Annotated in this window: 56 protein-coding genes, 1 tRNA gene and 2 pseudogenes (1 of these 59 running past the window's edge); 16 read left to right on the top strand and 43 right to left on the bottom strand. The window is 51.2% G+C overall.

Going from position 1 to position 57,671, the window contains the following annotated elements; all coding sequences use genetic code 11:
- The 3 genes from HEP82_RS10585 to trmB form a co-directional block, all read right to left on the bottom strand.
- Positions 1-9 carry the start of a YggN family protein gene (locus tag HEP82_RS10585; RefSeq protein WP_192458050.1) on the bottom strand. Its footprint begins 723 nt before the window's first position, so only the first 9 of its 732 coding nucleotides appear in the window; the start codon lies at positions 7-9; its stop codon lies beyond the left edge, outside the window.
- 62 nt (positions 10-71) lie between these two features.
- Positions 72-416 (bottom strand): YggL family protein, encoded by a 345-nt coding sequence (locus HEP82_RS10580; RefSeq protein ID WP_192458049.1) that lies wholly within the window; start codon positions 414-416, stop codon positions 72-74.
- The gene (gene trmB / locus HEP82_RS10575; RefSeq protein ID WP_192458048.1) at positions 416-1,135 is read right to left on the bottom strand and encodes a tRNA (guanosine(46)-N7)-methyltransferase TrmB; all 720 of its coding nucleotides are present in this window, start codon (positions 1,133-1,135) and stop codon (positions 416-418) included. The genes HEP82_RS10580 and trmB overlap by 1 nt, the downstream gene beginning before the upstream one ends.
- Before the next feature lie 160 nt (positions 1,136-1,295).
- On the opposite strand from trmB, the gene mutY reads away from it, so the two are divergent.
- Genes mutY through mltC form a run of 3 tightly spaced genes read left to right on the top strand, consistent with a single transcriptional unit; the run spans position 1,296 to position 3,793 of the window.
- On the top strand, positions 1,296-2,387 hold the full coding sequence (mutY, locus tag HEP82_RS10570; RefSeq protein WP_192458047.1) for an A/G-specific adenine glycosylase: 1,092 nt from the start codon (positions 1,296-1,298) through the stop codon (positions 2,385-2,387).
- Positions 2,384-2,656 (top strand): oxidative damage protection protein, encoded by a 273-nt coding sequence (locus HEP82_RS10565; protein ID WP_192458046.1) that lies wholly within the window; start codon positions 2,384-2,386, stop codon positions 2,654-2,656. Before mutY ends, HEP82_RS10565 begins: the two co-directional genes overlap by 4 nt.
- Before the next feature lie 54 nt (positions 2,657-2,710).
- Entirely contained in the window at positions 2,711-3,793 is a 1,083-nt protein-coding gene (mltC, locus tag HEP82_RS10560; RefSeq protein WP_192458045.1) for a membrane-bound lytic murein transglycosylase MltC, read from the top strand.
- Between the two features lie 108 nt (positions 3,794-3,901).
- On the opposite strand, the gene HEP82_RS10555 is transcribed toward mltC, so the two are convergent.
- Both HEP82_RS10555 and HEP82_RS10550 read right to left on the bottom strand, forming a co-directional pair.
- The gene (locus HEP82_RS10555) at positions 3,902-4,732 is read right to left on the bottom strand and encodes a phosphoenolpyruvate hydrolase family protein (RefSeq protein ID WP_192458044.1); all 831 of its coding nucleotides are present in this window, start codon (positions 4,730-4,732) and stop codon (positions 3,902-3,904) included.
- Positions 4,733-4,742: 10 nt separating this feature from the next.
- Positions 4,743-5,957: a Tm-1-like ATP-binding domain-containing protein gene (locus tag HEP82_RS10550; protein ID WP_192458043.1), complete on the bottom strand. Its 1,215-nt coding sequence runs from the start codon at positions 5,955-5,957 to the stop codon at positions 4,743-4,745.
- A 277-nt stretch (positions 5,958-6,234) separates the two neighbouring features.
- Between HEP82_RS10550 and HEP82_RS10545 the strand changes: the two genes are divergently transcribed.
- Positions 6,235-6,864, top strand: coding sequence for a TetR/AcrR family transcriptional regulator (locus HEP82_RS10545; protein ID WP_192458042.1), 630 nt, complete (start codon positions 6,235-6,237; stop codon positions 6,862-6,864).
- A gap of 340 nt (positions 6,865-7,204) precedes the next feature.
- Positions 7,205-8,662, top strand: coding sequence for an L-asparagine permease (gene ansP, locus HEP82_RS10540; protein WP_192458041.1), 1,458 nt, complete (start codon positions 7,205-7,207; stop codon positions 8,660-8,662).
- 89 nt (positions 8,663-8,751) lie between these two features.
- Here the strand turns inward: ansP and HEP82_RS10535 are convergent, their stop codons facing one another.
- Positions 8,752-10,905 carry an ornithine decarboxylase gene (locus tag HEP82_RS10535; RefSeq protein ID WP_192458040.1) on the bottom strand — a complete coding sequence of 718 codons (2,154 nt, stop codon included), beginning with the start codon at positions 10,903-10,905 and terminating at the stop codon, positions 8,752-8,754.
- Positions 10,906-11,498: 593 nt separating this feature from the next.
- On the opposite strand from HEP82_RS10535, the gene HEP82_RS10530 reads away from it, so the two are divergent.
- Positions 11,499-11,574: transfer RNA gene (locus tag HEP82_RS10530), tRNA-Phe, on the top strand.
- 228 nt (positions 11,575-11,802) lie between these two features.
- Here the strand turns inward: HEP82_RS10530 and HEP82_RS10525 are convergent.
- Both HEP82_RS10525 and HEP82_RS10520 read right to left on the bottom strand, forming a co-directional pair.
- Positions 11,803-12,759 (bottom strand): tyrosine-type recombinase/integrase, encoded by a 957-nt coding sequence (locus HEP82_RS10525; RefSeq protein WP_192458039.1) that lies wholly within the window; start codon positions 12,757-12,759, stop codon positions 11,803-11,805.
- 11 nt (positions 12,760-12,770) lie between these two features.
- Positions 12,771-14,276: a TraI domain-containing protein gene (locus HEP82_RS10520; RefSeq protein ID WP_192458038.1), complete on the bottom strand. Its 1,506-nt coding sequence runs from the start codon at positions 14,274-14,276 to the stop codon at positions 12,771-12,773.
- Between the two features lie 101 nt (positions 14,277-14,377).
- Here HEP82_RS10520 and HEP82_RS10515 point away from each other — a divergent pair, with 101 nt between their 5' ends.
- Positions 14,378-14,944, top strand: a complete 567-nt coding sequence (locus HEP82_RS10515) for a hypothetical protein (protein ID WP_192458037.1) — start codon at positions 14,378-14,380, stop codon at positions 14,942-14,944.
- 95 nt (positions 14,945-15,039) lie between these two features.
- On the opposite strand, the gene HEP82_RS10510 is transcribed toward HEP82_RS10515, so the two are convergent.
- The 14 genes from HEP82_RS10510 to HEP82_RS10445 form a co-directional block, all read right to left on the bottom strand.
- Positions 15,040-16,782, bottom strand: coding sequence for an ATP-binding protein (locus HEP82_RS10510; protein WP_192458036.1), 1,743 nt, complete (start codon positions 16,780-16,782; stop codon positions 15,040-15,042).
- A 1-nt stretch (position 16,783) separates the two neighbouring features.
- A complete protein-coding gene (locus tag HEP82_RS10505; protein WP_192458035.1) occupies positions 16,784-17,926 on the bottom strand; it encodes an SIR2 family protein in 1,143 nt (380 codons plus the stop codon).
- A 236-nt stretch (positions 17,927-18,162) separates the two neighbouring features.
- Positions 18,163-21,672 carry a DEAD/DEAH box helicase gene (locus HEP82_RS10500; protein WP_192458034.1) on the bottom strand — a complete coding sequence of 1,170 codons (3,510 nt, stop codon included), beginning with the start codon at positions 21,670-21,672 and terminating at the stop codon, positions 18,163-18,165.
- Positions 21,656-22,435, bottom strand: a complete 780-nt coding sequence (locus tag HEP82_RS10495) for a Hachiman antiphage defense system protein HamA (protein WP_192458033.1) — start codon at positions 22,433-22,435, stop codon at positions 21,656-21,658. The genes HEP82_RS10500 and HEP82_RS10495 overlap by 17 nt, the downstream gene beginning before the upstream one ends.
- A gap of 743 nt (positions 22,436-23,178) precedes the next feature.
- Positions 23,179-24,093: a hypothetical protein gene (locus tag HEP82_RS10490; protein WP_192458032.1), complete on the bottom strand. Its 915-nt coding sequence runs from the start codon at positions 24,091-24,093 to the stop codon at positions 23,179-23,181.
- A 77-nt stretch (positions 24,094-24,170) separates the two neighbouring features.
- Positions 24,171-26,126 carry an ArdC-like ssDNA-binding domain-containing protein gene (locus tag HEP82_RS10485; RefSeq protein ID WP_192458031.1) on the bottom strand — a complete coding sequence of 652 codons (1,956 nt, stop codon included), beginning with the start codon at positions 26,124-26,126 and terminating at the stop codon, positions 24,171-24,173.
- Between the two features lie 74 nt (positions 26,127-26,200).
- Entirely contained in the window at positions 26,201-26,686 is a 486-nt protein-coding gene (locus HEP82_RS10480; protein WP_192458030.1) for a hypothetical protein, read from the bottom strand.
- A gap of 79 nt (positions 26,687-26,765) precedes the next feature.
- Positions 26,766-27,044 (bottom strand): hypothetical protein, encoded by a 279-nt coding sequence (locus tag HEP82_RS10475; RefSeq protein ID WP_192458029.1) that lies wholly within the window; start codon positions 27,042-27,044, stop codon positions 26,766-26,768.
- Between the two features lie 90 nt (positions 27,045-27,134).
- Positions 27,135-27,506, bottom strand: coding sequence for a glycosyltransferase (locus tag HEP82_RS10470; RefSeq protein ID WP_192458028.1), 372 nt, complete (start codon positions 27,504-27,506; stop codon positions 27,135-27,137).
- Positions 27,507-27,844: 338 nt separating this feature from the next.
- Positions 27,845-28,126 (bottom strand): hypothetical protein, encoded by a 282-nt coding sequence (locus tag HEP82_RS10465; protein WP_192458027.1) that lies wholly within the window; start codon positions 28,124-28,126, stop codon positions 27,845-27,847.
- Between the two features lie 332 nt (positions 28,127-28,458).
- Positions 28,459-28,800, bottom strand: a complete 342-nt coding sequence (locus HEP82_RS10460; protein WP_192458026.1) for a hypothetical protein — start codon at positions 28,798-28,800, stop codon at positions 28,459-28,461.
- 506 nt (positions 28,801-29,306) lie between these two features.
- The gene (locus tag HEP82_RS10455) at positions 29,307-30,197 is read right to left on the bottom strand and encodes an integrase domain-containing protein (RefSeq protein WP_192458025.1); all 891 of its coding nucleotides are present in this window, start codon (positions 30,195-30,197) and stop codon (positions 29,307-29,309) included.
- A gap of 1,237 nt (positions 30,198-31,434) precedes the next feature.
- Positions 31,435-31,701, bottom strand: coding sequence for a hypothetical protein (locus tag HEP82_RS10450; protein WP_192458024.1), 267 nt, complete (start codon positions 31,699-31,701; stop codon positions 31,435-31,437).
- A gap of 59 nt (positions 31,702-31,760) precedes the next feature.
- Positions 31,761-32,180, bottom strand: coding sequence for a hypothetical protein (locus tag HEP82_RS10445; protein ID WP_192458023.1), 420 nt, complete (start codon positions 32,178-32,180; stop codon positions 31,761-31,763).
- A gap of 439 nt (positions 32,181-32,619) precedes the next feature.
- On the opposite strand from HEP82_RS10445, the gene HEP82_RS10440 reads away from it, so the two are divergent.
- The 4 genes from HEP82_RS10440 (at position 32,620) to HEP82_RS10425 (ending at position 35,593) form a co-directional block, all read left to right on the top strand.
- Positions 32,620-33,438: a hypothetical protein gene (locus HEP82_RS10440; protein WP_225622423.1), complete on the top strand. Its 819-nt coding sequence runs from the start codon at positions 32,620-32,622 to the stop codon at positions 33,436-33,438.
- A 67-nt stretch (positions 33,439-33,505) separates the two neighbouring features.
- Complete coding sequence (locus HEP82_RS10435) at positions 33,506-33,697, top strand: hypothetical protein (protein ID WP_192458022.1); 192 nt, start codon at positions 33,506-33,508, stop codon at positions 33,695-33,697.
- Between the two features lie 267 nt (positions 33,698-33,964).
- Positions 33,965-35,098, top strand: a complete 1,134-nt coding sequence (locus tag HEP82_RS10430; protein WP_192458021.1) for a DUF3800 domain-containing protein — start codon at positions 33,965-33,967, stop codon at positions 35,096-35,098.
- A gap of 192 nt (positions 35,099-35,290) precedes the next feature.
- A complete protein-coding gene (locus tag HEP82_RS10425) occupies positions 35,291-35,593 on the top strand; it encodes a hypothetical protein (protein WP_192458020.1) in 303 nt (100 codons plus the stop codon).
- A 39-nt stretch (positions 35,594-35,632) separates the two neighbouring features.
- On the opposite strand, the gene HEP82_RS10420 is transcribed toward HEP82_RS10425, so the two are convergent.
- The 5 genes from HEP82_RS10420 to HEP82_RS10400 form a co-directional block, all read right to left on the bottom strand.
- Positions 35,633-37,180, bottom strand: coding sequence for a conjugal transfer protein TraG N-terminal domain-containing protein (locus HEP82_RS10420; protein ID WP_192458019.1), 1,548 nt, complete (start codon positions 37,178-37,180; stop codon positions 35,633-35,635).
- A gap of 13 nt (positions 37,181-37,193) precedes the next feature.
- Positions 37,194-37,466, bottom strand: coding sequence for a hypothetical protein (locus tag HEP82_RS10415; RefSeq protein ID WP_192458018.1), 273 nt, complete (start codon positions 37,464-37,466; stop codon positions 37,194-37,196).
- Positions 37,467-37,552: 86 nt separating this feature from the next.
- Positions 37,553-38,920 (bottom strand): integrating conjugative element protein, encoded by a 1,368-nt coding sequence (locus tag HEP82_RS10410; protein ID WP_407938283.1) that lies wholly within the window; start codon positions 38,918-38,920, stop codon positions 37,553-37,555.
- Positions 38,921-38,946: 26 nt separating this feature from the next.
- Positions 38,947-39,930 (bottom strand): TIGR03756 family integrating conjugative element protein, encoded by a 984-nt coding sequence (locus HEP82_RS10405; protein WP_192458016.1) that lies wholly within the window; start codon positions 39,928-39,930, stop codon positions 38,947-38,949.
- Entirely contained in the window at positions 39,927-40,328 is a 402-nt protein-coding gene (locus HEP82_RS10400) for a TIGR03757 family integrating conjugative element protein (RefSeq protein WP_192458015.1), read from the bottom strand. Before HEP82_RS10400 ends, HEP82_RS10405 begins: the two co-directional genes overlap by 4 nt.
- Before the next feature lie 238 nt (positions 40,329-40,566).
- On the opposite strand from HEP82_RS10400, the gene HEP82_RS10395 reads away from it, so the two are divergent.
- From HEP82_RS10395 to HEP82_RS20180, 3 genes and pseudogenes are all read left to right on the top strand, one after another.
- Positions 40,567-40,965 carry a hypothetical protein gene (locus HEP82_RS10395; protein ID WP_192458014.1) on the top strand — a complete coding sequence of 133 codons (399 nt, stop codon included), beginning with the start codon at positions 40,567-40,569 and terminating at the stop codon, positions 40,963-40,965.
- Positions 40,966-41,435: 470 nt separating this feature from the next.
- Entirely contained in the window at positions 41,436-41,930 is a 495-nt protein-coding gene (locus HEP82_RS19965; protein ID WP_225622422.1) for a hypothetical protein, read from the top strand.
- A 14-nt stretch (positions 41,931-41,944) separates the two neighbouring features.
- Positions 41,945-42,022: pseudogene (locus tag HEP82_RS20180) on the top strand (IS3 family transposase); the annotation flags it as partial.
- 65 nt (positions 42,023-42,087) lie between these two features.
- On the opposite strand, the gene HEP82_RS10385 reads toward HEP82_RS20180, so the two are convergent.
- Positions 42,088-45,693 carry a hypothetical protein gene (locus HEP82_RS10385; RefSeq protein ID WP_192458012.1) on the bottom strand — a complete coding sequence of 1,202 codons (3,606 nt, stop codon included), beginning with the start codon at positions 45,691-45,693 and terminating at the stop codon, positions 42,088-42,090.
- Positions 45,694-46,107: 414 nt separating this feature from the next.
- Here HEP82_RS10385 and HEP82_RS10380 point away from each other — a divergent pair, with 414 nt between their 5' ends.
- The gene (locus HEP82_RS10380; RefSeq protein ID WP_192458011.1) at positions 46,108-46,410 is read left to right on the top strand and encodes a hypothetical protein; all 303 of its coding nucleotides are present in this window, start codon (positions 46,108-46,110) and stop codon (positions 46,408-46,410) included.
- A gap of 133 nt (positions 46,411-46,543) precedes the next feature.
- Here the strand turns inward: HEP82_RS10380 and HEP82_RS10375 are convergent, their stop codons facing one another.
- The 15 genes and pseudogenes from HEP82_RS10375 to HEP82_RS10310 all read right to left on the bottom strand — a co-directional run bounded on the left by HEP82_RS10375 (position 46,544) and on the right by HEP82_RS10310 (position 56,578).
- Positions 46,544-46,939, bottom strand: a complete 396-nt coding sequence (locus tag HEP82_RS10375; RefSeq protein WP_192458010.1) for a hypothetical protein — start codon at positions 46,937-46,939, stop codon at positions 46,544-46,546.
- A pseudogene (locus HEP82_RS10370) lies at positions 46,936-47,115 on the bottom strand (type VI secretion protein); the annotation flags it as partial. The pseudogene HEP82_RS10370 and the gene HEP82_RS10375, both read right to left, overlap by 4 nt.
- A gap of 87 nt (positions 47,116-47,202) precedes the next feature.
- Positions 47,203-47,388, bottom strand: a complete 186-nt coding sequence (locus HEP82_RS20240; RefSeq protein WP_407938282.1) for a DUF1525 domain-containing protein — start codon at positions 47,386-47,388, stop codon at positions 47,203-47,205.
- On the bottom strand, positions 47,385-47,585 hold the full coding sequence (locus HEP82_RS20235) for a hypothetical protein (protein ID WP_407938281.1): 201 nt from the start codon (positions 47,583-47,585) through the stop codon (positions 47,385-47,387). The genes HEP82_RS20240 and HEP82_RS20235 overlap by 4 nt, the downstream gene beginning before the upstream one ends.
- A 162-nt stretch (positions 47,586-47,747) precedes the next feature.
- Positions 47,748-48,365 (bottom strand): hypothetical protein, encoded by a 618-nt coding sequence (locus HEP82_RS10360; RefSeq protein ID WP_038913087.1) that lies wholly within the window; start codon positions 48,363-48,365, stop codon positions 47,748-47,750.
- Between the two features lie 179 nt (positions 48,366-48,544).
- Positions 48,545-48,931 carry a hypothetical protein gene (locus tag HEP82_RS10355; RefSeq protein WP_192458009.1) on the bottom strand — a complete coding sequence of 129 codons (387 nt, stop codon included), beginning with the start codon at positions 48,929-48,931 and terminating at the stop codon, positions 48,545-48,547.
- Positions 48,928-51,747: a conjugative transfer ATPase gene (locus tag HEP82_RS10350; RefSeq protein ID WP_192458008.1), complete on the bottom strand. Its 2,820-nt coding sequence runs from the start codon at positions 51,745-51,747 to the stop codon at positions 48,928-48,930. The genes HEP82_RS10355 and HEP82_RS10350 overlap by 4 nt, the downstream gene beginning before the upstream one ends.
- Complete coding sequence (locus HEP82_RS10345; protein ID WP_192458007.1) at positions 51,747-52,160, bottom strand: TIGR03751 family conjugal transfer lipoprotein; 414 nt, start codon at positions 52,158-52,160, stop codon at positions 51,747-51,749. The genes HEP82_RS10350 and HEP82_RS10345 overlap by 1 nt, the downstream gene beginning before the upstream one ends.
- Before the next feature lie 11 nt (positions 52,161-52,171).
- Positions 52,172-53,692: a TIGR03752 family integrating conjugative element protein gene (locus HEP82_RS10340; RefSeq protein ID WP_407938280.1), complete on the bottom strand. Its 1,521-nt coding sequence runs from the start codon at positions 53,690-53,692 to the stop codon at positions 52,172-52,174.
- Positions 53,693-53,697: 5 nt separating this feature from the next.
- A complete protein-coding gene (locus HEP82_RS10335; protein ID WP_237048267.1) occupies positions 53,698-54,534 on the bottom strand; it encodes a TIGR03749 family integrating conjugative element protein in 837 nt (278 codons plus the stop codon).
- A 68-nt stretch (positions 54,535-54,602) separates the two neighbouring features.
- On the bottom strand, positions 54,603-55,268 hold the full coding sequence (locus HEP82_RS10330; protein WP_192458005.1) for a PFL_4703 family integrating conjugative element protein: 666 nt from the start codon (positions 55,266-55,268) through the stop codon (positions 54,603-54,605).
- Positions 55,268-55,636: a TIGR03750 family conjugal transfer protein gene (locus HEP82_RS10325; RefSeq protein WP_192458004.1), complete on the bottom strand. Its 369-nt coding sequence runs from the start codon at positions 55,634-55,636 to the stop codon at positions 55,268-55,270. The genes HEP82_RS10330 and HEP82_RS10325 overlap by 1 nt, the downstream gene beginning before the upstream one ends.
- A 10-nt stretch (positions 55,637-55,646) precedes the next feature.
- Positions 55,647-55,985: a TIGR03745 family integrating conjugative element membrane protein gene (locus tag HEP82_RS10320; RefSeq protein WP_225622420.1), complete on the bottom strand. Its 339-nt coding sequence runs from the start codon at positions 55,983-55,985 to the stop codon at positions 55,647-55,649.
- A gap of 21 nt (positions 55,986-56,006) precedes the next feature.
- A complete protein-coding gene (locus HEP82_RS10315; protein WP_225622419.1) occupies positions 56,007-56,249 on the bottom strand; it encodes a TIGR03758 family integrating conjugative element protein in 243 nt (80 codons plus the stop codon).
- On the bottom strand, positions 56,249-56,578 hold the full coding sequence (locus HEP82_RS10310; RefSeq protein WP_050570774.1) for an integrative conjugative element protein, RAQPRD family: 330 nt from the start codon (positions 56,576-56,578) through the stop codon (positions 56,249-56,251). Before HEP82_RS10310 ends, HEP82_RS10315 begins: the two co-directional genes overlap by 1 nt.
- A gap of 252 nt (positions 56,579-56,830) precedes the next feature.
- Between HEP82_RS10310 and HEP82_RS10305 the strand changes: the two genes are divergently transcribed.
- A partial coding sequence (locus tag HEP82_RS10305) for a P-loop NTPase fold protein (protein ID WP_331252923.1) occupies positions 56,831-57,671 on the top strand: 841 nt, incomplete at its 3' end.

Below are 57,671 nucleotides of genomic sequence, written 5' to 3'. Positions count from 1 at the left end.
ACGCAACATAGTCCCTCCTGATAAAACCGCACCGGCCGATAATCGGCTTCGGCGCATCGCCCCAGCAGGTATCAGCACAGACTGGCTGGCAGATCCCACCAGATATCAAACAGTTCACTCACCGTCACATCCTGCAGTTGGCGATCTTCCAGCCAGCCGCGTACCAGGCTCCGGTGCTCGTCAGTGCAGTTGCCGAGCTTCTGCTGACACACCAGACCTTCCCACTGCAAGTAGCCGCTGCCTTCAAACGCCAGTCCGTTGGGTTCTATCACCTCCGTCACCAGCAAATCCAACACGCGATCAATATCGTCAACCGGCGTACCCTCGGCAAAACGAAAATTGACCGAAAAACCCAGTTCCTGAAACTCATCGATATGCAGTTTCTTACGTAAACGACGACTCCGATTCTTAGCCATTATTGTTTCCTCTCAAACATCAGATCCCAGACACCATGCCCCAGTCGCTGACCGCGGGCCTCAAATTTGGTTAACGGCCGGGACGTCGGTCTCGGCACATAATCATTGTTCGTCGATAGATTGCGATAACCTTCGACAGCATTCATCACTTCGAGCATATGTTGCGCGTAAGGTTCCCAATCCGTCGCCATATGGAACACGCCGCCGACCGCCAGTTTGCGCAACACCACCTCGACAAAGGGAACCTGAACGATACGGCGTTTGTTATGTCGGGCTTTGTGCCAGGGATCCGGAAAGAACAATTGCACCATCGCAAGCGAACCGTCGGGGATCATATCCTCCAACACTTCCACGGCGTCATGGCACATTACCCGCAGATTAGCGAGCTCGGCTTCCTGCGCTGATGCGAGGCAGGCGCCGACGCCGGGCAGATGCACTTCAATACCCAGAAAATTCTGCTCCGGGTGCTGTTGCGCCATCGTCGCCAGCGACGCTCCCATACCGAATCCAATCTCTAGCACTACCGGCGCTTCACGGCCAAACAGATCGCCAAAATTCAGCGCCGCCTTCTGATACTCCACGCCCATCACCGGCCAGTAGTTATCCAGCGCCAGTTGCTGACCTTTAGTCAGACGCCCCTGGCGACGCACGAAACTGCGAACCTTGCGCAACGGGCGTCCTTGTTCATCAAATTCCGGAGAAATGACGTTGTTGATCATAGTGCTCTATATAAGTCCGATAGGATTGGGAAAACGCGCATTATGCAAGGATATGGGTGTTTATCAAGTAGACGGCAGCGGAAAGTTCCGGTTTACAGTACATTAACTCTGTGCTGGAATCGCTGTCACATTTGTTACCTGCCGGATGATGACACCCCCTATGATGCAAGCGCAACAGTTCGCGCAACAGGTGCTGGAGTGGTACGAACGCTGCGGCCGCAAAACCCTGCCCTGGCAGATCGAAAAAACCCCCTATAAGGTCTGGTTGTCCGAAGTCATGCTGCAACAGACGCAGGTAGCTACTGTCATCCCTTATTTCCTGCGCTTCATGGCGCGTTTCCCAACGGTTGCCGACCTCGCCGCCGCACCGCTGGATGAAGTCTTGCACCTGTGGACCGGCCTGGGTTACTACGCGCGTGCACGCAATCTGCACAAGGCGGCCGGTATCATCGTCGAGCGCCATGACGGCGAATTTCCGACTCACTTTGAAGAGATCGCCGCACTGCCCGGCGTGGGCCGATCCACTGCGGGCGCCGTGCTGTCGCTGGCATTGGAACAGCACTACCCGATTCTCGATGGTAACGTAAAACGGGTTTTGGCACGCTGCTATGCCGTCGCGGGCTGGCCGGGCAAAAAAGAGGTAGAGCAGAGGTTATGGTCGCTAAGCGAATCCGTCACCCCGGCGCAAGGGGTGGAAAAATTCAATCAGGCCATGATGGATCTCGGCGCGATGGTCTGTACCCGCAGCCGCCCAAAATGCGAACTCTGCCCGCTCAGCACCGGCTGTCTCGCTTACGGAAATCAAAGCTGGGCCCACTATCCCGGTAAAAAGCCCAAACAGATCCTGCCGGAGAAAACCGCCTGGTTCCTCTTGGCCCAGCAGGGCCAGACCGTCTGGCTGGAACAGCGGCCGGCAGTGGGTCTCTGGGGCGGCCTGTTCTGTTTCCCTCAGTTCAGCGTTAAAGAAGAAGTAGAGCAATGGCTTGAACAACGCCGGCTCAACGTATCCGGACTGCGCCAAGGCATTGCCTTTCGTCATACATTCAGCCACTTTCACCTGGATATCGTGCCGATGTGGCTGAATATCGCCGACAGCGGTTCCTGCATGGATGAAGGCACCGGTCTCTGGTATAACTTAGCGCACCCACCGTCCGTAGGGCTTGCCGCCCCGGTGGAGCGGTTGCTACGCCAGTTGGCCCAGCCACAGTCCCTGTTTGCCGATGACTGCGCACAAGATGAGGAACACGCATGAGCAGAACCATTTTCTGTACTTTTTTACAACGCGAAGCCGAGGGTCTGGACTTCCAGCTTTATCCCGGTGAACTGGGTAAACGCATCTACAGCGATATCTCGAAAGAAGCCTGGTCGCAATGGCAAACCAAGCAAACCATGCTGATCAACGAGAAAAAACTCAACATGATGAATGTGGAGCACCGCAAGCTGCTGGAACAGGAAATGATCAACTTTCTGTTTGAAGGCAAGGATGTGCACATTGATGGGTATACGCCTCCGCAACAATGAGTGACCGCGGGCCGGCAAGGCCCGGATGCCTCCTTTCCCGTATGGCTTTATACGATGAAGAAACTGTTCGTTTTGCTGCTCGTTGCCCCGTTGCTGATTTCCTGTTCCAGTAAGAAAGGAAATGAATACAACGAGGAATTTGTCAAAGATACCAACGCCTTCGATATTCTGATGGGGCAATTCGCCAATAACATCGAGAATATTTGGGGGCTGAACGAAGTCCTGATCGCCGGCCCCAAGGACTATGTCAAATACTCCGATCAATACCTGACCCGTAGTCATGTCAATTTTGATGCCGGTACCATCACGGTGGAAACCATTTCAGCCACCAATTATCAAGCTAGCTTGCGCCAAGCCATCATCACCACATTGTTGATGGGCGACGACGCCAGCAACACCGATCTGTACTCCGACGCCAACGACATCCAGATCAGCCGCGAACCGTTGCTGTACGGGCAGGTGCTTGACAACACCGGGCAGCCGATCCGCTGGGAAGGTCGGGCGGGCAGCTATGCCGACTATCTGCTGCAGAACCGGCTGCAACAGCGCACATCCGGCATGAAGGTAATCTGGTCCGTGACCATTCAGTTAGTGCCGAACCATCTGGACAAACGTGCGCACAAATTCCTGCCGATAGTACGTAAGGCATCCGAACGTTACGGTATCGATATCCCCTTGATTCTGGCCATCATGCAAACCGAATCCAGTTTCAACCCTTACGCTGTCAGCCGTTCCGACGCGCTCGGTTTGATGCAGGTGGTGCAACACAGCGCCGGCCGCGACGTGTTCAAGATGAAGGGTAAATGGGGGCAACCAAGCCGTAACTACCTGTTCGATCCGGAAAACAATATTGATACCGGTACCGCGTATCTGGCCATGCTGAAGAATGTCTATCTGGCTGGGATCCAGAACCCGACTTCACAGCGTTATGCCATGATCACCGCCTACAACGGCGGCGCCGGCAGCGTGCTGCGCGTATTTTCCAGCGACAAAGAAAACGCGGTAAGTATCATCAACCGCATGTCGCCGGGCGACGTCTATCAAACGCTAACCACCCGCCACCCGTCTTCCGAATCGCGCAATTATCTTTACAAGGTCAATAACGCGCAGAAGAACTACCGCGTTTACAACCGGTAAGGCCTGAACCCATCGCCTTTCCATTGAAGATAAAAAAACAGCCAGCGCGTTTGCTGGCTGTTTTTTCCCTGGCGTCAGCGTTGTGACGAGTGTGCACTACTCCGGTCTTTATCGCCGGATGTTTTTGAACTGGCGGGTCGTTTCCGTCAGCGCAATTTCCGTCGGCAACCGCTCCATAGAGCTGGCGCCGTAAAACCCGTCGCACAACGGGCAGCGTTCTAAAATGAAACTCGCATCCTCTGGTGTGGCAATAGGCCCGCCGTGACACAGCACGATCACATCTTCACGCACCGATTTGGCCGCCCGAGCCCAGTCATTAATCAATTCCACGCAATCCGGCAGCTTACGCGATGTTTCCGCACCAATGTTGCCGCCGGTGGTCAACCCCATATGCGGCACGATGATATCCGCGCCAGCTTCCGTCATGGCGATGGCATCTTCGGCGCTGAAGACATACGGCGTGGTCAGCATATCTTTCTGATGCGCCAGCCGGATCATTTCCACCTCCAGCGCATACCCCATTCCCGTTTCTTCCAGATTGGCGCGGAAGTTGCCGTCAATCAGCCCTACCGTCGGGAAATTCTGCACCCCGGCAAAACCAAGGGCTTTCAAATCATCGAGAAACTTATCGAACTGACAGAACGGATCCGTGCCGTTCACCCCGGCCAGTACCGGCGTATGTTTCACCACCGGCAGAACTTCGCTTGCCATATCCACGACGATTTCATTGGCATTACCGTAAGCCAGCAACCCCGCCAGCGATCCACGCCCCGCCATCCGGTAGCGACCGGAATTGTAAATCACGATCAGATCGATACCGCCGGCCTCTTCGCACTTGGCGGACAACCCGGTACCGGCTCCGCCGCCGATAATGGGTTCGTGACGAGCAATTTTCTCCCTGAATCTGGCCAACAACTGTTGGCGATGTTGAACGGACATGCGTTTCTCCTTATTTCAACAGACTTCTGAACATAGCCACCGCCGCACTGGCAAATTGCGGGTCATTAATGTGATACGGCAAGCGGATAATCTGACGTTGCGCCGTCTGTTCAACGGTATCTTCCAACGTCTGGATGAACGCCTGGCGGGCATCAGGATCCCAGAACGCCTGCCCTGGCGCGTCCAGAGCGGAGACCCCGCCCTCCGGGATCAAGAACCGCACTTCACCTTCGCAGCGGTTGAGTTTATCGCCAATCCACCGAGCCATTGCGGCATTCTCTTCCGCCGTGGTGCGCATCAGCGTGACTTGCGCATTGTGGTTATAGAACAACCGATGGGCATATTTTTCCGGGATCGTCGACGGATGGCCGAAATTCACCATATCCAGCGCGCCGCAGGATGCAACGTAAGGCACTCGTGTGCGGGCAATGACATCGAAACGTTCAGGCAGGCAGGCCAGCACGCCGTCAAACAGCAGATCACAGACCTCAGTGGTCGTCAGGTCAAGCACGCCGGATAACAGACCGCTGTCGACCAGTTTCTCCATTGCTCTGCCGCCGCTGCCGGTGGCATGGAACACCAGACAATCAAAATCCCCCTCCAACTGGCGAGAAACGTCTTGGATACAGGGGGTGGTGACGCCAAACATTGTCAGGCCAATCGCGGGCTTATCCTGAACATCGTCCGGCGCAGTACGCCATTTTACCGCACCGGCGATCTGGTGGGCGGCATTGGCCAGCACCTGCCGGGAAATGCGATTCAAACCGGAAACATCCGTCACTGAATACATCATGCAGATATCGCTAGCGCCGATATAGCCGGATACATCGCCTGACGCCATGGTAGAAACCATGAGTTTCGGCACGCCGATCGGCAGCGCCTGCATAGCCGGGGTAATCAGCGCTGTACCGCCGGAACCGCCAAGCCCAAGTAAACCGGCCACATCGTTACGGGATAGGATGAAACGCTCGAACGCCAGCGCCATGGCATTGATAGCGCGGCCGCGATCGCCGCAAAATACGGCCGCAGCACCTTGAGGATGACAGGCGGCGACCTCTCCGGCGCTGATATCAGCGCCAGTCTGTTCTGTCAGTGCATGAGTGGAAAGATCTACCGTCACGGTTTCTAACCCCGCATCAGCGATTAAACCCCTCACATAAATCAGTTCTTTTTCTTTAGTATCCATGGTTGCCGCGAGATAGACACGGCCAGAAACATGTTCCATTACATCTTCTCCCGCTTGACACGATTAAATCAAAAAAACAACATAAGATATTAATTTATATGAAAATTATGATTAGCGTATAAAACATGAACTATAATGAGACTGTGGTTTCAAAACATCAATTCATTAATTATTTAAATGAGACCTGAATCTCATTTAAATATTGCTATCTCATACAGCTATCATTACATTGACATGGCGATCACGTTCACGGCTTTGCTATATTTGGCGCAATCTGATGCGATAAGCCGCAGCTAACCATTTAAAAATACAACGAATGAGGTTATACGTGACTGAACAGGATAACGGTCTCTCCTCCACCCGTGCACGAACCCGGCGCTTGCTGATCGACACGGCGATGACCCTGTTTGACCAGGGCGTGTTCCCTTCCATCACTGATATTGCCGCGCAGGCACAACTTTCCCGGGCTACCGCCTATCGTTATTTCCCAACCCAAAGCGATTTGGTATCCGCCGTCGTTGCCGAAAGTCTGGGCCCGATTCTCGACTGGAATCCGACCCATCCCGATGCACTGGAACGCATACTCGAACTGCTGAATTTCGCTTATCCACGTATGTTTCAGCACGAAGGCGCGCTGCGCGCCGCTCTGCATCTTTCTCTGCAACAATGGGCCGACAGACAAGCCAACCGGGAAGCCAAAGAAAAATTGGTGCGCGGCAACCGTAAACGCCTGCTGCACATGGCTACGCAACCGCTGGAGGGGCAAGTGCCCGATGCCATTCGTCAGCGCGTTATACACGCCTTATCGCTGATTTACGGCTCCGAAGTCTTTTTGGTCTTCAAGGATATTTGGGGATTGGACAATCAGGAAGTACAGGACATTACCTGCTGGATGGCGAAAGCGATTGTGCGTCAGGCGCGCGAAGACGCTGAAAATAACCCGTAGGACGTGATGCAAACGATTGGTTACAGTCATAAGCAAATTCTATATCAAAAAATATATCGAGATGACATTCCTTAAAAACCCCAAAATCATAGAATTTAACATCATAGAAAACCAAAAATACAAAATATAAAAACACAACAATCCCTGCGAAAGCGCAGAGAATTTTTGCCTCCCGAAAAAGGAAAAGGTAGCATCTCTGCGCTTTTCAGCCCGGCTAAACCAGGAATCCGGTGCCGGATGGTTCGTACTACCACCACACACCGCGCCCGGCGGGCACCCATCCATGAGAAAAAAATCCACTTCATTCTCCTGAATGACAGACAAGGGAACCTCACAGGTAATGAACCAACACAACACAGACTCAGAACACCATGCCAAACGCCGCTGGCTCGATTCACACGAAGTCGGTTATCACAAAAGCATGGGCAATCGCCAGGTACAGATGATCGCCATCGGCGGCTCCATCGGCACAGGTCTTTTCCTTGGGGCTGGCGCCAGATTACAAATGGCCGGCCCGGCGCTGGCGCTGGTTTATCTGGTATGCGGCATTTTTTCGTTCTTCATCCTGCGCGCGTTGGGCGAGCTGATTCTGCACCGACCGTCCAGCGGCAGCTTCGTCTCCTACGCACGGGAATTTCTCGGCGAAAAAGCGTCTTACGTCGCAGGCTGGATGTACTTCCTCAACTGGGCCATGACCGGCATTGTAGATATCACTGCCGTCGCCCTGTATATGCACTACTGGGGCACCTTTGCCGATATCCCGCAATGGGTTCTGGCTCTGAGTGCATTAACCCTTGTCACCACCATGAACATGATTGGCGTGAAGTGGTTTGCCGAAATGGAATTCTGGTTTGCACTCATCAAGGTAGCAGCCATTTCCCTGTTTCTCATCATCGGTACCCTCTATCTCGGCACCGGCCATCCGCTGGATGGCAACCCGACAGGTATCCACCTGATCTCCGATAATGGCGGCATGTTTCCGCACGGTTTACTGCCCGCACTGGTGCTGGTTCAGGGAGTAATTTTCGCCTTCGCCGGTATAGAGCTGATCGGTACCGCCGCCGGTGAATGCAAAGATCCGGAAAAAACGCTGCCGCGTGCGGTCAATAGCGTGATCTGGCGTATCGGCCTGTTCTATGTGGGATCGGTAATTTTGCTGGTATGCCTGCTGCCCTGGAACGCCTATCAGGCCGGACAAAGCCCGTTCGTGACCTTTTTCAGTAAGCTGGGCGTGCCTTACATCGGCACCATCATGAATATCGTCGTGTTATCGGCCGCGCTTTCCAGCCTCAATTCCGGGCTCTACTCCACCGGACGCATCCTGCGTTCGCTGGCATTGGGCGGCTCCGCCCCCAGGTTTATGGGCAATATGAACGCACAATCCGTTCCCTACGCCGGGATCTTGGTTACTGTCTGCATCCATGTGATCGGTGTATTTCTGAACTATATCGTGCCGTCTCAAGTGTTTGAGATCGTGCTGAATGTGGCGTCCATCGGCATTATCTGCTCCTGGGCGTTCATTGTTATCTGTCAGATGAAACTGCGTCAGGCCATCAAGGCGGGTAAGGCGAAGCCGGTGGCGTTTCGCATGCCGGGCGCGCCCTTTACATCTTGGTTATCGCTGGCGTTCCTGGCGGGCGTGCTGGTACTGATGGCCCTGGACTACCCCAACGGTACCTGGACCATCGCCACCGTTCCCGTACTGGCGATACTATTGATTCTGGGCTGGTTCGGGCTGCGCAAACAAAAAGAGGAAGCCAATCGGCTTCGGGCGGAACACGAAAACGCCGTCGGCTAACCGGCAAGGGCGACCACTGACCACCCGCTTTCGAAGCAACCGCAGCGCTTGCTGCGGTTTATACAGGGCGGAGATATCCTCCGCCACCGTTACCCGGCAATAACGTAAGCACAAAGACGTTTTTCACCGTCCTCCTGCGCCACGCAGTACACCCCTTGCAATTCCGGTGCGAAACCCGGCATCAGATTGACCCCCGCTTCCAGCGCCAGAAAATATTGCAACGCCGCACCGCTCCACACTTCACCCGGAACCACGCAGAGCACGCCCGGCGGATATGGCAGCGCGCCTTCCGCTGCGATGCGCCCTTCAGCTTCATGCAGCGGCACCAGTTCTACATCGCCGCGAATGAAGGCGCTATGTGCATCCTGTGGTAAAGCCATCATCTGCGGGAACGACGCTTTGCGGAACATTTCTTTCTGCAAGCGTTTCACATCATGGCTCGCGTAAAAGTCGTGCATTTCCTGACACAAACGACGCAGGGTATAACCGGCATAACGCTGTTCGTACTTGCGATACAGACTTGGCAACACCTCGCTCAACGGCGCGTCCCTTGCGATCAAGTGCTCAAACTGCACCAGCGCAGCGACCAGACGCTCCATCTTCATGCGATCTTCCGCCGGGGTCAGCAGGAACAGGATGGAATTGAGATCGCATTTTTCCGGGATGATGCCGTGCTCCCGCAGGTAGTTGGCAAGAATAGTGGCAGGCACACCGAACTCGGTATATTCGCCGGTTTCGGCATGGATCCCCGGCGTCGTCAGCAACAGTTTGCACGGGTCGATAAAATACTGCTCCCGCGCATATCCTTCAAACGCATGCCAACTCTCGCCCGGTTCAAAATTGAAGAAACGCACATCATGCGCCATCGCTTCCGTCTCATGATCCTGCCAGCGTCTCCCCTCCACCATAGCGGGGACAAACGGCCTGATCAGAGAACAGTGCTCCAGCAGTTGCTTACGGGTTTCAATCCCCAGCCTGACGCACTCCATCCATAACCGACGACCACTGACGCCTTCGTGCATTTTAGCGTTGACATCCAACGCGGCGAACAGCGGATAAAACGGACTGGTGGATGCATGCAGCATGAACGCATTATTGAGGCGCTTATGAGGACAAAAACGCTTCTGCCCACGGATGTGGTTGTCTTTCTTGTGAATTTGCGACGTCTGAGAAAATCCTGCCTGCTGCTTATGTACCGATTGAGTCACGAAAATACCGGGGTCATTTTCATTCAACTCCAACAGCAGTGGCGAACATTGCTCCATCATCGGAATAAACTGTTCATACCCTACCCAGGCGGAATCAAACAGGATGTAATCACACAGATGACCAATACTATCCACGACCTGGCGGGCGTTATAGATGGTGCCGTCGTAAGTACCTAGTTGAATGACCGCCAGACGGAACGGGCGCGCTTCCTGCGCACGCTCTGGGGCCACTTCACGCACCAGAGAGCGCAGGTAATCTTCGTTGAAACAATGTGCGTCGACACCGCCGATAAAACCAAACGGATTGCGAGCGGTTTCCAGATAAATCGGTGTCGCGCCAGCCTGAATCAACGCGCCGTGATGGTTGGATTTGTGGTTATTACGGTCAAACAGCACCAGATCACCGCGCGTCAGTAGCGCATTGGTCACGACTTTGTTGGCGGCCGAGGTTCCATTCAGCACAAAGTAGGTTTTATCCGCGTTAAATACTCGAGCGGCAAACTTCTGCGCTTTTTTGGCTGCACCTTCATGAATCAGCAAATCGCCCAGTTTGACGTCCGCGTTACAGATATCGGAACGAAACAGATTCTCGCCGTAAAACTCGAAAAATTGACGCCCTGCCGGATGCTTGCGGAAGAACTCGCCCCCCTGATGCCCGGGACACGCAAAGGTGGTATTACGCATGCCGACATACTTGGCAAGCGTATCGAAAAATGGCGGTAACAGACGCGCCTGATAGTCCGCCGCGGCTTTCTCCAACTGGATAGCGTGCTCACCGGCGGCATCCAGACTCAGCCATTCACTGCCCGGCGGCAACGTTTCCTCGCTGTTGTGCCAGGGTTCGCGTATGACAAACGCCGGGATGCCGAAACCGGAATGGTGCATCACCGACAAGAGGCCGCTGCGGGCTTCCTCCACCGAGACCACCACTGCTGCGATGTCGGTAAAATCGGTCTGACTGAGCGCCACAACCGGACGCAGGGTGATAAGACGGGAGGCAACCGCCGTATTAGCCGCAATTTTTAACTGTTTCATGTAACCAAACCCAAACGGTTAAGAATGAGTGTACGTGCCTGAAAGACACAGCGCAGGGATAATCATCCCGAAAACCACCACGATGCCGACCAAAAACGACAGGCGTATGACTCCGCGCAGTATCGCGGGTCAGGGCTGGAAAAGTTGGGACCAGCACCATCCGATAGACATCAGTAAAATCAGAGACGACGCTCTATTTTTAATCATGCCTAACAGTGGGCGTAATGACGCCTCACCGCATGGTGGCTGGGGATAATCGGAACGAACGGGATGTGGACAATAAACGACGGGAACATGGCGACATCATCAAGGCACCGGCGCGAAATGACTGCGCCACGAACATTGAATCCGACATATCAGCAACCCTCGTAACCACAGGTGAACGGTAAGTTAAAAACCGCGCAATAGTGGCATTATTTTTCGTCGAATTCAAGAATACGAAATGGCTTGGCGGCTCAACCCGCAACAAAAATCACGGTTCTGTATTAATAGCTAGAAAAGCAAAATGTGTTGTCTGAAAATAGAGCAACCACACTGCCTTTGACAGAAACTCGTTGACGCCGTGCAGCCAATACGGTTTAATGCGCCCCGTTGCCCGGATAGCTCAGTCGGTAGAGCAGGGGATTGAAAATCCCCGTGTCCTTGGTTCGATTCCGAGTCCGGGCACCATTCTTCAGAGCCTGTTCGTTACGAGTATCCGCTCATAACGGGCAGTCAAATGGGTCCGACCTTGAAACTGTGTTCGTGTTGACAAGTACACACAGTGAAGAAGTTGAGACTCATAAACCGGTGCATATTGACGTATGCACCGGTTTCCTATTGCCCGCGAAATACTTACAACTTTTCCTTTTTCTGTCAAGCCAGTGTAAAGAACAAAGTTAATCTGTCCTTAGTCAGCTAACAGCGCAATTCCCCCTCAAGCGCCGCCCGGATACTGTCGATATTTGACTCCACGTACTCTAACGTCGTATTCAGACTGGAGTGCCCCAGCAGGTTTTTCACGATCTGCAGGTTCCTGTCCGGGCTCTTCATCATTTCGGTGGCCAGCGTATGGCGGAAACGGTGAGGGCTGATCGTAAAACGGCATTCGTTCGACAGTCGGCGGAAGAACGAGCGCAGTGGAATCTCTGACATTGGCACCATGTCATTGCTCGCTCTGCCAATAAATCGATAAACATTAAACAACTGCTCATCCGGTTGCGCCTCGCGTGCGACCGATTCCTCTATCAGCCGACTCAATCCCTGGCGTAGCACAGAAATTATCGGCACCCGGTGTTCGCGATGATTTTTCGACCCTTCCGGGCGCAGATTAATTATCCCTGTTTCCAGATTCACATCACTCAGACGAATGTGCAGCAGCTGATTCTGCCGCATACCCGTATAACGCAACGTATCGAGAACCGTTTTCCAGAACCAGGCAGGATACAGTGCGCATTCATTAAAATTCACCCCCATCCCCTGACGCTCCAGCTCCAGATGCTGCTCCATGAGGCGATCGATCGCGTCCAGTTGTCCAGCAGCCAGTGTCTTCTTGCGCTTCATGTCGGGCCGTGTAATCACATTATTAAACGGATTCTCGGTATGGGGCAGCAATCGTGTTTTTATGCCGTGATTAAATATCGCACGCATATGTGCCACCTTGTTATTCCAGGTTCTTGCCGATACTTTCTTTTCTGTCAGTAAGTGTCGACGCCAGTGCAATACTGCCGCTCTGTCCACACGACACGGCGGCATATCAGATGCAAACCGAATAAATGAATTTGTTACCTTGCGGTAACTCCACTCCGTAGCCGGACGTAACGATTTAGAAAAAAAATAATCGTCCAGCAGACTCTCATAACCAATATCAGTCATGTAGATTGTCCTTAATTATTAGGTGAAACATATGGGCTGCTATTTACCAGCCTGCTTTTGCATTTAGACAATGCAGTAATGGGTATCATATAACCTGCTATTTTTTCATATTGCCCTGCTCTTTCCTGATTATCATAAATACGATAGGTATAAATTCCTTTCCCTCCGCGTGTATGGTGGTAGCTGGAGGCTTCAAACGATTGCTGCAGCGCAGATTTATCAATGTCGATACCTGATGATGATAAATACTTAAAAAAACACTCTGGCGTTTTCAAAAATAAAAACTGACTGACGACATGAGTAAAGCTATCTCGCTCATTGACAGAAATAGAACCCGAATTAATCCCTTCGACAATCCACTCAAAAAATAAACGACCGTACTGCTTCTCACCATGCTCACCCGTTGGCTCATTGCCGGAAATGGATTCCTTATCTTCCGCTGACGAAAAAAGCTGACGATCAAGTATCGACAGTGTGTCAATATCCGCATCACCCGACGCAGTATCCTGCTGTTGTTGATCGCTATCTTCAGCGCTTTCTGGAGAGTGCAATGCAGAAACCAGTTCATCAGGACTGATACTCATTGGAACGTCTGGTTCCTGAGTAGCCAATACCGGCACGTTGTCAGCAATCTGATTATCACCAGGCTTATTATTATAATTATTGTTTTGTTTTTCTATTTCGCTTTTTATCCCCATTGATACAGGATGTTCATCAGAATAGTTCTCAGTATTCTGAGATATACTGGTACTCGTTGGCGTTGCAATTAACTGTGTTGCATGGCTTTTTTCCCCAGAAAGACCACACCTTTCCCATGCATTACCAACAATGACCGAAACCATCCCGCCCGCCCGTTCATCAAGATATGACAACAACGCTTGTAATACGGGTGGCCATTGAGACAGCCAGATGAGTGCCGACTGTGGAAGTAGCCGACCGGCAATCATCAGACGCCAGTAATGCAAAGCTGATACATCAGACTCCAGACGAAACCGATACACATCAGTCGGGGGTATTAACGCAGGTAACCAGGGCTTGCCATTACGCATTTCGCCCCTGACAGAACTTAGCTCACCAGCCAGACTGAACAGTGCTGCGTAGTAGATAACCGTACACCATGCAGAACTCTGCGCCGCCTGCTCTTCCGGCGGTGCCCCTGGTGGCAGCAAGTGAGATTTTGACAATCTGACAGCACACACCGACACAGACAAAACTGCATCCAGTAATCCACCACGCCTCGCATATTCACCTGATGCCAGCGGCAATGACTGAGCCAGCTCGGCGACGTGGCGCAGAGGAGCAAGCCACAATGACTCAAACATGTTGGCTGATAGCGGACAGTTCTCCCACAGCGCTTGCATGAGTCGAGGCCTGCCTGCAGAAGACAGCAACTCATCGGCCGAACAAGGGGCTATCCAGCCGTCGGCTGATGCACCCGCACCTGCGGAGACACCGGGGAGGATAATCCCTCCGCGCGGTGACAACCCTGATACCTGTTTTTTCAGCCAGCCAAGCATAATTTCCCCTTCTCACCTGAAATGGGGCTATTAAGCTATGAGGCGCTCTCCATCCATCAATCACAATTTCATTTCATGGCTGAACATAAAAAATGCTTGTTATGCTACTGACTATCCTGATATGGGAAATATTCCTGTTATTAACAACACTGGTGGTTATCATTCCGTCGTTCTCTGTGCCGACTCCACCTATCGTTGAGTTAACAGCCACCGTCACATTGCTCTCATTAATTCTTCCACCAATAGTTTTAAGAATAGGGTATTGGCTGGTTGGCCATATAGACCGATCCTATTTCATTGTCAGAAAACTTCGTCGCCATCACACCGATACTGTTGCTATACACGTCAACAACTTTAGAAATATCCGTAAACTTCGAACCTTACCGACCGACCTTGAACAGGCATGGAATGAACTCATCGACCGTATTAATGAAATCGCAAACGGCGACACCCAGGTTGTGATGCAATCACACCTGTTCACGCGCAGTAAAATCAGACGACTGAAACACACATTCCCGGGAAAACGCATTTACATCAGATCATGGCGAATGTCCGGATGGCAGGAAGGCTTTTTCAGGGCCACGGAGCTCTGTAAGCAGTGGCGTTATCCGCAGATTCAAGATAGTGGCTATATGCTGGTTATCCGTTCCCGCCGATCCCGCAACTGAAAAAATCATCGCCCAAAGCCTTAGAATTATTCAACAATAGCGGTGTTATGAACAGTCAACGTCCCCAACAACGTCATTTTGATCGCCTATTAATATCATTTGCTCTGATACCTCCATTTTTTAACCACATCGCTGATTTTCTTGATCGTCATCGCCTGTTGCTGCCAACCTTTGTCGAAATCGACATCGTTTGAGCGAGGAAGTTGGTCATCGGCTAAGCTTCGAATCATTACTCTTGTGGGCAACATTGCTGCCTGACCAACGAAAATGGCCTCTTGACGCCTTAAACCGGAAAGCATTTTGGTTAAACCGGACATTGAATCAGGTAACACACTGCGAACATGCTCGCGGTCGGCATCATTGGTTATTCTGAGCACAATCCATGAATTGCATTGTGACAACACCGTCGCCTCAACTTCGCTAGGTCTTTGCGACACCAACAATAAACCAACACCATATTTACGCCCTTCTTTCGCAATCCGGCGAATTGCAGACTGAGCAGCCTCGTACTGAGCTTCTCCACGATTAGGCACATAACGGTGAGCTTCTTCGCAAACCAAGAGAACGGGACTATCTTGACGCTCAACTTCTGTTTGCCAGACTTTAATCTGAAAGACAATTCTAGCTATTGCGGCACTAGCAACGCCTGCTACTTCATTTGGTACACCTGAAAGGTCAACAATCTGAACGGTAGTGTTTTGTGTTAAAAATTGACTGACGATCGCGGGTAACGGATCTGTTCCATTATCCCAGTTTTCCATCATAAACTTGAGTCGACCATCTTTTAGTAATGAGTCTATCTTGCGAATAACTTTGCTGTAATCCTCATGGGCTTTTTTCTCTGTCCCTTGTGGCCTTTGCAGATTAATAGCCCCTATCAATCCTTCTGTATAAAGGTCACCGTTTTTCTTACCATAATGATCAAGCCCGCTACTGTCACCGATAACATAAGGAATGGGTGAATCAACTGTTAATTGCCCTTTGTCGAGTCCAATCTGCTCTGCTGCCTGCTCACGTACAGTAATTAGCGCATTTTTAACGATATTAGACTGTGACGTAGCTGCAAACTCGGTCTTACCGATAAACAAACTCAGTGACTCTTCTAAATTAAGTAGCCAATACGGTAGTTTCAGTGAACCATCATCAGTTGATAAAGGTTGATGCTGAGGGAAAGCTTTACCGTACTCATTATGTGGGTCAAGAATGATGATTTGCGGATGCCAGTGCTCATGTTTAGCTATCTGACCACGTTCGAGAATACTGTGAATAACAGCGGCAACTGTGCCTGATTTACCTGCACCGGTAGAGCCTAGAATGGCCGTATGTTTGCCTAGCAACTCATTGAGCTCTGCGTAGCAAGGAGCACCACCAGATCCAACATGTTCACCAAGTTGAATAACGGCCCCTTTAGCATCACCGTAAATAAATCTGAGCTCTGATTTTGGCGTCAGGTAAATGGTCTGCTGTGGCAGCGGGTAAGTGGCAACACCACGTTCAAAATCAAGGGTAAACTCGCTATCTCCCTTTCTGCGCCATTCGCCCTCACCAAATAAATCCGCCTCAATAAGGCGTTCATCGGAAGAGGCAACGGGCAAGCCCTTTTCAATCTGGTAGTCCGCCTTCATGCGTAACCGACTAACTAGACCATAAATAGAACGGCGGCCAAAATGCACTTTGATGATTGAGCCAAACTGCCCAATCGGATAGTTCTCACCAGCAAAAACTCGTGAAAGATCTGAAATAGCAGGATCGAGCTCGGCGATAATACGGGAGCCATCGACTTCGATAATTTTCCCGATGGATAGATTCTCAATGGGTTTTATGTAATTGTTATCCATATCAAATACCTCCTTCAAGGATCTGAGTTAGGTTTTCAAACTTCCACCACTGAATGCTATTGGCGGAGACCACTTTCTGCTTGGCGTGGAAAAAACCTTTATCGGCGAAAATAAGTACTTGCTCGTTGATCGAATTATCTTCATGCCAAGTCTGTAATACGCCTCTAGGTTCTGCGTCGCTGGTAAACGCAATCACAGTAAGGTTTCCATTTGAAGCCTTTAAACCACGTTCGATTTCAAGGTTGATATGTGCATCACCAAAGCTATAGCCCGTGATCAGTAAGACACGTTGGCTACCATATTGCGGATTTAAAACCGCTCTCGCTCTATGCATTAAATTCGCGTAGGGGTCGAGTTGAGTTTCACGATACTTAGTCGAAGCCGGCCAAATCATAATTTTTGCGGCCTGCTCTTGACTACGCTTCAAGTGCGGAGCAATACGTAACGGTGTGGATGCCGAGGAATTCTCAGCCCAATTGATTGAACCATGCAATTTAAACACCCGGGCATCCAGATTGCTCTGTTCGAACGTCGAAGGGTTCCACCATCCTGATACACCACCTTCTAAGCCATCAGCGTAGCGTAATTGTGAAAGCGCCAGCGAGTCTTCAATTAACGTATCGTAGTTCATCACTAGGTAATCTATGGCACTCGGCAGGCTGTCTTTACCTGGTCGTATTGGTCGATGCAATGCCTGAACAAAACGCTCGTGTATAACCGAGTCAACTTGAACATTAATAACGCTAAAAATCGCCAGTTTTATCTCGCTTATAGTTTTCAATAGCTGGTCGTTACTATATTCAGTGCCACCAATAGCCACATTGCTAGCTATTACATTGCGGTTTACTCGACGAGCCGTGATGGCAAGCCAATCGACCAGTTCGCTTAAGTAGTCTTCAATGTGCGACGCTGGGTTTGCGCCAGCAAAAGAAGTTTGTATAGCAGCCAATATCTGCTTTGAATCAGCTGAGAGCTCCTTACTTTGTAGTGCTTTTTCTGTGAGCTGGTTTGTTAACGGTAATCCTGCACAGGAACTAGCCCCAGCGCCCAGCAGAACTGCTTTCGAGTGTGAGAGCAGCCCTTCGAGCTTGTTGATTGCCTCTCTGAACTCCTTTTGTTTAAACACAGTAATATCGAATGCCATACGCTATCCTTTAAAGACGGAATCATTGATGCTTTGAGTTGGTGTAATGATTCATTTCTGTTGTAACTTCGAATTCCAAATCACGATTCATGTATGCACATAAGTACGCGAAGTCATGCACATCCTTTCGCAAAGTATTACTGGATAGTCATCAATCAAGTAACATATTTATAAATAATGTTATTTCAACTGAAAGTCTGCGGTTGAGCGAATTCTGACTCATTCATTGACATGTACTAAACCATTAGGTCGTCGGGCCCCAAATACACTATGTCGATCAAACCTACGCATTGAGACGTTTGGGCCCGAATCAGACCAGCTATCCCTAATTCAAGTTCAGTTCGCACAGTCCCCAGCCGCACACCGTCCGTAGCAAGCACACGTAGCTGACCTGCCCAATAATGAAGTTGAACTGGGGTTCCTGGCAGTGGCGGTACTTCGCGCCATGCCACTTTCACACTGTACCGGCGCTCTGCCCAGACGCGGTTCGTGCGCGGAGTGAAGCTTTGCACAAACTCCATCCACATCGCCCTTGTCTCTAGTGTCGGCCAATCATGTCTTGCGCTCCACGCCGCAAGTTCATCCGAACCGAGCCAGTGCCGAAGTTCTTGGGCTGTTTGGAAGGTCGCGCCACTGTCTGCGACAGCCTTTATAGCACCGAGCCGAGAGTTAAACCCCGCCTGAATGAGGATCGCAGCCGACCTATTCAACGTTCCGGTCTCAACGGCAGCCACCGCAAAACCAAGCTCATAGTCCTCAAGAGAAAGGAGCCCGTCAATGGTGTCGCCGTTGGCAACTCCACGCACCCGAATGGCCTCCATCGCCCATGGGAGACGGTAGACAAGGCCCCCCTCAATGAACTGCAGCGTCTCCGACTCCTGCCCGGCGGCAATGGCGAAGAGAGGTTCGCCGAGAAGCCAGGCACGGAGAATATCGCGCCAATTTTCCAGCATAGGATCCGGTATGAATGGATAGATGACGAAGACGCGTTCCGCAATCGCTGTAATTGCAGCTATCGCCGCCTCGGCATCACTATTGAGAATGCTGCCGTTGGCCTGAATCAGTAGAAGATTCGCATCCTCTGCAATGGCGTCCAGCGCCTGACCAGTTCCTAACCCTACGCCGGCCAAGAAGTAGCCTCGGCGGCGCGCTGCGGTCGATTGGCTCCAGATATGCTGACTGCGTGAAACCAAGCCGGCCTTTAGAACCTGCTGAATCTGCTCGTTCTGTCGCAGAAGACGGCGATGCCACAGAGAGGACTGGAGGATGTCGTCCAATGCCGCCGTAACCCCATCGTCCGGAATATCGTTTTCGCCAATGAGACTCAGGACGGCCGTGTCGAGCGTTGCAATATGCTGCTGCCAATCCGAAAGGGCTCGTTCGCGATCTTCGGGGCTCTCGTTCGTTACTTCCGGGAAGGTCCACGCCGCGGCGTTGTTCGCGACATAGTCAATAAGCTGATCCAGGTCACCACCGATTTGGGCTCTCATGCGGAACAGCAGTGCCGCGACGAGTTGCACCAGCCCACTCTCCATATTGCGAGCGCCGAGATCATTGATGAGAGTTTCCCAGTTGCTCCGCTTTCTCGAAATCTCGTCGAACATGGGGAAGAGCACGACGCCTTCGACGTCGACATAGGCCCGGCCGGCCCGCCCAATCACGTTCTTGAATTCGGAGATGTCGATCCTGGTTCCCGCTCGGTGGAGGGAGTGCATGACCACAACGGTAGCGGACAAGTTCAAGCCTTGAGCCAAGGTCGGCGAGGAGATAGTGACTTTGAGGATATTGCTACGCAACAGGCCTTCGATCTCCTTCCGGTAGGCCGTTGGCAAAGCCCCGTGATGGAGCGCCACTCCGAGGCGCAGGCACTTGAGGATTGCACTGTTCGGGCCCAGCCATTCCTCACCAAGCGCTATTGCAGTAGCGAGAACAGCAGGGTCTGCTTCCAGCAACGACCGCAGCGCTCCGCGCTCATGAAGGTCGACAATCACGTCCGCAAACGGTTCGACGCTACGTCGTTCCGGGCAGAAGATGAGGACGGTCTGCCCGTCGTCTACCAGCCGCCAAGCTGTCGCTAGGCAGAGTTCTCGTTGATCGTTTGGAAAGAGCCTGGTTCGGCGACGCTTGGGCGGCACCCAGGTTGGCGGCGCCACTCCCGTAAGAAAGCGCTGAACCCATGGGCGCTCTTCGCCGACGCGGAGATTCAGGCGCGCATTGGGGGTCGCCCAAACCACTTCGCCAAACCGCAACCGGGTTGGACGCCAGTCATGTTTGATCAAGCCGCCAGGATGGTCTCGACGCAGCCATCCGGCGAAGTCGTCGAGTTGATCGCCGTCAGGAAGAATCGCCGAGAGACACACGATGCGCCGCTCATGTGCATCAGCGCGTCGGAGAAGCCGCTGGATTTGAACCTCGTAGCGGACCTCCCGCTCATTCAAGCCAATCATGTGCCCTTCGTCGAAGACAAGTAGGCCAACGTCATCGAGGAGAGAGGGGTCGTTGCGGAGCGCAAAGTCGAGTTTCTCCGGTGTCGCGACAACGATGTCACTTTCCCGTATTGCATCCTCGTCAAAGCCGCTGACTCCGATGCTGCCATAGAGTGCTGAAATCGTCTTGCCGAGTGGGCCAAAGGTTCTCTGAAGGGTTGTTTCGGTCTGCGCGGACAGCGCTCGCAGCGGCGTGATGAAGGCTACGCGCTTCCCGCCGGCGAGGCAGCGCAGAATGCATAGTTCAGCGATACGCGTCTTACCCGCGCTGGTAGGCAAAGAGACAACCAGATCGTCAGCTTGATCAACCGCGCGGTTTGCCGCATCGATCTGCGAAGGCCAGAGATCCACTTCGGCTTTCGGGCGACGCAGCAGCAGCGCGATGAATAATTCGCGGAGTCTGGGCCAATCGTTCGCCTCACCGCCTGTTGGTTGATGCGGAACCCTCTCATAAAAGGTAGTCGACCACAGATCGGATAGGAGGTGGATGGCGATGCGATATGACCACCACTGCGGGAGCATATTCATCTCGCTGCAGATGGCCAGTCCGGTGCGGAGTCGCTCCAACGCTTGTTCTAGCAATGGTCGCTCGCCACGTTCAAGTGCGAGCAGGAACAGGGCTATCGCTGCCATGAAGGTGTCGGTCAGCGCAATGTCAAGGCCATCGAAGACGAAGTCTTCGCCGCCCGCGATATTGGCCGCAGCTTCAGCTTGATTGAAGCTTTCCTGGATTCTGGCTGTGATTCGAGCATCACTACCTTCGCCCGAGGCTCGGAAATCAAGCACGGTAACCCGCAGCGAGTCGAAGTTCCGCCTCATCAACAGGGCGAGGACACGCTCCATAGGCGCAAAATTCTCATCCGCTTCAACAAGGGTCAGTAGCGAATAGGCACGCGCTGACAGATGTGCAAGGTGATAGCTCGCTGCTGCCATGATGAAGTGGAAGTCGCGATCGACTTCCCGGCGATTGCCCTTTGCAATCACAGCTTCTAAGGCTGTACCCGCCTGCTCGAAGGCGGTCCGGGCTTGAGCTGCATCTCCGCCGAGTTCTCGCAGGCGAAGACCCAGCCCAAAAAGGGCGTAGCCATAGGAATACAGGTCATGGCCAAGCTGCGCAGCAAAAGCCGGAGCATCTGGCGGGAGCACCCCATCTCTCCAGATGATTGCTCGCGCCTGACCGCGCGCGATGAGACGGCCTCGGAAGCCGGCAGTCGCCGCCTCCGTGATGTCAGCCGCGATTGCTTCAGGCGTTGTTGGCATTGGCAATTACTCGGTCGTAGACTGCGTCGATGAAGGCGGCGTGCCCATCCACGCGCAGGCCGACGCCCCACTGGGTTATCGGCCCAGGATAGGCTTGAAGAGACGCTGCTAATAACGCATCCGGTGCGTTGCCGGAAAAGGTGAAAAGCAGATGGCGGACGTTCTGCTGCGGAATGCCGTGCTTCAACAACGCGTCGTCGATCGCGTCGGCGAGTGGCAGTTGGTTCAATTCGAGCAGGCGTGCCGAGATAAAGGACAGCGCATGCGCAGATGGCAGACCGCCATCCTTGTCCAGGGCAGCCCTCGCCTCGGTAAGGACTTGGGCGGTCAGTGCGACGCGACTCTTTGCCTCCGTCTTAAGGAAGTGAAGACGTTGAGTCTGAGGATCTTGAAGGATGCCGATGACGTCATCGCCTCGCATTGCCATATTGCGATGGTCTTTCCATCGCAGCCGCTTGATCGGAGCACGATAACCTCCGCTATGCGCATCGATCCACTCAGTAGCGTAAATCTCTCCAAGATCTCCGGAGCGGATCGCCTTCGTGGTCGCAAGCTTGCCCTGAATTAGCGCAGCCGCTTCCGGTTTACCTAGCCGTACTAGCGCTCGCGCGACTTGCTCTTCAGATGCATAGTGCGCTGGCACAATAGCAGCAGTCGCCTGGATCGCCGTCGGAAGGTTTGCTTCCTGCACGTTCATGACCTTGCAGGAATGATTACCTACCTGTATTTCTTCCATGAGGCACCAGTTGTCGAAATGCACCACGTCCCCCATTCCATAAAGATCTTTTGCAGTCTGCGGAGATGCATCGCATTCCTACATCCTATACCGGATCACTATTGCTATTGACTCAACTAACTCGTCATTTTGTAGACACATGGCAACGCACGATTTACAAGTTTGACCCAGTGCGCATCGCTATTGGCTCGATTCATATCTGATTTACAGAAAGGTTACCGTGCGCATTGCATCTGGATATGTAGATTTGCGGTGGCTCTGCCTCAAATGGTTAGAATGTACCCGAACTTGATATAGGGTACAGCACTTTTACTGTGATATTGTGAACCAACATAGATTCGTTTGAATTTTAACTCCGTCATCTCTTGAGTTTGAAATTACTGTAGTGGCATAGCCTTGTTGGCTAACGCAACCACCGCGATGTTTTTGTTTATATGGTCCACTAGCTTTGTATCAGCCTATCGTCTTTGTTCTGGGCGTTCTGACCAAAGCCCGAACTCCATGGTTCAACAAGCTGCGCCACCACAGAAAGAGGGGGGGTACCGCAAGTCAGTGCGACAGTCATGTCAAGCAACACGTTTTTGCTATACAGATGGAGCGTTCAGAGACTGACTGATAGAATGCGTGGCAAAATTGAGAAGCAGGCATAGAGGCGTAATCTTACTTGGTGGAACACTAAGTAGATCACAACCTTCTATGCCTGTCTTTATTTATGGGGAGCCGTTAGGCCATACCGTTACGCCATAAGGCGCTATTCATGTAAATCACTGTCAGGCTGCGACTCGCAATTCAGTCACTTCCCTGACTTGTTGTTCGTTTGATTTTGCCACATCAAACTGCACCCTCACCCACTCGATGGCGTCTGCCACCACTTCGTGGTAGTCGTAACTGGGTATGCTATCCAGGTTGTCAACGTCGACATCGGCCAGGAACGACTCCATCTCGATACCGTTATTGTAAAATACCGTTGCCTGTACACAGACTGGCGTAACGATACCTTCCGCCACCTTATCGATATACTGCACAAGATAGTCGGGGTCGAACTCGCATATATCTATCTCCGATAATTTCTGCGGTCGGCACATTACATCAATGTGGCCGATCGAGAGCTGAAACCGCCGGATACGTCGTTCGTCAAAGTTGCAGCGGTGAAAGAACCGGTTGAGCTGGTGATAACAATGCCTGCTGATGTCCGCCAGTTTTTCCCCCAGATGCGTCATAAACGCAATCCAGTGTGAAACGGTTTTTGCAAACAGTCCCCGTGGGATCTGCTGTGCCGGACTCACATCCATCTGCCCCGCCATAGTCAGAAAATCTTCATCCGTCAGTTGCAGCAGCGCCTGGTAGTCCGGACAAATCAGCGTCATGAACCGCCCACTGTTCTGCCGGTGCATATACGGTAACAGTGAATAGTTCTGCTCCCGCTCGCTCAGGGCCTGCAATCCCTGGATCCAGAGAGACAGATAACGCCGACTACGCTCACAACGCGCCTCATTGCCGGGCTTTTGAGCCAGCTCGGTCAGCGTCGCTTCCATCACTGGCAACAACCGCTCCCGGGTGAATATCAGGCTGGCGTTAACATACCCTTCCAGCCCATCACCAACATTCCAGTCCAGTTCATCACTCTCCAGCTCCAAACCGATGGCCCGAAATTGCTGGATAATGTACATATCAATCAGTTCCATAACATGCTCCGTCAATGAAAAAGCCAGAGCATTCCCGCCAGGAATGCCCTGACGGGTTAGAAAAAATCAGTTAAACGTTACGCCGCTTCGCCCTTTGCGGGAGCCGTCGGCACGACATCGTGACGAATGCCTTCATCCCGGGCCAGTTTGTAACGCCACAGTCCCAGATGGTACATCGGCGTTACCAGGTGACGACTGAACTCCTGGCTTAACGAATTACCAATAACGACCACGGCCGGTAATCCCAGCAGGGATAACTGTACGTAGGTCATCATGGCCGCTACCGGATCGAGGTCGACACAGTGTGCGAACATTTGCTTCTGCGGGTTTAAACCTTCATCCCGCATGGCCTGGTACATGCCGATGATCATCGCCCCACCACCACAGGCGGGATCAGACACCGTCACGTACTCGCGTTCGCCGCTACGCAGCGCTTCAGCCATCGGTACCATCTGTATTTTGCCCACCATGTAACTGACAGAATACGGGGTAAAATACTGCCCTATCCGACTGCTGCTCAGTTCCAGCTCCATGAATATGCTGCCAAGAAAATCACAGACCTCATACTCCAGCCCCAGGGTCAGGATCCCCATCAGCTCCGCCAGTCTGGACGCATCCTCTTTTGAGTAGCGTTTGACCCGGCGCATATAGTCCGCTTCCAGTTCTTCATTTTTGAAGATGCTGTTGTACAACGAGATAGCCGCCATATGCACAAAGTCACTGAACACCTGCCAGCGGTTTTCATAGGGCGATATACGTTTAAACAACGCAACAAACTGACTGCGATAAGCATTACGGCCAGAGCCTGACGTTGCAGCCGAGGGCAACTCGACTACGTTATCTGCCGGATCATCACCATCATCCTCAGGGTCATCATTGGCCGCATCAGGTACCGGTTCGACGGCAGAAAGCGCCGGCGCAGACAAAGGCATCATCGCGTCATCAGGCAAAGACAATTGCCGCTCGGTCTGCCGCCGGTATACCGTCAGCGCCGTCGGGCACACTTCAGCCAGAGCCAGGACATCATGCGCCAGTGTCAGTGATGCACGAGTCAGCGTTGAACGACGTGGCCACCGATACAGCTCCGCCAGTGCGCTGATGGCCTGCCCAGGCGAATTGCCCGCCTTCAGATGCCCGATCACCTCACTTTCACACACCAGTGAGGTATCAGCGAAGGACTGGTCAAAATACTGCCCGGTCAGAAATGCTGCCAGTTCCTGCCAGCGCTCTACCGCCAGAGCACGAGGTTCACGCAACAGATAGCGTTGTACACGACTGGCTAACATGCTGGCACGAAAGAGCACTGATTCATCCTGCCGTAACCGACTCGTCAGAGCCGGCATAAATGACAATGACGATCTGAACCCTGACAAACGGCAGCGGGCCAACAGAAACGCGGTAGCGAGCTCTTTTACCAGTTCCCAGACCACATCATCCGGAATATTCAGCCGCTGTTCGTGCCCAACTGATGCCACCAGCAAAGGTAAAAGTGCCTGGTAAAAACCCACGTCAGTATCAAACTGTGTAACAGGTGGTATTTCGATTCGATCCGGGCCTGGCAAATAACAGGCCGGTTCAGATGTCATATCTTCCCGGAACACAATCGGCACCTCTGCCATCGACACCATCTGCTCCAGCAGCGGTAATTCTGCTCGCCATGGTTTGATGTCCGGTCCGCGATATTCCGCCGGCAACCCTTCGCACTGTGCCACATTGGCCACTTTCATCAGTGAAAGTGTGGGACGAAAACGCACTATCGTCGTCGGCCTGGCACTGTCAATCAGTCGCCCGCCGACCGCACGCAGTTCGTCACCGGTCAGCCACCGATTGGACGACAGCATGTTGTCCCTAGTGGCCTGCCAGAGCAGCAGAATGTTAATGCCGGAGAACATCTCCCCCGTCACGGCGTGCTCGGGGATCCCCGATGCAGGAAGTGGTGTATCAAGATGCCAGGGGATAATTCCACGTTTCATCAATGCCAGCAGCCGGCTATTGATAAAGTGAAAAATTTGTTGATGTGAAAAATGTGCCATGCTCAACCTCTCACGCAGCAGGAGAGAGGTATCCCCCGGAGGAGATACGCTCTCCCCGGGGGATGGTGTGGTAATTACTGTGCAGACGGCGTCTGCGGATGGAACAGACCAGTGGCAAAGCTCACCAGTCCCTGGACGTTGGCATAAAGCTGATGGGCTTTTCCGGTCAGATAAGTCACATCAATTATACCAAAGTGCCAGGCGGCCAGTGCGCCGGTAACCACGGTGGTCACTGCCAGTGTGCTCAGCCAGCGAAGACGGCGGCGGCGCAGTTCAGCACGTTTGATCTCAACCTGCTGGAACAGGAACAACCCCAGTGTCTGCAGCTCGGTGAAACGCTCAAACTCGGCATCACGCAACTGTTCACAGGCCTGGTCATACTGTGCCAGTTCCTGCGGGAACTCCGCCTTCAGGAAATCGCGATAACTCTCGTTTCGCAAAGAGCGGTAATGTTGATCGAATTGCGTTTGCAGCCATTTCTGAAACCGGGTGCGGGTTTCACTGACGATTGACGGCTCGGTTACTAAAGTCTGCAGGTTGTGATTAGTCATCTCGGTCATGGATAAGTCCTTGGTTTATTAAGATATAAAACGGCGGACTTACCCTGACGGATAAGTCCGCCAGGCGGTGGATATAACGTTAACTGCCCATCAGAATCGACAACTCACTGCCGTTATAGTGGAGCCGAAGTGGCTGCCATAATGGCACGATATTGTCAGCACTGCCGGGTGGCTCGCTGTATATCCCGAATGACGCATCAGTAACACCAGGCTTCAGTGCTGCCCAGGCTTGACATGATGCAATGAGTAGTGACTGAAAACGCTCGCCTTCACGCTGCGGCTCAGCCGGAAATGTAACAACACGATGCCAGACATCATCGTCGATGACGATAGCCGGCACACGAGGTACCAGGTTCATAGCAAACAACTCCAAATCGTATCGGAGCTGCCGGCATGATACGCGGGAGCCCCGGTATCATGGGAAAAGTAACAACAGAAAACGATGACGTTAGGCGACGTTGAGCACGCGATGGCGTTGGCCAAGCACGCGCTGCAGCATCTGATTTGCCATATCGATTGCCTCGTTTTCATCCTTGAGCTTTTTATCGCCCCACATCTGATCGGGCGACTCATCACCGAAATAGATCAGTTCGACGCCTGGCTGAAAATGGTTCAGTGCATCACGTATCACGACAGGCCGACCACAGGCCGCCGCATTGTCGCTCAGTAACCATTTTCCGCTGTAAACGGTATGGAATACCACGTTCTGCCGCTCACGATGGTTGTAATGCGTTGTCAGCAGCAGTTTCAACACGTACAACAATGACATCATTAACCAGCACACGCCTTTCCAGACCATGATGGCCAGTCTCAGAAGCATAGATATCTCCTCGGTTTAGCCCGTCAGAGAAACCACTTGTACACCATATACAGCAGACCAAACGCCAGTGAGCAAACCAGTTTTACCACGGTCATCATGCCCAGCAGTTTGAGTAGAGTTGAACGGTCACGTTCATAACACTCATCGCGAATAATTTGCCGAACAAGCCTTTTCTGCTCGTTTGTCAGTGAGTCTGCTGTGTCACCAGACTCAGATACTGAAAATGTAAAGGGCATCTGATACAGGGCTCCGCAAAGCGGGAACCTCGTTATCGGGAAAAGATCCCCGCGGGGTCAAAGGAAGGGGAAATCCGAATGGATTTCCCCGGTAACAGTAAATTACAGAGTGAAACGGTAGCGGTAAAACGCCATGTGTCTGGCCATTATACTGGCTTCTGCCAGTGCACGCCGTGCACTACGGAACTCTCCTACCGAAGCGAAGAATTCAGCGGCACGAGTACCGGCCCGGCGCTCCACATTTGCAACATACATCCCGTTACGACGTGAAATCACAGGGCGGAAACTCAGTTGCCCTGTCCGGTTGGTAAACCACTCCTGTTCGTGATCAGCAGATTTATTACGCAGTACGTTTATCAGCTTACGCAACAGTGAAATTATCATTGAAGTCTCTCCATCAAAAAAAAGCGGAGAAAACTTCGCCACGATCGGGGAGGTTTTCCCCGCGGTGGGTTAAGAAAATATCATGCTATCGTTGAGCTATCTGGTTCATTCAACCAGCTCAAGCGATGTTGTCAAAAATACGCATCAGTTCGCATAGAACATCCTCATACAGTCAATAAAACCTATCGAGGACGCATTACCCGTATCGGATAATATCCCGACAGGGTGAGTAAGAAAAAACAGAAAGGTTGGGTGGAAATGGCCTTGAATGCGTCAGCATCCGCTGTTCTCAAAGGCTAAACAGCATTACCACCATTTCTGGCGATCACCTTTCAGGTCACATTTGGCTTACTGGTCGATTTCAGCGACCATGTGACAACCAAGTCCGTTGATTTAAATTCCTTACTTGCAGGAATTTTGAGTCTGTAGTCAGCACCCTTTGTCGGGTGAAAACGATGCCTGAAATAATGGAAATAACGTTTTCGTTTTCCGAATCCGAATAAGGACTTAGTCGCCCCGGTTTCCATATACTGCCATACCTCACCGAAATTTTCGGCTACAGTTGGCTGAGATAACGTGCGGTTTGCCTCGTGATTACCGAGAGCATTCCACATCAAATGCCATTCGTTACTGCCTTTAGGCACAACTGTCAGTTCCAAATCATCATGTTTCATTGAAAAATCCCTCATGGGTTTAAAAGGGATTTATCCCCACAGGGGTATAATCCCCATATGGGTTGAATTCAGATAAGGTAAAAGGAAGAACTAAAGTAGAAATGACCTTGAATGCGTCAGCACCCGCCGTTCTCAAAGGCTAAACGGCTTTACCACCTGTTACGGCGATCATCTTTCAGGTCACATAACTCGCTCATGAGGGTTACGCGGATGATCTTTACCGTGTGACTACCCGAAAGCGCCCCTCTCAAGTCACGTTGGGGCATTGGCTGTTGTCGAAAGACAACGGTTAGCGTGATTACTATACATCGACAAAAAGATGGGTAGCAAGTACTACTGAAAAAAAACACGCTCATCCCGAATATCACAAAACAATACGCCTCCGGCAATCAAACTTACCGTTCGTTGCCGAGGATAAAGCGACAGCTTAAAACTACGCCATGATATCCTGCGCTGCAGGAATATCCTGAACATGCGTATCACCCGGAATAAATACCACATCATCATTACTCATCCTGGTCAACTTTACTGTATACACGATTAACGTAATAACCTCGTCCGTCACCGTGACCTAAATCCATTGACACCATTGCCTGAGCCTCTTCCTCACTCAGTCCCTTCTGTTGATGAAATACCAGCGCTTCCTGCGCATAAGCATATCTCAAACTATGTGGAGCATATTTCCCTACTAAGCCAGCTTCTCTGACTACTGTTCTATAACGCTCTATTGATGAGTGCAGGTTTGGTTTGTCTATCAGGCGACCATTATTTTCACTGGCAAAGCGAATGGCCGAATTAATAACAGGTAACAATTTATCTCTATCAATAATTGTCGTTTCCCTGGGACGCCCCCCTTTTGTTCCAAATATCACCTTTACTCGTTCGCTGTTGTTGATAATCGCTGTTCGCCATGTCGTTAATGATTTAACCGACTGAACCGCTTCTTCCGTTCTCAATCCCAATAAGCGAGACAGCTGCAACGTTAATCCAACACCGTTGTCCGTTTCTGATACCTTAGATAAAACAGACTCAAATACGTTTTCAGGAATGGCGACTTTCGTACCATCTCTGTTCGCCCCGGAAATGCCTAGCGATGCATTATTCAATGCATCGTGTTCAGGATTCGCCATAATGGTTTTTCCTGCGACTCTGAGCACTCCGCGAATAGCGGACATCTCATTTTGAAGTGTACGCAATGAAATGCCTTCATCGCGTCGACTTTTTATATATTGCTGGATGTGACGGACTTTCAAATTGTTGGCATCACGAATCTGTATATTCAGTGATATTAACCTGGACGCAACGCGATCAGCGATTTTCATGCGATCAGCGACAGTTTTAAAACTACCACCACCTTGCTTTGCCAGTGATACCAGTTGACGACTTAATTTACTCATTCCCTCTCCTCAACCCAATCCGCTGACGATACCTACATTTCGTCTGCATGAACGAAATGTAGGTATCGTCAGTGGCACGCCACCAACGATTTACGATTTGAATGTTCACCCCGACGGCACGGTTAAGATGCGCTTCCTGCGTCTCGACAAGTATCTGTGCATCGGGGTGGCGAATAAGTTGAGTTCTTGCGAAGCACCCCGGGGATTTCACCCGTTCGCGGCTTATGCCGGGCTGACTCGTTAATGAATCAGACTGCTTCCACACGTCAGTGTTAGTGACGTCGCCATCGATACTGTGTCGATTTTTCTCCTCATTTAAAAGATCATCGTTGACGCGGTTATTGCGTTACATACGACGTTGATGTTGAAAAAGTGAACACTTCAAAGCGCATTTACGATATGAAAAGCGTCAAAACGAAGTTCACTACGTGTTGGTCAGATGGAACAACTTTCATTGAAGCGGCGCTACGTGCGGTTCAGCACGTTGTGCGCTACGCGCGTCACTTGGTTTTCGTTTCACTCAACGCAAGTGACGCGCGCTCGTGTTCCCAATGCGTTCTCCCGGAAGATGCCAAATGTTCCAAATGGCATATCCTGGAGCGCAAAGGTCTCAACGAGTCGTTGTATATAATGAAATCAATGAATTAACTTCATTCTCTGACGTGAGCAGCAAAACGATCAAAGCGTACGTTTTGCTGTTGTGATGTGAAATGAACCCTAAATGCCGTTACGCACTTGTCGTTTTCAAGGGATAAACGACTTTGCCACCTTGCAGCACCGCCTTTCAGGCTAAACAGTTCGCTCGTAATAAGGTCTGTTCATGCGGTTTTGTGATCACTCGAAAGCGCCCCTCTCAGATCACCAGGGCATTGGCAGTCACATCAGTGACGGTATAACGAACAAATGGTAGATCAACTCAGCGATCCAGATCAATGCCATAAAACCGGTCGAACAGACAAAATGTAAAATAATGAGTTATACACATACCCACCGGCAAAGTCGGCTCGACACTCGCCGACCGCTCCCGCATCTGCTCCCCCCTTGTTGGGGAGGAGACAGATGCTGGCTTTTTTGCCCGTGGATATGTGCATAACTAATGAGATTATTGATAATTACTAATAAGATAACAAAGTACAGTAGAATGAATTAATTCGGGTCAGCAATAAATATGATCGAAGAATTCTCGTATCAAGTAAGAAAGGCCGTAATCACGGCCTAGTAACATTATAAATCTATCTCAGAAGTTACAGATCTTAACATCACACTGGTAGTTCGGGGGAATGAGCTGCCCTTCTCCCTGAAAGAAATTTGGATTGACAACCACATATCTCTCACTTTCCCCATCAGAATCATGAACTATTAAAATATCATCTTGTTCGATTGTGAAGTCACCCTTATTTACAAATATATTACCCGGCTGTACATTGCCTTTTATTCCGTCAATAATTGTGCCATCAGGTTTTATAAGAGTTAATAACTTTACAGGAATCAGTTTCGAGAACATATTTACACCCTAAATTATAAAAACATTCATCCAAGCGTAATTAAAATTAAGGGCACAGCCTAATGCTCTGTGTGATTAATATTAAAAACATCACTCAGAACCCCATCCAATTCACCCTGCATGTCTCCTATAAAGCAAATTTTAGAGTTTGAAGGGGCACGCTTCAACACAGCTTTAACTTTGTTTTTTAGAGGTATCTCATCCAACTTAATTTCCTGAATTGTCAAAGTATCATTTGGAGAAGGGTGATTAGCCAGTGCTTCAAAAGCAGCCTGACCAACAAGTGTAAAATGAGGTTGTCCATTCCGAATTTCACCACCTGATAAACAGCAGTAATATTTTTTACGGTCGAACTCCACCGCCAAAACCATCAATGCAATAGGTGTGTCTGGCGGTAAATCAAGCTGTTCGAGAAGAAGTCTAGTGGTCTCATCCGAGGGCTTGGCATCTGTAAGCATCTTAGATTTTATAATTGGCATAATGAAATCCTAACTATTAAATTAAATATAAATCACACCATTAAATACAATATCGAACTATTAGGATGATGGTGTTTTTACTACCTTCTAACTGTCCAATTTTAGTTAATCCCCCTATTCCTTGCTACGATATTTTCACCATGTTAAATATCGATGCATCACTGACATCGATATTACCAGCTTAATATGTCTGCCAAACGCGCCGCGGCGTACCTTGAACGACGCAGAAGAGCTGACCGATAGTTCTGGGTTCAGGCACTCAATCCGAACACACATGACCAGTTGGTAATAGAGCGGGTCAACTGGAATACCAGGAAATGACCGCAAGGATAATGCCGTAACGGGTATTCCGACAGTGCCTAATTAAATTGCTCCGGATACCGACGGCGCAGCCCTGTTAATCGATAATGAGTCGTAACCAGTAAACAAGGTAAGATTGATGATGACTGATAAAACAAATGATGCTGCCACCCGAGCGCTCCAACTGCTGACAGAAAAACTTAATCACTGGCGAAGTGGGCCTGACGAGGCTTGGAGATCTACATGGCCGGTATTCGAGCGGCTCATTGCACGACACAATGAAATGGAAGCAGTGTATGCCGAACTGGAAGAAAGGAGAGTCACTGGCCAGCAGCTCTGGATCCTGCTGGAACAGTGTGTTTTCGCCGGTGGATTTGGTACTCCTGATCATCACGCCATCCTGCGCGCAGATCATCGGGAACTACAGGAACTTTGTGAGGCTATTCCTGTAATGAGCATTCGCCTGGCACAGGCACTCCGGCGTATGAGCGACATCCTAAACCGAAGTGGATATTTCGGTGTCGACCGAATGGTCAGGCTTACCGATTACATTGACGAGGCAGGTCGTGAAAACTGGCTCTATCGCTCATACATTCAACCGAGGCTGGATGAACTGAGTAGCTTTGATCTGAAGTACTGGCCGGATATATCTGAGCTGCTCCAGGTCATGGGGGAAGATAATTTTGAAGTGGAGTGCAGGGATGAGGCGACAGCTGCGATTGTGGGGGCCAGACGCGGGTCGCACACTGATTTTTTCAGGCAATTTTTTAGCCGACTGCGGGACGTTTCTGATGGCTCGCCCTGGGGGCTTCCAGCGGGGTTCCGCTTATCAGACGACGCTATGGCCACCATCAGTAATATCATCTGTGATCGGTCACCTGACGATATGATTGATCAGGCATACGTGAAGAGTCTTCGCCAACGACTGAGAGAACAGGGGTTTTCGGCAGGGTGGTAGTTGAAAACATTTCTCTCTGTCAGCTATGGTAAAATCTTGATCTCTTTACAACATAGAGAGGTAACATATGACAAACGACTTCTGTCGCACGAAAAAAGAAGAGAATGGAAATATTGAAGTTCAGCGCATCAGTGATACATGGGATGTAGCTTTTACTAATCATTTCCGTAATATTCGTAGGGAACACACCATCATTCTAACGCATCCCAAACATTATGCCAGGGATGAAGATGTGGATTACTTTATGTATCGCGAGTAATCCAATGTTGTTCTTTACCTCCAGTGTACATCAGGGCCTGGGTATCCCAGGCCTGGAAACGTGAGTGTAAAAAAATGGCGAATGTCAATAAAGTAAGGCTTTAACATACCTCCCTATTATTTTCCCCAATCGGATCCGAAAACCGGTATAACCAGATCTCTTGCGGTCAATGCTAGGAAGTGCAACATTCTTCAAATCGTTTGCTGTTTCGCCTTCCGCTTCAATTTATGTCCGATAAATTCGGGCAGCCCGACATGGGACGTTTATATGCACTTTTACGTTGATGAAACCGGCCATACCGGTCCGAATCTTTTTGACCAGACTCAACCCGTGCTTTCCTACGGTGTTCTGTCTTCCCCTGATGATCTGGATGAGGTTGCAGAAATTGAGCTCTCTGCTCTCCGTAAGAAATTGGGTGTGCAGCGTCTTCACGCCGCAGAACTAGGAATGCACCGTCTCTCAGATGTCGTCGATACCCTACTGGTGCTGCAGAAAAAACACCGAATCCGCTTTGATATCTGCCAGGTTGTCAAACGCGATCACGCCATTATTACGTTTTTCGATCAGGTGTTTGATCAGGGCATGAACCCGGCGGTAGCATGGTCGGCCTATTGGACTCCCCTGCGTTACCCGCTGCTGCTTAACCTGGCAAACCTGTTTGATAATGGGCTGGCTGAAAAGGCATGGCGTGCCCGCCTTGAGGCGCACGATGAGCGATCGAGTGCGCTGTTCCGTGAGGTCTGTGACGTACTGCTTCAGCGCGTTGTCAATCTGCGTGACCCCCGTTCGAATGAGCTGATCACCGATGCCCTGAACTGGGCGGCGGCCAATTTTGACCATCTGGGATATAACTGTAAAACCAACAAAGATAAGCTGCAGATCATGCCTAACATGATCGGATTTCAGTCTGTACTGCACGGAATCTGTGCCCGCCTGGGGTCTCCAAACAGAAGGGCCAAAATCATCGTTGACCAGCAGTCTCAGTTCAACACAACCCAGCGCGAACTGAGTGAATTCTATCGCCAGATACGGGAGCAGCAGTGGGAGCTGGGGCCGGGGCTGCCCGTCATGGACATGAAAAACATGCCAGTTGAGCCGCTTGTCTTCCAGTCAGGCACCCGAAGTCCGGGGCTAGAGCTGGTTGACGTTTACCTTTGGACTTTCAATCGGCACATGGAGAATAAGGAGCTGACAAAACCTCTTTCCCGCCTGGTTTACACCAACCGCAATACGGCCAACACCTCAAGCGTGTCGCTGAGCTCAGTTAGCCGACAGTTCCAGGAATTTTTTGAGAATCTGCCGGAACCCACGCCGGAAATTATGGAAAAAGCGCGTGAGATGCGTGATTTTGATGAGGTGCGACGCCTGCAGCATCGCGTGGCGAGGTTAAGTCAGCCATAATCAGGCAGTCCATTACACAGTATGAATGCAGCTCATACACGGAGCCGTTGTTGGAGCAGGTCTTACACGGCATGCGAGGTTACCGCCCATACCGTGAAAAATAATACCTCGCTCATCACCGAATAATTGCGACCATTTTTTCACCATGTTAAATTAGCAATAATAATCTATTTTTGCGGGAGCATGAATACGATGGCTCAGAAATTACCGCAGCAGTCTGACTGGGGTCTGGAACTCAGCAAGTTCGGCAGCAAGAGCGCCAAAGAAAACCTGCAACCATCCCGGTCTGACTGGGACCAGGAACTCTGCAAGCTGGATGGGCAGAACCTCAGGGAAAATCTGCAAGATGCATTTGGTGCTACCAGAACAGCTATGCGTGTAGCTGCACCGGTTCTTGATGTTTTGTTATCCCCCAGAAGAGAGGACAGTCGTTCACGTTTAGACAGAGAATTCGAAGAAATGGAGAAAATATCCGACGAATATTATTACGATTAATTAGCCGGAGACATTATTCCCCGGCTGATAGTTAATATTCTACTTTTGGAATGCTGATTTAACCGTATCCGTAGCTGCAGCCCCACCTTCTTCACCGGCTTTTCGTGGCAATTGAGACCCTTTATCCATTCCTGTAGCAATGCCTTTAGCAATATCCCCGACCGTCGCCCCTGTCCAGCTCAACATCCCCACCCATCCCATGGGGAAGACCAGGTACATCATCCCCAGCACCAAATTCATGATCCAACCGTCACGCGGAGAGGTCATGAAATCGATAATCGGTAGGTTTGAGCTTTGAGCATCCACGCCAGCCAGCCCCTGCTCCATCATCGCTGAGTAGAGAATGGTGATGAGCCGATCATCCAGCCAGCCGGCTAACTCCCACCAGAACGAGATGAATATCAGTGCAAATAGCGCGAATGAAATCGTCACGACTGTTTTGATTTCATAGCCGCTGAACATCACTATCGCTGGAATCGTGATGACAATCATCATCTCCAGCAGCGCCTGGATCATCGGTAACGCCTGTTTCATCGCGTCAAACCCGGGCAATGCTTCTGTCTGCTTCATCCCCAGACCAAACGATGACGCAACTTGCGTCAATGCACCGGTAACCCCCGATGAACCAACGCCGGCACTGCCGGTTGCATACGTCTCGCCACCTTCAGATAGCGCCACGTTCTTCGGGCTGACCAGCCAGCGCAACGCAATCTCCTCCGCCTGTGCCTGAGTATAATTGCGCTTCAGGTACCCCCGGGTGTTGTCACTCAGCCCCGCCATCACCCTGGCTTTCAGGCCGTTGGTGCTGTCGGACCACCACTGCTTACAGGTGGGATACCCTCCCCGGCCGACGTCTGGATAACCGCTGTCCCGGGACGCCTCATAGGGCCACTGACCTCGCGGCTCTGTTGAGGTGTAGTAGTCGTAGTATCCCGCCGTATTGAGAAAATAACTGCTGCCGATCCAGCCCACAGAGTTGATGGTGGCGTCACTCAGTGCGCTGTTGCTGTTCTTCAGCTTGAAATACGCCCGGGAGTAACACTGATCAGCAAACGCCCGGATTTCAGACAACAGAATGGGGTCACGCAGCTTGGTGCTCTGTACCTCAAACCGGAGTTGCCGAAGCTGTTTGCCACACGGTATCGACGCGATCATGGCCTGCGTCGTCCCTTTCGAAATTACATGCACGAAGTACCACCAGACCGGTACCTCCGCCGTCTTGCCGTCAAAATCGTTCACCAGGGCCTTATAGCCCGAGTTTTGCGGTGACGGAACATTAAAACCGCACTGCTGCGCCCTGGAGCTGTCAAACTTGATGGTACTGACGTCAACCGGCAGCAGCGGAACGCAACAGAACATAATGACGCAGAACGAGAGGTACGCCGCGTGCTCTACTCGCGGCAAGACCAGTGCACCCTTGTTACCCTCATCTGCACCTTCTTCACGTACTTTCAGCCAGATGCCGACAATCTTGAACACCACTGGCAGCAGATACAGACCCGTGCCATTCAGGATATTCCACATGGCGTTATTCAGCAGCCAGCCAAAGAACACCAGGAAGTATTCGAGATAACTTTGTGTCGTCATGGTTGGTTGCTCCTTACACCGTACGCCAGGCGAGACATTCGCTGAACACCACAAAGAGCAGCAGCAACCGCTCTATCTTCAGTACGGTCTGACGCGGGCTAGAACGCAAAAGCCGGGCTCGTATCGTCATCCACATCCATGCTGTGCCGGCGTACAGCATCAGCCGCCAGACGAATAGTCCGTAACGGCTGGCCTCCAGCCAGGCTTTGACCTGTCGGCCGTCCGGATCGGATTCAAACAGCATGGCGGCCAGCAGCAACAACGCGGCCATTATGAGTATCAACATGCCAAACACCAGGGCAGATTGTTTCGCCCAGGCAAGCACCCTGCGCTTCCAGCTGTTCGCCAGTGGCTCTACATTCGTCGGCATCATCACTCTCCTGTCTTCTGGCTCAAACCGTTAAAGCCCTGGTCTTCATTCCCGGATTTCTGCTGCATCCGGTTGTCGGTATTACGCAGCCCCTGGCGATCGAGCGCAGTCAGCAGGCTGTTGTTGCTGATCGCTTTGCGCAGTTCCATCTCGTTTTTCAGCGCGTTAATCTCGCGATCCAGCGCATCGATACGGCGATCGCTTTCCGCCATTGCTTCCGGCTGATCTGCCGCATTCGGTTCGGATTGTCCCGTCGTGATCATCCGGCGCATCACCAGAGCTGTCTCCACTGTTTCTGACATCGCCAGCTCGCTGGCCAGTCGCATCACCAGCGCGCTGTTGTCCGGGTCATCTTTCAGTGACTGAATTACGCCCCGAGTCACCGTGAGTCCCCCCGTCTTCAGCTTGCCGATGTTTTCTGCGGTGGGTGCCAATGTTCCCGATACCAGCTGCGACAGAACTTCGGCATTGGCCTTGGTCGCATCTTCCAGCATCGGGGCAAAGCCCGTGCCGGCTACGCTGCTGCGTGGCTCATTCTCGCTGCCGCCACTGGTACACTGGCTGGCATCGCGGCATGTACGGATGGAGCGATCGCCTAACACCTTCACCACGGCCTCTGCAGCCTGTTCGGAATTGGGGAACTTCTGGCAGACAGAGCCGTTACAACTGGATGCAGATACCGTGTTGTTGCTGGTTACAGGCTGGTTGTTCATCATGTTGTAACCCGCCTTGGCCAGGTCATGTGTCGGCCGAATGGCTGCCTGACCTTTGCCACCTTTTTTCTGGCCACCGACCCAGGTTGTGCCTTCCTCGCCAGTCGCCTTTTGCAGTTTCTGCTCGCTGCGCACCGCATCACCATCGGATGACTGCACAATGTCTTTGAACTCCTCCGCTACTGCCGCCTGAGTCCATTTGTTGCCCATGGTAAAATCGGCCATGCGGTTGGACAGGCTTTCACAGCGCAGCTTGGCTTTATCGAATGACAAACCCGCTTGCAGAATGCCGTTGGTCAGCATTTCGTACAGGCTGGGATTTGAGCGCTGTATTATCATCGCCGGCATACTGGCTACTGCCCCGGTTGCCCCCTGGATCACCGTGCTCATCAGGTCTTTGAAACCGCTTGTCATACCATTGAGCTGATTACCGACCGTGGTTTTCATGTCGAAATTGCCGCACATCAAATCGCTCGACCAGCCACCCTGAACCCCCAGTCGAGTCATGCTATTGCGCGTGGCCGGTTGCGAGATCACCGAACCACCGCCGATGCTGTAAAACATCATGTCGTTAATTGCCCCGGAGCTGGATGTACCCAATGGGGCAGATGTAGCTGCAAAACTCATTGCCGGCATCAGATACGCCGCTGCAATCATCGTTTTCATATTCATCATGGAAAGTCTCAAAGGTCAGTAGTGTAGAGAAGGGTTTGTCCGCGGCGCTGGCAGCAGCTGTAAGGCTGCCACAATGCCCAAGCGTAATTGCCTTGATCTGAATACGGCATCGATGTCTGGCCAACGTTGTCCGGAAAGATTGCGCAGCTCATGGACAATTGCGGTGCCAGAGCCTGCCACTTGTGATTGGTTGTGCCGGTATTTTCTGTCACCGGCTCTGGTGGCCAGTATCCGGGACTGGGTGTTCCCACCAGGGCCTGGTAAATATGCAGTTGCCCGTTTCGGGTGATCACATCGGCCGTTCGCTGGGCAACTAACGCCGCGGCCTTATAACCATCCTGCTGGGTAACAAAGCCACTGCGAGGATAGATGTTGCCCCACATATTACCGCCCGTCTGACTCCCCAGTTCCCGCTGGCCAGGAATGAGTGCTTCCGGATACAGCGACTCCGGCAACGACGTTCGCCAGAACAGCGCATCGAGCGAGCTGAGAAAATACGGGTTGAGCGGCAAGGCGGCACTGCGGCATGAGTAACCCGGGACCATTCCACCAATCAATGACGTCGCCGGATGGCCAATCGCATCGCTATAGAGATAACGCAGGTTCTTCTTACGCCCGACTTCTGGTGCTTTCAGTTCCTGATTACCCCCGCCGACAACAACGCCAGCGATACTCCCGATCAATCCACCTTCTGCAGATGCTGCGCTCTGGCTGACCAGCGACATTTCAGTCCAGGGGTTATCACCGCTATTACCGTAAGCCGATACGACAGCCTCTGGAATGAAATGCTCGACGCGAACCGAGGTCTTAACCGAGCAGCCAAATGGGGTACAGAGCAGCCAGTAGCAGATGCCCTTGATCCGCCAACTGATGCACGATACCGACGATGCGCTGGCCACAATCTGCGCCGTATTCACGCTGGCCGTTGTCAGCCCGCTGACAGATAACAGGGTGGCCATCAGCACCCGTCGGGTTTTCAGCGTCATCCTCATCGGCGCGCCTCCTGCCAGTTGCTCAGGCGAGTACTGGCCAGATCGACGTCGGTAGTGCCATAGACAACATAGGTATCATCAAAGACGACAGCGGGATAACGCTGCAACTGCAGTTGCCAAGCCTTGATCACGCCGGCGAACGCCGATGACAGATCAGCCTGCCGCTGCCTGAATTCAGGCGACGTCAGCACTGCTCGGGCGCGAGCTTCTGCTTGTTGCGGATCGGCAGACAGTCCAGTAAACAAATCAGCCTGAATTCTATCGGGAGCATCCAGGTAGACGACCTGGGCGGCGGATGAGCCAGGTATAACAGGGTGAGCGCTGTCGGTATAAATGACCGTGCCGGCGAACGTACCGGCGGGCAGCAACAGCGCCGTCAGATAAACAAACCTGAACATGGTGAGCACTCCTTAAACGGGGAAAACTAACCCGTTTAAGGTGCGTTTATGGGTACAGCGTGTCAGCAGGGAACTGTTTTCTGGGATTCAAAAAATTAACCAATACATTCCCTATCTCGTCACATCATGCATGACTGGGTAAAATCCATGTCAACAACAGCCTGAAAGTGGTCTATCCTCATCAGCACCAACCTTTTAATAAATTAATCGTTAGTAACAACTAATTATAAGGGAAGATATGTTTAATTTTTTAAAACGCAAGGAACATAAGGTAGATGTTGAAGAAATGCTGAAACAGTTTGTCTCTTTAACATTAAATGATGACAAGCTATCCATGCCTTTGTACATACCTGAGATTGAGCAAGAATCTGATGCTGAAAAACTCGGTATCGGACCGCTGGTTTATATATGGAATGTAGATCATGCAGCAGGGACATACTCATTATCTGTAAATGGCAAATGCGTAGGATATCTTCTTGAGGCTTTTATTCCTAGAACTCACCCATCATTCTCAGAAATCAGAGATAAGGCAATGCAAATCATCTCAGACGTTTCAATCAATTGCGTATCGGAAACGATAAAAAAAACAGGCCTTATGCCGGATGTACTATTTAACAGTCTAAATAGTGAGTCGTGAAGATCCTTACATGGCAATTAGGTAAAGGAGATCTTTACTTGATTATTACAATACATAAAGTGCCAACAATGGATTTTCCCAAACTGATAGTACCCTCTACTGTGATGAAGTCTAGCTTTATACAGTATTATGACAATAAACGGAGACAAAAGTTGGATTCATTAAAAAAATTCCTGACCATGAACATGGCAAAAAATATCTACCTTTGCCTGACAGGAGCGGGTGTAGTCGTTTTTATATTCTACTGTATGCGAATAGACTTCTTCCCTACCGGATTGTATCTATCAGATGTAATATTTTTCCTGATGGTCATAACTTCATTTTCGCTGTTCTTAGGTTTTTTCCTATTGTGCTGGTATTCTATGTCGATTCTCACTTCCTATCTATTCGTGAGAATCGCATTGATAATACTGAGAAAAATAATTAAGACCCGAAAAAAATGGCTATATACATTGAAAGGAACATATAGAATGGCAAGGATTTTGAAAATTTACGAGCCATTATTTTCATATGTTTTAATCTCATTTATTGGGGGAGTTATCGTTCTTTCAGCAATCCAGTCTGACAAGGTTGGGGTTCAATCAGTCATTATATCTATATTTATAATAGCGCTTTGCATCACCTTAATACCAAACATTTACTTTGACAGAAAAATTAAGAAAGAGAGCAAAAAAAACCTCGTTATATCAATTGGTGCTATCATGCTAGTTTTCTTTTTTACTATTTCGGACATGCCGCCACTGCTCAGCGATGCAGGAATGAATTTTATTGGAGTAAGAAAAGCTAACATAACTGTCATGCTACAAGGGAAAGACTTGGAGATGGCCAGATATTTAACCGGGAATCAGAATCAGACCTACTTTAAAAGTGATGCACTTTTTACCGGTGTAGGAACGACGTCCTTACTGGTCATCAATCATAAACGGATGATTGTGAGTAATGAAAACATGTCCCTTTCATTCTGACTCAGGACGCCACCGATTACAATCGCTGGCGATGTCACAGTGCCTGTGGCGGTCTCAGCCCGGAACAATTTGAAAACGAAAACCTCGCTTAGGACTGTGTCCACATTCCTGAGCATCATTCCAAATTCACCAATAAATGCAGGTGTGACCCGATTAATCATTCTATCCGAATTTTTAGATCAGCAATCATGAACACTATAGCCACTTCACGGTGATCGATGCCGTAAGTCGCGACATAGCCGCTTATTCCTCGGTCAGCCGCGATAAGCGCATCACATCTGCGGAAAACCAGGGGCAAAGAAATTTCATACTCGAGGATTGTCCTGACATACTCAAGAAGTGGTCTTATCTCCTCTAAATATGAGTAAATCACGTTAAAATAGAGATCGCAGTACCCGTATGCCGGCAGCTTGTTGAGATGCTTCTTGATGTTTTTCCGGTCCAAACCGCCGCAAACCAGTGCTTCATAGATGGCAATTTCACTTCCACCAGCGCGGATAACTAAATCCCTCTCGCCGGGATTTCCCTTAGCAGTATAGCCACCGAGTGACTGGTCACTGACATTCCACTTGACTATTGCCAAAGATGCGTTCAGCACTTCTCGAACTGCGGAGTTCAGATCATTTTCGAGTTTTGCATCGTCCTCAGGGTCTTTCCTGTCGCGCAGCATAGCGGCCATACGCTGAAGAGATGCAACGGCATTGGAGACTTCCCTTATCAGATATCCGCGCAACCCCTGTCGTGTCGGACCAAGGATCTCACCAACCTGTGTGAAATTGAGTGTGGCCAGTTGCTGTAATGCGATTCTTATGGAATTTAAACCGTCACCATCAACCGATGCCGAAGCGATGCTGGAAGCCGGTTTTCCCGCCAGCAGATCGTTTCTGAGCTCAACGAAGCGCTTGTTCATCTCAAATTCTGTAATGGCCGCATCCAGAATGACCATCGCTTCACCCCAGAGCCCCATCTCATGTTTTGCAAGTGCAGCAGCCAATTCCAAGTCTGCGCTTCTGATCTCATTGCGACGTTGGTTGATGCTCTCCAGCGCCTCCCCGGGCCGCTCCAGAGCAATTAAGAGAAGTGCACGATTGGCAAGCAATGACGTACTTTCAAGAAGTTTATTTGCTTTAATAGCGCTTTTAATCTCAGCAAGCAGGCGCTCTCCTGCGACTTTGTCCACCGCACTTATTGGGTGAGTCTTGGAGCCTATAATTTGCTGAATCGCGATTGCAAAATAGTTTTCTCTGTATGCCGTACTTGCCCCCGGTATTGCTGCAAGCCGCTTCAGGTCAGCCCGGGCGCGGGCAAGGTTGCCTTCAGGGCGCAAAAGTTGTGAAGTGGCTCGGTAGAAATCCAGTTCATCATTGGCTTGCCGCGCTGTTTCTGTACGCAACGTCGAGGGGATGACCGCGATGTCCAGTGCGTCCCAGTTTTCTTGTTTTAAATACAGTCGAAGCTCAAGCGTAAACAGGGCAAGCCGGGATTGCAGTGGCGCGTTGTCTAACTCCGGCCTGACATCATCCAGATGCTCCCGGGCCAGCTCATATTCCTCGGCGTTCTGCAACGTTTCAATACGATGTATCAGCTCAGTCCAGGTCCAGAAATCCGAAGCTTCTCCCGGTTTGAGCTGTCGCAATTTCGCTTTGATCCCAGCTTTTGCCGTAGCGGGAAGATGCTGGCAAAGCTCGGCAAGCAAAACTGGATCGTCGGATTGCGCAAAAACCTGTAACAGGTCTTCCTGCCGACTTTTGTCCAGTTTATGCCATGCGGCAGCAAGATCCTGAGCGGGAGACCCCACCTCTTGGGTCAGGCTATTTCCCGGACTGTATCTGTCAGTAAGGGCGCCAATGCGCCCCTTCTCATCATGCTCGATGACGCTGAGCGAAATGAGCTTTCTGAATGCGTCGCTGAGCACCGGTGGCACCTCGTCGTCTGGCCATCCCGATACAGCACGAGCCAGCAGCCGCACATGTACTCTTATTGTCCGGGCAACTGAGGAACGGACAATAAGTTGCTCATCCTGAGGTGCCTCCTGAAGTAGCGCCATGCCATCAAAGGGGATCAGGAATGCATCGCGAACTGGCGCATCTTGCGCACACGCTGTGGCAACAAGGCATCCGGCAAGAACAGGTGATAGCATTGCAACGTCTGTACAATCCAGATTCAGATTACGCGCAAACTCTGAGTAGAACGCAACAACCGGCAGCATGGTGGCCTCAGCCACCTGCGGGAAATGCCTCTTTCCATCAAGGGCACCAGAAAAACACGCCCACGAAACATTATTTTTATAGCGTACCTGATTCACCAGATATCGTAACACCTCGGACTGAACGTGCTCATTTTGCCTCGTAATCATCCCCAGTAGCTGATGCCCCACGGACCGCTGCGTATCCGCTATGTCCTGTCCCATGGGTACATCCCCTCTATAGCACCAGGTTATCAAAGCGGCGCATTCTTCAAGGCTGAGTAAGTCTGCTTCTACATAGTGAGCAATACAGGACAGTGCATCCTCCACAGCAAAAGTTCTCATCTGGGCTTCCCGGCTCCGACTGCGCTCGCTGTTACGGCCTCTCGTATGCCACATTATCGTCCATTGTGCCGCCAGACAGGCTGTGGGCCGGTATAGCAACAAGTCCACCAGCAGCACGGAGACAGCATCGATGCGGATGCTAAGTTGCATCAACGCCATCGGATGGTTGGCAGCGAAAGACAGGAGTGCTTCCGATGCAGTCAATACATTCGGACCGATGTCGGTCTTTTCCAATTCGGAACACAGCAATCCAAAAGCAAAGCTGACCATATTCTGATCCCATCGATGCATCATCAGCCGATCCATCATCAGATATTGGACTCCTCGGCTGGTAAGCCAGCCAGCTTTTGCCACCAGTGTGCGAGGAATAACCTCCCTGGTACAGTAAGCAAACCGTACCTGGTTTTGAGGGATGCCATAGGTGTTCAGGAGCACATCAATATAACGAACGAGATCTTCGTCCCATCCCCCCCACAGAGTTTGACGCGCAAGAACGCGGTGAGCCGCCTCACGGCATAACTGCTTCTGCTCGGGCATCCATTGACTGCTCCATTCGCCATAACCTTGAATAACGCGACACCAGGCAGCCCATTCGCGAAAAGCACAATCTACCGCGTCTGCATGGGTAGCAGCAGATGCCTGGTCATGCTGCAGAATCATTTCTTTCTCTGAATTAAGAAGCCCGGCAGGACAAAGTTGTTCCCATAACCTGCCAAGGAAACACTCCGGGTTTTCAACCGGAACGTTCTTTTCGAGCCAGAATTCAGCCAGAATTCTTTCTTCAAGTGCCTTTACCGCTGCCGGTGGGCTGTCAGTTTTTGGGGTCAGTTGGGGCCGACTGAGCTCTTCAAGAAAGCCTTGAGTTCCCGGGGTGGGATAGGAGATGTGAGAACGTGTACCGACAGGAATGCCTTGTATCATCCAGCGCCCCCCATCAAAGAAAACCCAGCCCTGTTGTTTGAGCTCTTCGAAAAGCGGCCCACCCTCAGCCTTCCTGGTTTCCGATTCATCCCAACTTTGTGCCAGGTCCTTCGCTTCACCCGGATACTCCAGACGGAAATGTTCGCACAGGCTAAGCAGTGCCTGCTCATCCACACATTCATCCGAACTCTGCGCGGGACGGATATGGTGGGGTCTGGGCAGCCAGCGTGCGAACGCCTCTCTGAGCTCGCGTCGCACATCTAACGATGCAGGGCCCCCCTCCATAGGGGATATATTTTCAAATCCTTCCACTATGCTTTTCCTCGAATTTCAGACCCACATTCCGCGCGTCAAACGGGAAATATATACGCGGATTTACATCGATTGCACAAATTCATTGACGTGATCCCCGTTGATTTACATACGGCAGTACTATTAATACCCGTGGCAACTCGATTGCGAACCTCCGCTGTTCGCTCAATGCAGTCTGTCGGATTCGATTGTGTTCTGTCCGCAAAAATTGTCAGTTTGAGTCTGAGCTAATACAACCTGGGCAACAGTTCACCTCGCTCGGTGGTGTATCAACCCGATGAACACCACCCCTGGCTGTGCCTTGAGTCTATTTTTTGTATAATCCAATGCATGTCTTAACCATGCGAAGTCTTTATAACTTAGTACGTTACGATTTTCCTGATGTGTCTCTTCGCTAATAAAAGGATTTAAGTCATGTTGAAAAAGCTGGTGACTGGCAAGTTAAGTCTACCTATGACTTTCTGGGGGTGGGGGTTTTGTGGCGGTTTTTTCCTTGGACTTATTGGTATGGCCGGAGTTCACTCGGGCCACAGTGCGCTAGTACCCATATCGTACATTCTTAAAACCGTGCTTTTTTCAGCAGTTCTTTCTGGACTTACATTCATTTTAAGAAGAAAAATAACCTTTCTTGGCGTAATCGCCTTTCTCATTGTTTTAATTCAAGTGATTCTTGGTGTGGTCATGGTAGTTGGTTTATCTTCTCTGTTATTTAAATAGCTCAGCCAGAGTGAAGACTTTACCTTTCGTATTGTTGCAAGAAACGAGAAGGAGCATCAGCTCCTTCTCACGCTTAGGGGACACCTATAAAATACTTATTTTTCAATATATTGCTGAATTTAAAAATCGATTATTACTCTGTACATCCTGTCAAATTTGCTAACCTACTCACCAGCCACATGGCATCCACCGTATCCGGAACACTGATATACCAGCGTATACCATTCTGATAATCCTGCTCATCCGGCCATGAAATATTACCCGTAACGGTAACCAAAATATCCAGCGTGTTCTCCAGCGAGTCACTCAGATGCACCGAGACGCTGTTGCTACGCCCGATACGGTGCGGCAATATCGACGCCGCTATCGGCAGAGTCAGCCGTTTTTTCACTTCGGCCTGCAGTCTGGAAAGCTCACGGTGCTCATGCTCCCCTATGCGGGCGCCGCCCTGTGGCGGGACATCGAACATTACCGATGGCGCGATATCGCTATCCGGAACCACAACCACATCAGTCATCAGCGATTTCATAGTATTTCCGCTCGTTCAGAGAGTATGCCACGTGCTACATCCAGGCGTTTCGCCACCCGGAATGCAGCTTCCAGTTCACTGCAGTTAAACTGCTGCATCAGTTCCCGGCGCTCAGCCTTCTCCTCTTTTTCCGTCATCCCGAGAGCCAGATAGAGACTGGGCGGCACCGACCGGAAGCTGTGCCGTATTTACGCTGGCCGTTGTCAGCCAGCTAACAGATAACAGGGTGGCCATCAGCGCTCGTCGGGTTTTCAGCGTCATCCTCATCGGCGCGCCTCCTGCCAGTTGCTCAGACGGGCACTGGCCAGATCGACGTCGGTGGTGCCATAGACAACATAGTTATCGTCAAAGACAACAGCGGGATAACGCTGCAGTTGCCAGACCTTGATTACACCGGCGAACGCCAATGACAGATCAGCCTGTCGCTGTCTGAATTCAGGCGACGTCAGTACTGCCCAGGCACGCGCTTCTGCTTGCTTCGGATTGGCAGACAGTCCAGTAAAATTTTATCGGGAGCATCCAGGTAGACGACCTGGGCGGTGGATGAACCGGATATAACAGGGTGAGCGCTGTCGGTATAAATGACTGTGCCGGCGAACGTACCAGCAGGCAGCAACAGCACAGTCAGATAAACAACTCTGAACATGGTGAGCACTCCTTAAACGGGGAAAACTAACCCGTTTAAGGTGCGTTTATAGGTACAGAGTGCCAGCAGGGAACTGTTTTCTGAGATTCAAAAAATTGCTCTTACCCATCATAGTGAACTCACAAATAATAGGTGACTCATGACAAGAACCGAATCAACCAGCTACCTAAGCGTTCCCTTGATGGCGATACCTTGAGGTATCTGAAGATCATCAAACTTGGCTGAAGTGATGAGGCGATCTCCAGTAGTACATCGGAACAGCTCCAAGAAGAACCGGTATGAGGTCAGGTTACACGAATCGTTCAATACTCGGCTACTTGCCCCCGCAATCTTCGTGGCGGAAGCACAGCGCATTCCTGACTTAGTGTAATTGAAAACGAACGAAGCCGGCGTGATATCCAGCATCTTATCGCACTGACTAATCAATTCTTTGTGACCAGCCACTGTCATTTCAACGCCTTCATCAATCCTCTTTGATTGAATCAGAGCACCCTTAGAATAGGTAAGCTGCGGTGTCTTGATTGAGACGTGGAACAGAATGTCTGCACCGGCCGCCTTCTCTTGTGCGGCTACCCCTTTACGATGTCTGAGAATCGACGAAGACCATTTGACACCACCAATTTCTTCGTCAAAAGTAGAGTCCAACCAGCCGATCAGCGTTCCAGTAATGTCGTCTTCATCCGTGACAAGCCCTTTCGCATATTTCAGCATCGCAGCGCTGACTGCACGGTCTGCTGCGCGTGCTGCTTCTCGAAAAGCTTTTTCAAGGTTACTGTTCATTCTTTTTCCTTACTTCAGCTAAATCCTGTACCAAGCGAACTGAAATCATCATAGAAGCGGTGGGGTAACTTTCCATCTTGGGGCACCCCAGCACCAACTAAATATAAGCTATTGAAAAAATTAAATATTTTACATCATACATGCAGACATAGACACAACATTGTCAGAAGCTGAACTCCTCAATCCAAAGTTGTTTCCAGTCGGCTCAATAACCACATGGCATCTACCGTATCCGGGACACTGATATACCAGCGCATACCATGCTGATAGTCCATGTCATCCGGCCATGAAATATTGCCCGTAATGGTGACCAAGATATCCAGCGTGTTCTCCAGAGAGTCACTCAAATGCACCGATACACTGTTGCTGCGCCCGATACGGTGCGGCAATATTGCCACCGCTATCGGCAGAGTCAGCCGTTTTTTCACCTCAGCCTGCAGCCTGGAAAGCTCACGGTGCTCATGTTCCCCTATACGGGCGCCGCCCTGTGGCGGGACATCGAACATTACCGATGGCGCGATATCGCTATCCGGAACCACAACCACATCAGTCATCAGCGATTTCATAGTATTTCCGCCCGTTCAGAGAGTATGCCACGTGCTACATCCAGACGTTTCGCCACCCGGAATGCAGCGTCCAGTTCACTGCAGTTAAACTGCTGCATCAGTTCCCGGCGTTCAGCCTTCTCCTCTTTTTCCGTCATCCCGAGAGCCAGATAGAGACTGGGCGGCACCGACCGGAAGAGCGCCTGCACTCGCGTGGAGAGCACAACGCCTTCGGTATAACATCGAGGAAATTTCGTAGCTGACAGCAACATCGCTTTCTGCTCTGCAGTCAGCGTCTTGAAACGCGCTATTTGCTCCACTTCATCCGGCGGCATAGTCAGACACAACCACCATTCTGCCATGTTGAGCATTTTTTCGGATACGTTCGGAAAATCCTTCAGGTTCTGTGTCGCCAGCCACAGCCAGGCACCGAGCTTACGCCACATTTTCACCACTTTGGTGACATACGGCGACAGCAAAGGGTTAGTCGTCACGATGTGCGCCTCGTCGATCACCATAATGATTTCCCGATCCAGATACTGATCACGTTCAGCAATATTGTTGACCGTATTAATCAGCGCAATCACGGCCACCGCCATTTGAGCCTCATAGCCTTCACGTGCTAGTGTACCCAAATCAATGATGGTGACATCTGACTCTGGCCAGGGAATGCCTGGACGGTTGAAGAGCTCTCCTTCAAAGCCCTCGGTAAACATCCGCAGCGCTTCCGACATTTCCTCGGCCCTGGCCCGACGCGCCGCTGTTCTGCGCTCCCGACCTTCACTGTCACGGCTGTTGTCACGAGCAATGGACTCCAGAGCTTTCATCAGATGCTCAGGCAACATCTGAGTCTGCTCATCTTGAGCGGCATGAGCCGCTATCAGAATGGCTTCACGCAGCATCCCGCGATCGGCACGTGTCATCCGCAGTTCTTCTGCTGCCTCCCCACCTGTGACCATCAGACGTGCGGCGATCTCCATCTCCCCCAGCACGTCACGCTCATCGTCGCCGTCATCATTCTTGATTTCATCCAATTCTGGCAGTTTATCTTCGTCAGTAATCAACGTGCTGGGTGCAGCCTGCAGCAACAAATGCGAATCAGCGAACGGTGCTAAGGAAACCCCTTTCCCCGGCTTGATACTGATTTTATTGACAGTCAGCCCTAATGACTCGCAATAGTCGCCATAAAGCCCGAAGGAATTACCCGCTTCCAAAAGGAACAACCTGGGACGGTGGATAGCCATCGTCTGTGACAACCCGCTACAAAGCGTTGCCGATTTTCCCGACCCTGTTGGGCCAAACAACAGCAAATGCGCATTTTGGGTACGATCCGCCTTGTTCATCGGGTCAAATGTCAGCGGTGAACCGCCACGGTTGAAAAAGCTGAGTCCAGGATTGCTGGTGCCAGTATCGCGGCCAAACACCGGTAACATGGCCGCAAAATGCTGCACGAACATCAGGCGGCTATACCAGTGTTGCTTGTCCAGCTCCGGATTAAAGGCCATTGGCAGCGCGCGGAGGTATCCATTCAGCGGCGCGACATCGTGCTCCGGATTGACCGGCTTCATACCGTTGTTCAGCAGCTTACTGTTCAGATCTAACTGGCGTTTTGACAATGTGTCGGTGTCAGGAGCCCGCAACAGAAATGTTATCGCCGCTCGATACAGTTTGTGACGAGCCCCCAGATACGCTTTTGCTGTTTGAGCGTCCTCACGTGCCCGGGCAGAATCGACGTTCTCGCCCATCGCATCACGGCCCAATTTGTTAAACTGTTCTTCCAGCACGTCCTGAGGCTGCACAATCAGCGTCATGACCAGCATCGACCCCTGAGGCATCAAATCCATTAGCGCGTTGATGTTATCGCCTCGCCGCACTTCCCCGGTCAGATGCCCGGTCTGTGGCACACGACGCAGCGCCTCCACCGGCACCGCCTTGTGTGCGATGTCATCGAACCACCAGATCCCCCGATCAGCGTCGCTCCTGGGGCGGGTGTACCATAAAGACTCGCTAAAATCGTTCATCAGCGGCAGCGTATCCGGTCCGCCATCATCATGGTGAGCTGAGCGGTAGAGCGCGTCCGGTGCCACCCATTTCGGCGAAGGATTGAACCAGCGCAGCAGCCAGCCGTGGATCTGCTCACCGTTCTGCCGATGACATTTGATACCGGCACCGGCCAGTGCCGACGTCACCCTGTCACACACCTGATTCAGCATCACAACAGGCGACATCTGATCACGAACCTGCGTTTCCACATACCGGTAGATCACCATGCGGGTACGGCGAGTCTGCCCCCGCCAGGGTGCACCGGTTACAATCTTGTCTTCAAACAACCCTTTTTCGACCGAAATGCTCTTCATATGCCGTTCGGTCTCAGCGAGCCAGGCTTTCGTAAACTCGGTTCCTTCAGCCCAGGGTTTGACATACCCACGCAACCGGTCAATGTACTCGGTGACGTCCGTTTCATCCTGACAGTAAAACTGGACCACCCACTGATGACTATCGAGCTCGGGCAGGCTGTCCTGCAGCGCGTCCTCTACGGTGTCGCGGATCTCATCCAGCCGTTCTGCCGGGCGCCCTTCGGTCCCTACCGGTATCACTTCATATACCGCCCCCACCGAAACACCATCATCCAGAAGGATACAACGCTCCTGGGGCAAATATTCTGCATACGGCATGAAATCAATGATCGATGGAGCTGTGTCGTATAACCGCAGCTCATCGCGATGAGTCAGCGTACCATCTCTGTGTAACGGCTCGCGGCCGGCAACGGCAAAAGGGCCATCGCCCTCCTGATATTGAGGATGCGCGTTAGCTTTAGAGCGGAATAAGGAAAACATCACAGGTCCCCCAGCCGCTCGCCCGGCAATGCGTATTGGATCTGAGAGTAGAACGGGAACACCGTGCTGTACCCCGGAACCGGGGTACTGCCTTCGGCCAGATGAGGGAACACGTACATGACCAGGTCAGGATTGGGTAACCGAGGAAACGTCTGCTGGATTTCGTTCTCCTGGGTACGACTGTAGCTGTCTGACTCCTGTTGCAGTTGAGTGCGATCCCGTTCAGAGAGTGCCCGACGCAACACGCTCCGACCATCGCTGGCAGATGTTGAGGCAGTCCCCGAACCAGCACCATTACGCCACAATTCCAGCATATTGCTGTCCCCTGGCGGTAGCATGGCGTCCTTGCTGGTACTGCATCCAGCAAGCAAAAAAACCGATAATACTAATACCATACGTTTCTTTTCCGTCATTGTGCTCCCCTTCAATCCATCCCCATTCCAGTCTTATTCAGGCTGAAGTCATATTTGACCTTGCGCCCTTTTTCTTCGTAATCGATCGCCAACTGCCGGGTGATATGTACCGCGACCCGGGCCCCCGGCTGCACATAAATGGCATCAAATGTCTGACCATAACGTGACTTCACCCAGTCCACGATTTCTTTGGTACTGCCTGAAAAAGTTTTACCCAGCACCGCCTGACCGGCATCGCCAGTCAGCGTGGATGTGACGCCACCATACGCATTGGATTGTGAGGTATTCTGGTTTTGTGCCAGGGCATCACCTGCCGCACTGGCACCGGCCAACAGTGCAATGGTCGGCAGATATGTAGAGGCGTTCGATTTGCGTTCGCCGGCCAGACACGGGATACCGTGTTCATCTGAAATCCAGCCAATGCTTCCGCCCGCCGAACCATTGCCGGAATTATTCTGACCACCACTGCTATCCGCCTTGTCTGACGGGCGCGGTAATGTACGAACAGTACCGTCCGTAAACACAAAGGTGATGCTGGTCACCGACCCACGCACGCAGGACAGCGTCCAGTCGCCGGTAGCCGTTCCCGAAACAATGGCACCCTCGACATCAGGCAATTCAATACCATTGGCCGTCAGGTTATCCTTGCCGATCATCACCTTGAATGGGTACGGATCGACGACCTTGCCATCAATGGGAATGCGTCCCAGCAGGGCCGTCATTGCCTGGCTGCCCACCAGCGTCGAGTTCACCGGCAGGGTATAAACCGGGTCAACCGGTCCCTGCGTACCGTTGTCGGTCAGTGATGCCGAACCCGACTTACGATCCAGTTCGGCCTTCTGCCGGGTAATGGCGTTATCATCAAGAAATGACATTGGGAACGTAGTGCCGGTAGCCGTAACCCCCTTCGCCACTGGTTTACCACTGGCATCGGTTGCAATACCGTCGGTAGGTTCAACCCACATCATCCCATCAGCGCCTGCCACACCTGTCGTTGATGCAGACGGCATTCCACCCGTATCGCCCAATCCCAGGCCGACGGGAAAATCTGACCGGCTATTCACCGCTGGAGAAGACGTACGAGACTGTCCATTCTTCAGCTGATCCAGCGCATTGTTCATCTGCTGCGTCAGCTGCTGAATCTGCCCTCGCAATGCCCCCTGCTCTTTTGCAGCCTCCTGCTGAGAATTAGACACAGCCTGATTGATGCGACCATCAACATCCTGATTAGCCGATTTCAACTTCTTGTTTTCTTCAAGCAGTTGTTTGTTCTGATCTTCAAGCTGTGCCTGTTTCGCAGACACATTTTTCAGTGTGCCCACCAGCGTCCTCAGCGTGTCCTGTGGGGTATCACCTTCAATACCTAGCGTGCGCAAGTCATCCGGCGTTAACTCGCTCAACGTCGCCTTCTTCGTTGTTTCGCCTGCATTATTGTTTTTACCTCCGGAACAGCTTTTCACGCCGATGACCGCCGAGGCCAATAACACCGTAGGTACCAGGATTTTTACCAGTCCGTTCGACTTCATCTGCATTTCTGCTACCTCTTTTTAGTCGACTGAGCAGGCATTACCGGCTCGGCAATAAACGCGCTGTCCGGTTTACCCTGTACAACCAGGTAAACGGCCGTCGTGTCTTCGGGGGTACCTGCTCGCCCCAACCAGCGATGCTGAAAAGCAGCAGACAAGAAACGGCCGTCCAGTCGACGCGGATCCAGGATCACCTTACGCGTGGAGGTATTACGCACCTGTAATGCCACCACGGTGTGTTCATTGAGAGCCCACGCCGCCAGGGGTTTAATCTGTACCGGCTCAGAGGGATAAAGCGTGGTGATCGTACCCGGCAGACGCAGCGGAACCGGGTGAATACCCGGAACAGACTCGACAGCGCGCAGGGGGGCATACAGGTTTTGTGCCGCATACCGCGTCATCACCACAGGTAACGGCGCGTTCAGCGAGGGAGCCTGACGACGGGAAGTTGATCCACTCCCCGAATCAGCACTCTCAGACTTAACTGAGTCCGAGCTTGCCCGGCGCCCATTGCCGTTGCTGCTCCCCGTGGTTTTGGCGTTATCCGAAGATGACACCGATGTGACCTCTCCCTCATACACCACTTTCACCGGTTCACGGAGTGCCTTGCCGGCAGATGCGCTGATATCCAGTAAGATGATTTCGCCACTTTCTGCATCAAGAAGAGTCAGGCGCGTTGTCGGGAAGGCTTCGCTGGCCGACAGATAGACCGCACCGCCACTACTCTGAACCCGGAGTTTGTCTTTCAGTGCCGGCGGGAAGCCCACCCGCACATTCTTGTCGACAAACACAATGCGCTCCTGGCCAACGTTGAGCGGTACCTGCAACGGGATACGCTCCCAGCGCATCAGCTCTACCGCTGAAGCCGGAAATGCAGCAGCAATCAGCAACGCGGATGTGATACGTGAAAAAACGGTCACTGGAATACCCCCGTTTTCTTTTCCGGCGCCGCGACCGGCGCCGCTTCAATGCGTTGCGGCATGCTGTCGTAGCAGTCCAGTGCCAGCCCGAACGGGTTACGCTCCGGGTCTCCTTCCCAGCGCAGGACACGCAACGGATAGCGCACCATGGCCCGTTTTACCGGTTCGGTGTGGTAGTACTCGTCAGCCACCAGATCCAGACGTACCACCCACTCATCGTCTGAGCGAACGGTAACACTCTGACTGCCATACCCTCGCCGTGGCAGCTCATACACTACGCGGACACGGTCTTTCAGCTCGCCGCTATCACTACGAACTTTCGCATCTTTGTTGAGAAAGTCCTGACACGCTGGCGTCAGGAACGCACCCATCTGTGCAATCTTGGCCGGATAGTCCACATCGCCATTCCGAGGCCACGCATTGAGTTGTTGGAAAATGTAAAACCCAAAGGCGTAGACCGTGGAGGGCGGTACTTTCCACCATTCGCGCGTGCTGCCACTACGTAAATCGGGGGGGTTGTGGATAGTGAGCTGACGCGGCGCTGACATCCATCCCACAATGGCCATGACGAGCAATAGGAACAAAAGCACAATAATGCCGCGTAACGTCAGGATGTGATTATCCCGAGCAGACACCGCATTACGAAAACGACTCGCTAGCATCAGCGCCCCCTCGTGATACGAGCTGAGCGCTTGATTTGCCAGGGCTGAGATGACAGGACCAGTCTTGAGCCCGGAGCCAGGGACAAACGTGCACGAAACTCCTGGAAGCGACGCCAGATATAGTTATCCGGCTTACCTCGCTTGTAACTGCTGATGTAGTGGCCACCGATAAAAACAACCAACAGCGGCGTCAACAACATACAGGTCGGTAATATCACCCATCCCACCAGGGGCAACATCGGCAGAGCCAGGGGGACGCCAAGCAGAACGCCAGTTCCCGCAGCCAGTCCCAGTTCGCCCGTGGTAAACCCCTTGTATACGGCCGGAGGGTTATTCAATCGGTCCGGAAGGAAGTCGATCACCGCCATGTTCCCTCCCTTAGATGATGTCTGCCGCTTTAGTCAGCAACCAGATCACCGCAACCAGCAAGACCACACCAACAATGATAAACGCGCCGAATTCGGTCCACGTCGCTTTTCCCTGACGGACATGGTGAAAACAGCTGATGGCAGCATTGGCTACCACGATAAATGCGATTACTGCAATCACCAGACCACCCAGAGTGGCCCCATCTCTGATATACCCCTTCATTGAGTTAAACAGTCCACCACCGCCACCAGTTGACGGCGATTCAACAGGTGGCAAGTCGGCATAAGCACGAAATGACAGGACAGCAAACAAACAGGCTTGTCCAATACGGTTAAGTAGATTTTTCATAACGTTAAGAATTTCCATCGATTAATTAGCAAAGAAAAAGAGACAAATCACCAGCAGCAGGATGAACCGGAGCACACTGCTCACCATCGTTTCGGTGTCTATCGCCTGACTCCGCCATCCGCGGTACAAAGAAACGAACGTCCACGCGGCTATCAGGAACAACACGACAAAGAGCGTCCCCGTGATCAAGTTGTTGAGTACGGAAGACTCATTGCCCCCGGCACCTATACTCCACGCTCCACTTTGTGCGCTGGTCATCGGCATCAGCGTGACTCCTGGCTGTACTGGCCAGTGACGTTCATCGGCACTGCGGGTTGTGCCCGGGACGGCTGTAGATATCGCTCGATACCGAGCTTCATCGCCGTGATATCGCGCGTAGCACTGGAGTAGTCGAAGTAGTAGCGGGCTGAATCACCCGCGTTCTGACTGGCAATGACCTGAGCCCGGTTGAGCGCGGCTTGCACCTGATCCAGCTGACGCATCACCAATGCCAGCTCGTCTTTTTCAGAGGCCTGTGCAGACGCCGAAAACAAAAAGGAAAAGATGACGACAGAAAGGACACATTTGAGGGGGTTGATAGATCTAACCACCATGTCTCTGCTCCCATAACAGTAACGGTGGGAGCAGAGTGGCGGATTAGCGTGGAGAGGGCAGCAGTAAATCCTTTTTTGGTTTGGAAAAATTTTCTATACTAAATAGAAAGAACAGCCATATGCCTAGCAAGATCATTAATGCACTCTGAAATAAAAAATCAGAAATTATATCAATAATTACACTTAACATGTTTTAGTAAAGAACATGACACAACAACCTAACCTCTAAAAATAAAATCTGGACGATTCTCCATGAACACGTATAAATTTAGAAAAAACGATGAAATAGGAAAGTTGGAGGCTGAAACTGACTCATACCTTGAGTCATGTTTTTATGAGTCAGACATATTCAAAGGAATAATGAATTTTGACTCAAGCGAAAAAAACCCTGATTTCACAAGAAGAATCATCGTAGGGAGAACCGGCAGTGGAAAAACCGCACTATTAAAGAAAATAATTACAGACAATCATATAAAACTCCACGATAAAATAGAGGCAGAAAACACAATATTCGAACACATAAACAACAACATATTCATATCAGATCTTATATCTAAAGGTATAGACCTTAGAGGTTTTTATAAGTCATTATGGCTACACGTTCTATTAATCAAGGTAATAACAAGCATTTACCGATCATCGTACCAAAGTTTCTTTGAAGAGATAAAAAATCTAATCGGAGGAAAGAAAAAATCTTATAAACCAGAACTCGCCAATGAATATATAGAACTATTTAAGGACAATTTTTTTAATGACAAAGCAATAACAGAAATAAGTCAAAAAATGCAGGATGACTTAGCAATAAAACTAGGAGGAAAAGCAATAGAGTTAAGTGGAAAAGCATCGAACGAAGAAACAAAAAAAATACAATCAGAAACATCAAGCTACGTTAGCCGAGAGTTAATAAACAAACAAAAAGAACTGATAAAAATCCTTAAAGAAGAGTTTTCCGATTCAAAGCAAGTAAGAATTGTCATAAGCATAGACGATTTAGATAAATCATGGTTAAGCAATAGTTCAGTTAGATATGATTTTATAAACTCGCTACTGGAAGCATTTAGGGAATTATTAGACATAAAGTCAGTAAAAATAC

This window comes from Musicola keenii (genome assembly GCF_014855505.1).
Taxonomy (GTDB): domain Bacteria; phylum Pseudomonadota; class Gammaproteobacteria; order Enterobacterales; family Enterobacteriaceae; genus Musicola; species Musicola paradisiaca.
This window is presented reverse-complemented; position numbering and strand designations above follow the sequence as displayed.

Excerpts from the sequence above, each read along its gene's own strand:
- HEP82_RS10580 (WP_192458049.1), bottom strand. The coding sequence starts at position 416 with ATGGCTAAGAATCGGAGTCGTCGTTTACGTAAGAAACTGCATATCGAT.
- trmB (WP_192458048.1), bottom strand. The coding sequence starts at position 1,135 with ATGATCAACAACGTCATTTCTCCGGAATTTGATGAACAAGGACGCCCG.
- mutY (WP_192458047.1), top strand. The coding sequence starts at position 1,296 with ATGATGCAAGCGCAACAGTTCGCGCAACAGGTGCTGGAGTGGTACGAA.
- HEP82_RS10565 (WP_192458046.1), top strand. The coding sequence starts at position 2,384 with ATGAGCAGAACCATTTTCTGTACTTTTTTACAACGCGAAGCCGAGGGT.
- mltC (WP_192458045.1), top strand. The coding sequence starts at position 2,711 with ATGAAGAAACTGTTCGTTTTGCTGCTCGTTGCCCCGTTGCTGATTTCC.
- HEP82_RS10555 (WP_192458044.1), bottom strand. The coding sequence starts at position 4,732 with ATGTCCGTTCAACATCGCCAACAGTTGTTGGCCAGATTCAGGGAGAAA.
- HEP82_RS10550 (WP_192458043.1), bottom strand. The coding sequence starts at position 5,957 with ATGGAACATGTTTCTGGCCGTGTCTATCTCGCGGCAACCATGGATACT.
- HEP82_RS10545 (WP_192458042.1), top strand. The coding sequence starts at position 6,235 with ATGAGGTTATACGTGACTGAACAGGATAACGGTCTCTCCTCCACCCGT.
- ansP (WP_192458041.1), top strand. The coding sequence starts at position 7,205 with ATGAACCAACACAACACAGACTCAGAACACCATGCCAAACGCCGCTGG.
- HEP82_RS10535 (WP_192458040.1), bottom strand. The coding sequence starts at position 10,905 with ATGAAACAGTTAAAAATTGCGGCTAATACGGCGGTTGCCTCCCGTCTT.
- HEP82_RS10525 (WP_192458039.1), bottom strand. The coding sequence starts at position 12,759 with ATGACTGATATTGGTTATGAGAGTCTGCTGGACGATTATTTTTTTTCT.
- HEP82_RS10520 (WP_192458038.1), bottom strand. The coding sequence starts at position 14,276 with ATGCTTGGCTGGCTGAAAAAACAGGTATCAGGGTTGTCACCGCGCGGA.
- HEP82_RS10515 (WP_192458037.1), top strand. The coding sequence starts at position 14,378 with ATGCTACTGACTATCCTGATATGGGAAATATTCCTGTTATTAACAACA.
- HEP82_RS10510 (WP_192458036.1), bottom strand. The coding sequence starts at position 16,782 with ATGGATAACAATTACATAAAACCCATTGAGAATCTATCCATCGGGAAA.
- HEP82_RS10505 (WP_192458035.1), bottom strand. The coding sequence starts at position 17,926 with ATGGCATTCGATATTACTGTGTTTAAACAAAAGGAGTTCAGAGAGGCA.
- HEP82_RS10500 (WP_192458034.1), bottom strand. The coding sequence starts at position 21,672 with ATGCCAACAACGCCTGAAGCAATCGCGGCTGACATCACGGAGGCGGCG.
- HEP82_RS10490 (WP_192458032.1), bottom strand. The coding sequence starts at position 24,093 with ATGGAACTGATTGATATGTACATTATCCAGCAATTTCGGGCCATCGGT.
- HEP82_RS10485 (WP_192458031.1), bottom strand. The coding sequence starts at position 26,126 with ATGGCACATTTTTCACATCAACAAATTTTTCACTTTATCAATAGCCGG.
- HEP82_RS10480 (WP_192458030.1), bottom strand. The coding sequence starts at position 26,686 with ATGACCGAGATGACTAATCACAACCTGCAGACTTTAGTAACCGAGCCG.
- HEP82_RS10475 (WP_192458029.1), bottom strand. The coding sequence starts at position 27,044 with ATGAACCTGGTACCTCGTGTGCCGGCTATCGTCATCGACGATGATGTC.
- HEP82_RS10470 (WP_192458028.1), bottom strand. The coding sequence starts at position 27,506 with ATGCTTCTGAGACTGGCCATCATGGTCTGGAAAGGCGTGTGCTGGTTA.
- HEP82_RS10465 (WP_192458027.1), bottom strand. The coding sequence starts at position 28,126 with ATGATAATTTCACTGTTGCGTAAGCTGATAAACGTACTGCGTAATAAA.
- HEP82_RS10460 (WP_192458026.1), bottom strand. The coding sequence starts at position 28,800 with ATGAAACATGATGATTTGGAACTGACAGTTGTGCCTAAAGGCAGTAAC.
- HEP82_RS10455 (WP_192458025.1), bottom strand. The coding sequence starts at position 30,197 with ATGAGTAAATTAAGTCGTCAACTGGTATCACTGGCAAAGCAAGGTGGT.
- HEP82_RS10450 (WP_192458024.1), bottom strand. The coding sequence starts at position 31,701 with ATGTTCTCGAAACTGATTCCTGTAAAGTTATTAACTCTTATAAAACCT.
- HEP82_RS10445 (WP_192458023.1), bottom strand. The coding sequence starts at position 32,180 with ATGCCAATTATAAAATCTAAGATGCTTACAGATGCCAAGCCCTCGGAT.
- HEP82_RS10440 (WP_225622423.1), top strand. The coding sequence starts at position 32,620 with ATGATGACTGATAAAACAAATGATGCTGCCACCCGAGCGCTCCAACTG.
- HEP82_RS10435 (WP_192458022.1), top strand. The coding sequence starts at position 33,506 with ATGACAAACGACTTCTGTCGCACGAAAAAAGAAGAGAATGGAAATATT.
- HEP82_RS10430 (WP_192458021.1), top strand. The coding sequence starts at position 33,965 with ATGCACTTTTACGTTGATGAAACCGGCCATACCGGTCCGAATCTTTTT.
- HEP82_RS10425 (WP_192458020.1), top strand. The coding sequence starts at position 35,291 with ATGGCTCAGAAATTACCGCAGCAGTCTGACTGGGGTCTGGAACTCAGC.
- HEP82_RS10420 (WP_192458019.1), bottom strand. The coding sequence starts at position 37,180 with ATGACGACACAAAGTTATCTCGAATACTTCCTGGTGTTCTTTGGCTGG.
- HEP82_RS10415 (WP_192458018.1), bottom strand. The coding sequence starts at position 37,466 with ATGTTGATACTCATAATGGCCGCGTTGTTGCTGCTGGCCGCCATGCTG.
- HEP82_RS10410 (WP_407938283.1), bottom strand. The coding sequence starts at position 38,920 with ATGATTGCAGCGGCGTATCTGATGCCGGCAATGAGTTTTGCAGCTACA.
- HEP82_RS10405 (WP_192458016.1), bottom strand. The coding sequence starts at position 39,930 with ATGAGGATGACGCTGAAAACCCGACGGGTGCTGATGGCCACCCTGTTA.
- HEP82_RS10400 (WP_192458015.1), bottom strand. The coding sequence starts at position 40,328 with ATGTTCAGGTTTGTTTATCTGACGGCGCTGTTGCTGCCCGCCGGTACG.
- HEP82_RS10395 (WP_192458014.1), top strand. The coding sequence starts at position 40,567 with ATGTTTAATTTTTTAAAACGCAAGGAACATAAGGTAGATGTTGAAGAA.
- HEP82_RS19965 (WP_225622422.1), top strand. The coding sequence starts at position 41,436 with ATGGCAAGGATTTTGAAAATTTACGAGCCATTATTTTCATATGTTTTA.
- HEP82_RS10380 (WP_192458011.1), top strand. The coding sequence starts at position 46,108 with ATGTTGAAAAAGCTGGTGACTGGCAAGTTAAGTCTACCTATGACTTTC.
- HEP82_RS10375 (WP_192458010.1), bottom strand. The coding sequence starts at position 46,939 with ATGAAATCGCTGATGACTGATGTGGTTGTGGTTCCGGATAGCGATATC.
- HEP82_RS20235 (WP_407938281.1), bottom strand. The coding sequence starts at position 47,585 with ATGTTCAGAGTTGTTTATCTGACTGTGCTGTTGCTGCCTGCTGGTACG.
- HEP82_RS10360 (WP_038913087.1), bottom strand. The coding sequence starts at position 48,365 with ATGAACAGTAACCTTGAAAAAGCTTTTCGAGAAGCAGCACGCGCAGCA.
- HEP82_RS10355 (WP_192458009.1), bottom strand. The coding sequence starts at position 48,931 with ATGAAATCGCTGATGACTGATGTGGTTGTGGTTCCGGATAGCGATATC.
- HEP82_RS10350 (WP_192458008.1), bottom strand. The coding sequence starts at position 51,747 with ATGTTTTCCTTATTCCGCTCTAAAGCTAACGCGCATCCTCAATATCAG.
- HEP82_RS10345 (WP_192458007.1), bottom strand. The coding sequence starts at position 52,160 with ATGACGGAAAAGAAACGTATGGTATTAGTATTATCGGTTTTTTTGCTT.
- HEP82_RS10340 (WP_407938280.1), bottom strand. The coding sequence starts at position 53,692 with ATGCAGATGAAGTCGAACGGACTGGTAAAAATCCTGGTACCTACGGTG.
- HEP82_RS10335 (WP_237048267.1), bottom strand. The coding sequence starts at position 54,534 with ATGCGCTGGGAGCGTATCCCGTTGCAGGTACCGCTCAACGTTGGCCAG.
- HEP82_RS10330 (WP_192458005.1), bottom strand. The coding sequence starts at position 55,268 with ATGCTAGCGAGTCGTTTTCGTAATGCGGTGTCTGCTCGGGATAATCAC.
- HEP82_RS10325 (WP_192458004.1), bottom strand. The coding sequence starts at position 55,636 with ATGGCGGTGATCGACTTCCTTCCGGACCGATTGAATAACCCTCCGGCC.
- HEP82_RS10320 (WP_225622420.1), bottom strand. The coding sequence starts at position 55,985 with ATGAAAAATCTACTTAACCGTATTGGACAAGCCTGTTTGTTTGCTGTC.
- HEP82_RS10315 (WP_225622419.1), bottom strand. The coding sequence starts at position 56,249 with ATGCCGATGACCAGCGCACAAAGTGGAGCGTGGAGTATAGGTGCCGGG.
- HEP82_RS10310 (WP_050570774.1), bottom strand. The coding sequence starts at position 56,578 with ATGGTGGTTAGATCTATCAACCCCCTCAAATGTGTCCTTTCTGTCGTC.